Genomic DNA, 57,175 nt, shown 5'->3' on the forward strand with positions numbered 1-57,175 from the left:
CCCCGAGGGTGTGTCGGTGGTTGATGGCGGCGGGGAAACGCCCGGTCCCATTCCGAACCCGGAAGCTAAGCCCGCCCGCGCTGATGGTACTGCACTCGGGAGGGTGTGGGAGAGTAGGTTACCGCCGACCCTAAAACATGAATAATTTAATATGGGTTATCACCCCGTTGTTGGGATCAGAGTATGATCCCGGCAACGGGGTGTTTGCTGTGTCCGATGATGCTCCCGGCGGCGGTACCCCCGGGGGGTCAGGGGTTCGCGGCCCGGGGGTGTATGGCATCCATGGTGGGCTTGAGGCGCAGGTTCCGGCGGGGCTCGGCTGGCCGTTGCTGTTGCCGCAGACCCACATGGGGCTAGCGTCATCTGCACCTGCACCAGGATTGCAATCAACTAGATCATTCACCGGCGTTTTGCGTGGGGGGACCCCGACGCATGTGCCAAGCCGGACGGCGCTGACACCACACACCCGCCTCGCCGCGCGATGGCGTGGTGTTGCTGCTGTTACGGCGATCCAGGCGCGTGCTGGCGCACCCTCCCAGCGCCTGCGTGTGTAGGCGGTGGGGTGCTCGTTGACGAGAACCCCTTGACGAAGATGCGAGACGAGTCCCGGGAACTCGTCATCCCCTTCTCGTCAAACACACACAACCCCGCCCAAAACCCGAAACCACACCTCGCCGGACAAACACCTCGCCGCCGCACCCGCACGAGGAGAAGCTCAGAGCCCCGACGCGGCACCATCCCCAGCTGAAAGTAGGGCTGAGGTATCCGCGGAGTGGGCAACCAGCCGAATTTCACGAGCATGGATTGCGCGCTACGTCCACTGGTGCTCTCCCACAACATTGGTTGTGTGGCAACGCACTGAATCGATTCAGACCTGATTTGTCTCGCACACGTTTGGCGCCCTTAGTAAATTGACAATTGACAGTCAGTTAACAATGCGATTGTCGGAAACCAGCACTCATCCCCTACACATTGGAGTTTTAAACCATGTTGAACAAGCGTTTCGCGGCCAGCGTTGTTGCTGGCTGCATGATCACCACCGGAGTCGTCGCGCCTTCGGCCAATGCGGTATCCGTCAAGGTGAGCGGCGGTACCTGTCACTTCACCTTCACTGCTGAGGAGCAAGAGCGATACATGATGCCAAGCTCGGACACAACCACGCCGCAGGAGGCGAAGAAGGCCATCAAGGAGACAAAGGCAGCGCAAGCGCAGGAGCGAAAAGCTATTGCGGAGCTGAAGAAGACCGATCCCGCCGCCGCGGCAGAGCGCGAGAAGTTGTTCAAGGTTGGGGTTGAGGCCTACGAGAAGACCTTCCTTCCAGCTTTTCAAAAGTGCGCGGGCAGCGGTAGCTCCAATGCGCCGCAAAAGCCGAAACCCAAGCCGAAGCCAAAGCCGGGGACTCCGGGCGCCGATGGCGGTTCTAGCTCTCAGGACGGCGGTAAGCCCGGAGATGCCGAGGGAAAGAACGCGCTGAGCGATGAGGACGGCAAGCTCAACGGGGCGGGGATCGGAGTCGTCTCGGCCGGCGTGATCCTGTTGGTGCTGGGCGGCGTTGCAGCTGCGCTTCCTTCGCTGAAGCCGATGCTGCCCGCTGAGATTGCGGCGATGCTGCCGTAGTGAGGTTCGCCTCGCCTGGAGTAGGGGCTCAGTAGGAGGCCGCGAGCTCGTGAGGGTTCGCGGCCTTTGGTGTGGCGGTGGCGTCGATAAGCACTTCGCCCCTGGCGGTGTCCGAGAGCAACAGACCCTATAATGAGTTGAACGCGAAAGAAAGGGCATTGATGTCGGAAAACGATAACCGGTCGTATAAGCGTGGTGGCCAGAACGGCCGTGGCGGCAAGCCGTATGGTGGCAAGCCGAAGCGTGGCCGCGATGACAAGCGTCGCGGTGGCCGCGGCGACAGGTTTGAGAAAAAGGTCCGGCATGATCGGTCGAACCCGTCACGGCAGGGGTTCCGCGAGGACCGGATGGCGCAGAAGATTTCCGAGCCGGATCTGCCGGATGGCATCGACATCAATGAGCTTGATCGTTCCGTGCTGCAGGACCTGCGCGTGCTGTCCAAGGACAACGCTAACCGCGTAGCGCAGCACATGGTGATGGCGATCGAGATGCTGGAGGACGACCCCAAGCTCGCGCTGCGCCACGCGCGTGCCGCGAAGAACCGCGCAGGCCGCGTGGGCGTGGTGCGCGAGACCAACGGAATCGTGGCCTACCACGCCGGCGAATGGAAGGAAGCGCTTTCCGAGCTGCGGGCGGCACGCCGTATGAGCGGCGGCCCCGGCCTGTTGGCGGTCATGGCAGACGCGGAGCGCGGTCTTGGCCGCCCCGGAAAGGCACTCGAGCTGGGACGGACGCCGGAGGCTCGGCAGCTGGAGCCGGAAGACCGCGTCGAGCTGGCCATCGTGCTCGCAGGTGCGCGCCACGATCTTGGGCAGCACGACTCCGCGCTGGCCACGCTGTCTCGCCTTGACCCGACGCTGCATCCTGAAACCTTCTCCGAGCTGCGTCTGGCCTACGCGTACGCAGATGCGCTGCTCTCCGTGCAGCGGAAGAACGAGGCCAAGGAGTGGTTCGCCGCTGTGGCCAAGGCAGACGAAGACGGCATCACGGATGCGGACGAGCGTGTCCGCGAGCTGAGCTAGAACGAGCGCGACGAGACATGGACGGAAACACGACGCTACAAGCGCAGCACGACGCGCTTCTGCTGGATCTGGACGGCACGGTCTGGGAGGGCGGCCGGGCGATCCCGCACGCCGTCGAGGCGATCAACGCCTCCGGGTGCAAGGCAATCTACATCACGAACAACGCCTCCCGTGCGGCGAGCAGGGTCGCAGCGATGCTGCAAGACATTGGGCTCAACGCCGCCGAGGCCGACGTCCTCACCTCGGCCCAGGCCGCGCTCGGGCTGGCGGAGGACGTGCTCGAACCGGGGGATCCGGTGCTCGTGCTCGGCGCGCAGCCGTTCAAGGATCTCGTCCGTGACGCGGGGTACCAGGTCACGGATTCCGCGGACGCCGCTCCGAAGGCTGTGCTCCACGGGCACAACCCGGACACCGGGTGGGCGGAGCTGTCCGAAGCCGCGCTGGCCATCCGCACCGGCGCCGTCTACCTCGCGTCCAACATGGACACCACGCTGCCGATGGAGCGGGGCCTGATGGTAGGCAACGGATCGATGATCGCTGCGGTCACCTCAGCCACCGGCGTGACGCCACGGTCGGCGGGCAAGCCTGAGCCCGCGATGTTCCACCAGGCGGCCGAGCGCTTCGGGGCCAAGTCGCCGCTGGGCATCGGCGACCGCCTGGACACCGACCTGGCTGGCGGCGTCGCGGCGGGGATGCCCACGCTCCACGTGCTCACCGGCGTCTCCGGGCCGCTCGCGCTGCTCCAGGCCCCGCCGCAGCAGCGCCCGACGTACATCGGCGAAGATATGCGCGCGCTGGCGGCGGAGCCTGCTACGCTGCGGCCCGGTGCGCAGGGCGGCTTCCAGGCGCGGATGGAGGGCGACGAGCTGGTCGTGGATGGGGGCGAGGAGGCCTCGACAAGCGTTCAGGCGCTGCGTACCGCCCTCGAGGTCGCCTGGGCGCAGCCCACCGGGCCGAGGAATGTGCGGGCGGTGTCCACGGAGGCCGAGGCCGCGCTGGCGAAGTGGTGGTAGCGTGCCCGCGCCGAAGCCACACGACCCGCGCACGACGCAGCACAGCCCCGCCGAAGTCACGCAGCGCGTGCAGGAGATTCTCGCCGAGCCCGTGCAATCGCTTGTCGACGAAGCGTCGCAGCTCACCCGCGCCCACGACGTCTTAAGCGACGCCCTACGCAACCAGTAGAAGGAGACTCAGACGTGGCACCTGGACGGAGGCGACTCGACGCCGAACTCGTCCGCCGCAAAATCGCGCGCTCGCGCGAGCAGGCGCAGACGTGGATCAAGGAAGGCAAAGTCATCGTCGGCGGCTTCCCCGCGACGAAGCCCGCCACCGTGGTGGAACCCGACGTTTCCATCAAGGTGGATGTGGCGGAGGAGGACGAGTGGGCGTCGCGAGGCGCGCACAAGCTCCTGTCCGCGCTGGAGGCGTTCGGACCGCAGGGGCTCGACGTGGCGGGCAAAGTGGCGCTCGACGCGGGCGCGTCGACCGGCGGCTTCACCGACGTGCTGCTCAAGCGCGGGGCGCGGGAAGTCATCGCCGTGGACGTGGGGTACGGGCAGTTGATCTGGCGGCTGCAGAATGATCCGCGCGTGCGGGTGCTGGACCGGACGAACATCCGCAACCTGACGCTCGAGCAGATCGGGCAACCCGCCGACCTCATGGTGGGCGATCTTTCCTTCATCTCTCTCAAGCTGGTGCTGCCCGCGATCGCGGACTGCCTGGCGCCGGGGGCGGACCTGCTTCCCATGGTGAAACCGCAGTTCGAGGTGGGCAAGGACCGGCTCGGCCACGGCGGTGTCGTGCGCTCGAACGAGCTGCGCGCCGAGGTGACCGCGGACGTGGCCGCGTACGCGCAGTCGCTGGGGCTCAGCGTGAAAGGCGTCACCGCTTCTGGTCTTCCCGGCCCGAGCGGCAACGTAGAATACTTCCTATGGCTGGTCAAAGACGGCGGCGCCGGAGCACTGGATGCTGCGGCGCTGCGGGCCATGGTGGACACAGCAGTTGAGGAAGGACCGACACACACGTGACTGAGACCGCGCACCGGACAATCCTGCTCGTCCCGCACTACTACCGGCCTGAAAACATTTCTTCCGCTGCGGTCGCGGCGCGCCTGCTCACCGCCGCCGGCATCGGGGTTCGGCTGCTCACGTTGCGGGAGGACAGCCCCGTCGATGAGGACGCGGTGCTGCGCGACCTGGACCATGTCCAGCCCGGGCCAGACGCCGCGAAAGGCTGTGAGCTTGTCCTCGTCCTCGGCGGCGACGGCACCTTCCTCCGCGCCGCGAGCTTTGCGCACGCGCAGGACATCCCGGTGCTGGGCATCAACCTGGGCCACGTCGGATTCCTCGCAGAGGGCGAGTCGGAGAGCCTCGAGGCGGTGATCCAGCACGTCATTGACAAGACCTACCGCGTCGAAGAGCGCATGACTATCGACGTCATGGTGCGCGACGCAGACGACAACGAGCTGGGGCGCAGCTGGGCGCTCAACGAGTGCAGCATCGAAAACGCGAACCGAACGCAGGTGCTCGACGCCACGTTGGAGATCGACTTCCGCCCCGTGTCCTCGTTTGGCTGCGACGGTGTGCTCATCTCCACCCCGACCGGCTCGACCGCTTACGCCTTCTCCGCGGGCGGTCCTGTCATGTGGCCTGCGCTGGACGCCATCCTCGTCGTGCCGAACAACGCGCACGCGCTGTTTGCTAAGCCACTGGTGGTCTCGCCGCGGTCCACGGTTGCCGTCGAATCCGAACCGACGACGAGCGACGCCGTGGTAGTCATGGACGGCTTCCGCTCGATTGCAATGCCCCCGGGCTCGCGCGTGGAAGTGATCCGCGGCGCGCGCCCGGTACGGTGGGTGCGTATCGACGACCGCCCGTTCACCGACCGGCTGGTCAACAAGTTCCAGCTGCCGGTGTCTGGCTGGCGCGGCCCGCGCTACTCGTAGCCGCGGCTGCACGGGACGGATGTGAGGAAAGGGAGAAGCCATGCTGGCAGAGATTGCCATTAGCAACCTGGGCGTGATCTCGCACGCCTCTGCGGAACTGGCTCCGGGGCTCACGGTGCTCACCGGTGAGACCGGCGCCGGTAAGACCATGGTGATCACCGGTCTGCGGCTCCTCACCGGAGGCCGCGCGGACGCGTCCCGCGTGCGCACCGGCGCCAAGGAGGCCGTGGTCGAGGGCGCGTTCAGCACCGACGGGCTTCCGGAGGACGTCCGCGTGCGCATCGCGGAGATAGCGGAAGGGGCGGGCGCAGCCGCCGACGAGAACGACGAGTACGTCGTGTCCCGCTCAGTGAAGGCGACCGGGCGGTCGAAGGCGCACCTCGGCGGGCGGACGGTACCGGCGGCAACGCTGGGCGAGCTTTCCAACGAGCTGCTCACCATCCACGGGCAAAACGACCAGCTGCGCCTCATGTCGCCAGATCAGCAGCTCGCGGCGGTCGACCGGTTCGACCCGAAAATCGCCGGCAAGCTGGAGACCTACCGCACCGCCTACACGGCGTGGCGCAAGGCGGCGGGCGAACTCCGCGAGCGCACGGAGCGGCGACAGGAACTCGCCCAGGAGCTGGACCGGTTGCAGTTCGCCATCTCGGAGATCGACGAGGTCGCCCCGCAGGACGGAGAGGACACAGACCTCGTCGACACCATTAACCGCCTCCAGGACGTCGACGCGCTGCGCGAGGCGTCGCACACCGCGCTCGTGGCCATCGACGGCGCCGAGGCGGCTGGCGGGTACGGCGACGACGAGGACGCTGCCTCCACACTGGTCGGCCGCGCGGCGACCGCGCTGGACGGCGCGAGTGACAAGGCGCTGCAGGAGCTCGGCGCCAGGTTGCACGAGGTGGCGAGCATGCTTGGCGACGTCTCAGCGGAACTTGGCAGTTACGTCGCGGAGCTCCCGAGCGACCCGGACGAGCTTGAGCGGCTCCTCCAGCGCCAGCAGCAGCTCAAGGGGTTGACCAGGAAATACGCCCCAGATATTGCTGGTGTCCTGGCCTGGCGCGCGAAGGCCGCGAAGCGGCTGGAACGCATCGACACCTCCGATGAGGCCATCGAGCAGCTGAGGAAGCAGGTCGCGGAGAGGGAAAGCCAGATGCGCAACCGCGCGGCCGCGTTGTCGAAAGCGCGCGCCAAGGCCGCTACGGCGCTGGGTAAGGCCGTGACCGAAGAACTCCACGGACTGGCGATGCCGAAGGCGCAGCTGACCGTATCCATTGCCAGCACCGATTTCGGCCCACGCGGCGCCGATACGGCGGAGATTCGGCTCGCCCCGAACAGCGCGCTCGAGCCGAAGCCGCTGGCGACGAGCGCGTCCGGCGGTGAGCTCTCGCGCGTCATGCTCGCCCTCGAGGTGGTGCTATCCGGTACTAGCGGGGGAGCGACGATGGTGTTCGACGAGGTCGACGCCGGCGTCGGCGGGCGCGCAGCGGTGGAGATTGGCCGCCGCCTTGCCCGGCTCGCCGCGCGCAACCAGGTCATCGTGGTCACCCACCTGCCGCAGGTCGCGGCCTACGCGGATACCCACCTGCACGTGGCGAAGGATGTCAGCGACGAGGCCGTCACCTCGGGCGTGCTGAGCCTGAGCGCCGCCGAGCGTATCGACGAGCTGGCCCGCATGATGGCCGGCCTGGACGACTCCGATACCGGCAAAGCCCACGCGAAGGAGCTGTTCGCACGCGCGCAGCGCGAAGTGGAAGAATTGCGCCAGTAGCGTTCCCGCGCGCCTACCAGGTTCGGGCAGGTCACGCGTGCACAATATGACGCATGACTGTTGCTTCCCGGAACTCCGAATCCGCGCAGCCCGCGCTGACGGGCACGTTGCGTGACTGCAGGCCGAAAGGCAAGGGGCCGTCCCGCATGAGCGAGGGCGACATCGCGCTGGTTGATTCGGCGGACATGACGCGCCGCCAGGCTGAGGCGCTGCTCGCGCACCGGCCGAGCGCTGTGATCAACCTGTCCCGCTTTTCCACCGGCGCCATGCCCAACTACGGCCCGCATTTGCTTCTCGACGCCAACATCACCCTCCTCGAAGCAACCGGAGCCGGCGGTGCCCTGCGCGACGGCAAGAAGGTCCGCCTCGGCGAGGACGGCAGCATCGCCGTGGGCAAGAAGCCCGCGGGGACCGCAGTGCCTGTGACGCGCAGCGACCTCGACGCCACGTTCGCCGAGGCGCAGCGCAACCTGGTCGAGCAGATGGAGGCCTACTTTGGCAACACCATCGAGTTCGTGCACGCGGAAGCCCCGTTGCTCATCGACGGCCTCGGCGCCCCGGACCTCGGCGAGTCCATGGCGGAGCGAAAGGTCGTGGTGGTGTCGCCCTGCCCGGACCTCCGCGACCGGCTTAAGGGGATCAAGAACTTCATGTCCGAGTTCACCCCGGTGATCGTGGGCGTTGGCCAGGCGTCGGACGTCCTTGTGGAGCTCGGCTTCGAACCTGACTACATCGTCGGTGATCCGACGGACGTGGCGTCGGAAAGCTTGCGCAGCGGCGCGCGCGTCATCCTCCCCGCCGAGCCGGACGGTTTTGCTCCGGGGCTGGAGCGCATCCAGGATCTGGGCGTGGGGGCGATGACCTTCCCGGCGGCGACGGAATCCCCGACGGACCTGGCGATCCTGTTGGCGGTGTTCCACGACGCGGAGATGATCGTGACCGTTGGTCAGGTCGTGGAGCTTGACCAGATCTTCGCCGCGCCCGAGTCGACGCCGCCCGAGGCGCTGCTCACCCGCATGAAGGCGGGACGCAAGCTAGTTGATTCCACGGTGGTGGAGCAGCTGTACGCGGTGCCGTCGAGTGGCGGGGTCGCCTGGGCGTGGGCGATCCTGGGGATCCTGGTGGCGATCGCGACCATCGTCCTCGTCGTCGGCCTGTATGGGCCGGGGGACTTCTCCGACAACCTGGTCAACACCTGGAACAGCATTGCGCTGTCCTTCCAGGACCTGATCGACCGCCTGACCAAGTAAAGGAGCCTAAACATGTCTGATGGAGGACGCGCAAGCGGGCTCGTGGTGACCGGTCTGGGGTGGGGCATTGCGCTCGGCGTCGCCGCCGGCGCGCTGCTCATCGCGCCCGCGATGCACAACGACGGCCAGCCGCTTGGCCAGGACAACTCCGCGACCTCGAAGGAAGCGCAGCGCGCGGAGGCGTACGCCGACAACTCGGATACGCTGCTCGGCGAGCAGTCGGCGGCAATTGTGAAGGACGCGCTGAAAGATAAGCACGTGACGGTGATCCGCACCGAGGGCGCTTCCGATGAGGACGTGAAGGCGGTGCGCTGGCTGCTGGGAAAGGCGGGCGCCAAGGATTCCGGCGAGCTTGAGTTGGCGTCAAAGTTCACGGATCAGGACTCGGCGGACGCGCTGTCGTCACTGATCGCAAACACCCTGCCCGCCGGGGCGCAGCTGTCGGTAGAGGATCGACGGCCAGGCGTCCACGCCGGTGAATCGCTGTCCGCGGCACTGTTGGTTAATGCGGAGACGGGGGAGCCGCTCGCGCCAGCGGGCGACCGGCAGTTCGTCCTTGATGCGCTCAAGCAAGCGGGGTTTGTGCACTACAACGGCGACCTTGTGCCCGCTGACGCGATCGTGATCGTTACCGGGGCCGCCGGAGACGACACCGACGAGGAAGGCGGCGTGGGCGCAGGCAAGGGCGCCCCGGACGAATTCGGTCAGCAGCTGCTTGCAGACTTCGCCGACGCGCTGGGCAAGACCGAGCCGACCGTGTTGGGCGTGCGCGAAATTGACGCGTGGCGCGCACCGGAGCTCCAGCACGCGACCTTTGTGCAGGCCGTGGAGACGGAGGCGGGCCGTATCCGCGCGACGCTTGGTGCGACAGGCTCGGCGACGTCCTAGGCTTACACCTATGGCTGAACAGATGGAACACACTTCACCGCACGCACACGAGTTCACGGTCGTGGACTCGGAACTGCTGCAGGAATCACCCATCTTGGCGATGCGCCGCGACACGGTCACGATGCCCGGCGGGTCGCAGGCGTCCCGCGAAGTCGTCGAGCACTTCGGCGCAGTCGCCGTCGTGGCACTGAACGAGCGCGACGAGGTGGCCGTGGTGAAACAGTACCGGCACGCCGTGCGCCGCCGCCTGCTCGAGCTCCCCGCCGGGCTGCTCGACGTCGCCGGCGAAGACGAGCTGACCGGCGCCAAGCGCGAGCTTGTCGAGGAAGCCGGGCTCGAAGCCGCCAGCTGGTCAGTGCTTGTGGACCTGGTGACCTCACCCGGCTTCGCCGAAGAGGCCGTCCGGGTCTTCCTCGCCCGCGAGCTCCGCGAGGTCCCTCGCCCGCCCGCCGAGGAGGAAGAGGCGGATATGGCGTTGACCTGGATGCCGCTGGAACAGGCGCGCGAGGCGGTGCTTCGCGGTGAGATCGTCAACTCCATCGCGATCGCTGGCGTGCTCGCAGCAAGCGAGGTTCAAGCCGGTCGCGCGACACCGCGCAGCGCCGACGCACCGTTCGAGCTGCGCCCGACCTCGCTGGCAAAGCGCCGCGTTGCCGCAGGGATCACCCCGGACATGAAGCGCATCTAGTGCAGGCTCGCACCCTCGCCGAGCGCTGGTTGACCCACCTCATCGTCGAGCGCGGCGTGTCGACGCACACGGAGAGCAATTATCGACGCGACGTCAACCGCTACCTCACCTGGCTGGAGCGCGCCGGCATCACCGATCTCGCGGCGGTCAGCGCGCTGGACGTCGAGGCGTACGTGGCCGACCTCCGCCGCGGCGTCGACGGAGCGAAGCCGCTGGCCACCTCCTCGGTAGCGCGGGCCCTGGTCGTTGCTCGGGGGCTGCACAAGTTCGGCGTGGCGGAGGGGGTCCTGCCGCGCGACGTGGCCGCCGAGGTGGCCCCGCCGCAGCAGGGCGAGCAGCTGCCGGACACGCTTTCTGTCGCGGAGGTCGAGTCGCTGCTTGACTCGTGCGCGGGCGACACCCCGGTTGGCGTGCGCGATCGCGCGTTGCTGGAGCTGCTCTACGCCACGGGCGCCCGCGTCTCCGAGGTGCTTGCACTCAACGTCGACGACGCGTCCGAGCTCGAGCACGGCGCAGGGGTTCTCACCGTCACCGGCAAGGGCAATAAGCAGCGGCTGGTGCCGGTGGGCAGTCACGCGCAGGACGCGCTGCAGGCATACCTTGTGCGGGTGCGCCCGTCGTTTGCCACCGGAAAGTCTCACGCCCTGTTCCTGAACACCCGCGGCGGAGCCCTGTCGCGCCAAAGCGCGTGGACCGCCATCAAGCAGGCCGCCGAGCGGGCGGGCGTGCACAAAGACATCTCCCCGCACACGCTGCGCCACTCGTTTGCCACACACCTCCTCGAGGGAGGGGCGGATGTGCGGACGGTGCAGGAGCTGCTGGGACACGCGTCGGTGACCACGACGCAGATTTATACCCACGTCACGGCGGAGAATCTGCGCGAGGTGTGGCGGCAGGCCCATCCGCGTGCGTGAGTCCGGGGGCGGAGCTCATCGTTGCCTGTGGATGCAGTGGCAGTGATTGCCAGCATGACCGTGTAGATTGAGCGTTTTGCACGATACTCAAGGAGGTCCACGACCCGTGAATCTAGCTCGCCGTACTTTTGCCGCGTGTGGTGTCGCCACGCTCTGCGCTGTTGGTGCGCCGCTCGCGTCAGCGCAGCTTCCCGAGGGCATCGACCCTGCGGAGGTGCAATCGATGATTCCGTCCGAGGTCACTGTCCGCGCCGGCGAGACCACTACCGTGGACCTCGGCGTGCCCGTGGATGCGAATTATTCCGGTGGCGGATGGACCGTCACTTCCAACGGCACTCAGGTCTCGGTCACCGCACCCGACGACCCTGGCGCCACCGCGAGCGTGCCCGCCAGCTCTGGAGGGATGAACGCGACCGTCAACTTGGTCGCTGTGGGCGATGACGAGGAAGCGATTGCCGACGACGCGTCGTCGGCAGGCGGCGCAGCCAGTGCCGGCGATGATGCTTCTGGCAGCGGAGGCGGCAGCGGTGCGCGCGGGGCCGGCGGGTCCGGCGGGTCCGGCGAGGATGGGGACGCTGAAAGCGCTGGGGATGCTGGGGATGCTGGAGGTTCAGGGGACTCCGGGGATTCAGCGGGCAGCACCGGTAGCGGGCACAGCAGCAGCAGCGGCGGTAGCGGCAAGTCCGGCGGCGCGGCCGGCAGCGTGTCCCACCCGGACCGCACGAAGGCGGAGGAGGTGGACACTTCGGGCGCCAAGCGGTTCGAGTTCGACGGTGAGATTGACGGCAACACGCTCGTGGTGAAGGTGCCGTTGTCGCGCGCTGCGGACCTGATGAAGTACACCAAGACCGATACCGAGGGCGCAACGCTGCGCTACCTGGACGTCAACGGCCAGGTGATCAAGGGGGTCAAGCGCGACGTCGACGTGGCGAAGCGCACCCTGACCCTGACGTACCCGGAAGGTGAGACACCGGACAACCCGTTCATCATGGAGGTGGTGCGGGACGGCAAGGCCGAGTTCGTCGCCGTGATCACCGCGACCAATGCGCCCACGGAAGAGGCGAGCGGGGACGGGGAGAATCCGTATGGGGAGGCGTCGGCAAGCGATCAAGGCCCCAACACTGACTCGAACGGTGGCGGCTCGATCGTTCCGCTGATTATCGGCGGGGTTGCGCTGCTGGCGGCGATTGCGTTGATCATTGTGTTCTTTGTACGGCGGCGCGCGCGGGCCTAAACGGCGAAACAACAGTGTTGTAAGATGGGCGCGTCAAGCGTTACGGCGTGACGGGCTCGATTGGCGCAGAGACGGTGCCAGGCGACGGAAAGGCACGGAGAGGACCGACAATGGCAGACGACGCACTGTTCGACGCTTCCGAGGAGAAGACCTTCCTCACGGGGCGTCCGTTCCGCGAGTTTGCGGACCCGGCTCCGCTGGACAAGCACGGCCCGGCAACAGTGCTGTCCATGGTCAACCAGAAGGGCGGCGTGGGCAAGACGACCTCCACCATCAACCTGGGTGCGTGCCTGGCGGAACAGGGGCGCAAGGTGCTGCTGGTGGACCTGGACCCGCAGGGCGCCCTGTCCGCGGGGCTCGGGGTGTCGCATGACGAGGAGCAGGTCACGGTCTACGACCTGCTCTTTGACAACACCACGAGCATCCACGGCGCCATTCGCCATTCCAACGTCAGCGGGCTCGATCTCGTGCCGGCAAACATCGACCTCTCGGCCGCAGAAATCCAGCTGGTCAACGAGGTGGGGCGCGAGCACACGCTCGCGCGAGCGCTGCGCCCGGTGCGCAACGAGTACGACATCATCATCATCGACTGCGGCCCGTCCCTTGGCCTGCTCACGGTCAACGCCTTGGCCTGCTCGCAGGGGGTCATCATCCCGATGGAATGCGAGTACTTCTCGCTGCGCGGACTGGCCCTGCTGACGGACACGGTGGAGAAGGTGCGCGACCGCATCAACTTCGACCTGGACATCGTGGGCATCCTGGTTACCATGTTTGACCGGCGCACGACGCACGCCCGCGAGGTGATGGATCGCGTCGTGGAGGTCTTCGGTGACCGCGTTTTTGACACCGTGATTACGCGGACCGTCCGGTTCCCGGAGACCTCGGTCGCCGGTGAGCCGATCATCACGTGGGCGCCGCGCTCGCAGGGAGCGGAGCAGTACCGCAACCTGGCCAAGGAGCTGCTGGAGCGCACCGAAACCAGGACCTCGTAGGCCGGCGTGAGCGACCCGCACACCGGGGCAGAAGCGCGCGACGGAGCGCAAGCGAGTGGGCAGGCGGGCGAGCAGCCCGAGATCACCGGTTTCCGCCTCGTGCTCAACAACTTTGAGGGCCCCTTCGACCTGCTGCTCAACCTGATTAGCTCGAAGAAGCTGGACGTCACCGAGGTGGCGCTTGCAGAGGTGACCGATGAGTTCATCGCGTACACGCGGGCGCTTGGAGAGACCGCCGACCTGGACGAGATCACGGAGTTCATCCTCGTCGCGGCCACGCTCCTGGACCTCAAAGCGGCGCGCCTGGTGCCGCGTGGCGACGCCGACGAGATCGAGGACCTCGAACTGCTGGAGTCGCGCGACCTCCTCTTCGCCCGCCTGCTGCAGTACCGCGCGTACCAGCAGGTCGCCGACCAGTTTGCGCAGTGGCAGAAGCATGCCAGGCGCCGGTACCCGCGCGCGGTGTCCATGGAGCCACAGTTCGTGGACCTGCTGCCGCCCGTGCGCCTGGGACATACCCCGGCCAGTTTTGCGGAGCTTGCCGCCAGCGTCTTCCGGCCGAAGCCGCCCGAGGAGGTCGGCGTTGACCACCTGCACGCCGTGCAGGTCTCCGTGCCGGAGCAAGCCGGGCGGATTCTGGAAACGCTGAAGCTGGTCGGGGCGACGCAGTGGCTTTCTTTCGCGTCGCTGACCAAGGATTGCGCGCTGTCCATGGAGATCGTCGGCCGGTTCCTCGCGCTGCTCGAGCTGTACAAGGCGCGCGCCGTGGAGACGAAGCAGGAGGAGGCGCTGGGGCCGCTGGAGGTGTCGTGGACCGGGCTCGACGTGGACCCCGCGGTGGTCGCGGCAAGCAACTGGAGCTAGGCAGTGCTAGGTAGTGCGCGATTGGTGGGGGCGGGGAGGCGTCGACAAGCACTCGGCCCCCTACAATGTGCGACATGGACATGCCGATGGTCTCGCAGCTGCGCTCGCGCGTGGAATCGATCCTGCTTGTGGTGGACAACCCCGTCGAGGCGGAGGACCTGGCGAGGGTGCTGGACGCGACACGGGAAGACGTGGACGCTGTGCTGCGCGAGTGGGCCGGCGAGCTTGACGCGCGGGGCAGCGGGATCGAGCTGCGCGAAACGCAGGAGGGATGGCGGCTCTACACGCGGCCGCACAACGCCGATGCGGTCGAGGCGTTCGTCCTGGACGGCACGCAAACGAAGCTGAGTCGCGCCGCACTTGAGACGCTCGCGGTGGTGGCGTACCGCCAGCCGGTGACGCGCGCGCAGGTCGCTGGCGTGCGCGGTGTCAACGTGGATGGGGTGATGCGCACGCTGACCCTGCGCGGTCTCATTGCCGAGGTCGATCCGGACGAGGCCACCGGCGCACACCGCTACGTGACGACGGAGCTGTTCCTTGAGCTGCTGGGGATCGATTCGCTGTCGCGACTGCCGGACCTGGCGCCGCTGTTGCCAGAGGTAGACGCGATCGAGGATGCGTGGTAGAACACCAAGTCCTGGTAGACTCTGCCACGAACTTGGGCGCACCGTTTTCGGTGGCCCGCACAACCCCAATACGTTTGCAAAGGATTCAGGATGACTCCTCCCGCTCGCCGAGACGGCACACCGGACAAGGGGAAGGACGAAACGTTCTACCCTTCGTACGCAAAGCCGGCGAAGAAGCAGCACGTCCGACTGGACAAGCGGCGCGAGAACGCCCGCAAGAACGAGCCCCACCCGTTGGAAGATAACTGGTGGGACGACGATGACAAGGGTGCCACGGGTGCCAAGAAGGCCCGGAAGCAGAAGTCCGAAGGCATTCGCCTGCAAAAAGTGCTCGCGCAGGCCGGCGTGGCGTCGCGCCGCCACGCGGAGGTGATGATTGACCAAGGCCGCGTGGAGGTCAACGGCAAGATCATCACCGTCCAGGGCACGCGCGTGAACCCCAATGTGGACATCATCCGCGTCGACGGCACCCGCATCAACGTCAACGAGGAGTTGGAGTACGTCGCGTTTAATAAGCCGCGCGGGGTGCACACCACGATGCGCGACGAGATGGACCGCATCTCCGTCGGCTCCTACCTGTCCGAGCGCACCGCGGCCGGGCAGCGCCTGTTCCACGTGGGCCGCCTCGACGCCGACACCGAGGGGCTCCTCCTGTTGACCAACGACGGCGAGCTGGCCAACCGCCTCACGCACCCGAAGTACAAGGTGACCAAGACCTACTTGGCAACGGTGCTGGGCGAGGCCAAGGGCGACCTGGTGAAGAAGCTGAAGGAGGGCGTCGTGCTTGACGACGGCACCGTGACCGTCGACTACGCGCAGATCGTCGACGTGCACAACGGCCAGTCCATCGTCCGCGTGGAGCTGCACGAGGGCCGCAAGCACATCGTGCGCCGCATGCTCAAGGAATGCGGCTTCCCGGTGCAGCGCCTGGTGCGCACCAAGGTGCACACCGTTCAGCTGGGAGACATGAAGCCCGGTTCCATGCGCGTGCTGAACTCTGCCGAGCTGGCCTCCCTGTACAAGGTGGTGGATATGTAATGGCTGACGCAACGCAGCTTTCGAACATGCCGGACGGCGGGCTCATTCTCGCCGTCGACGGCCCTTCCGGGACCGGCAAGTCCACCACCTGCCGCGCGCTGGCGAAGTCGCTGGGCGCGAAGTACGTGGATACGGGCGCGATGTACCGCGTGGCCACGCTTGCGGTGCTCCGCGCCGGAGTCGACCCGGCCGACACCGACGCGGTGGTGGCGGCGACCGCCGATCTGCCGCTCGAAGTCTCCGACGACCCAGATTCCAAGCAGGTGCTCCTCGGCGGCGAGGACGTCTCGGGCGAGATCCGCGGCCCGGAGGTCACCCGCAACGTCTCCGCCGTCTCCGCCATTCCACAAGTCCGCGTGAACTTGGTCGAGCTCCAGCGCAAGCTGGCCCGCGAGGCCCACCGCGCCATCGTGGAGGGGCGCGACATCGGGACGGTGGTGCTTGCCGACGCCCCCGCGAAGGCCTTCATGACCGCCTCGGCCCAGGTGCGCGCGCAGCGCCGCTACGACCAGGACATCGCCGCGGGACGCAACGCCGACTTTGACACCGTGCTCGCGGACGTGCAGCGCCGCGACGAGCTCGACTCGTCCCGTGCGACCAGCCCGCTGAAGCCCGCGGAGGACGCGGAGGTCATCGACACCTCCGAGATGACCCCCGAGCAGGTGCTTGACGCCCTGACCGGGCTGATTGAAAGGAGCGCGAAATGACACACCGCGAGGAACCGGAAACCCAGTTCATTCAGCCTGGGATCGACGCGTCCGGCTACGAGGACCTGGACCCCGCCGAGGTAGGTGCCGACGACGCGGAGTTCTACGACGCCGACTTTGACGTCAATGATTTCGACGACGCCGATTTCGCAGCCCCCGATTACGGCGAGGACAGCGAGGGCCCTGAAAACACGGACGACTACACCGACGAGGACTGGGCCGAGGTCGAAGAGGCCTTCGGCATCATGCGCCCGAACGTGGTGGAGGAGAACCTGCCCACCGTGGCCATCGTCGGCCGTCCGAACGTGGGCAAGTCCAGCCTGGTCAACCGCTTCCTCGGCCGCCGCGAGGCCGTGGTGGAGGACCACCCGGGTGTGACTCGTGACCGCGTGAGCTACCTGGCCGAGTGGGGCGGGCGCCGCTTCTGGGTGCAAGACACCGGCGGCTGGGACCCGAACGCCCGCGGCATCCACGGCGCGATCGCCCGCCAGGCGGAGGCCGCGATGGAAACGGCCGATGTGATCGTCATGGTGGTGGACGCGCAGACCGCCATCACGGAGACGGATTCCGTGATGGCGCGCAACCTGCAGCGCTCTCCGGTCCCGGTGATCCTGGTGGCGAACAAGTTTGAATCCGAATCCCAGTGGGGCGACGCCGCCGAGTTCTACGGGCTCGGCCTGGGCGACCTGTGGCCCGTCTCCGCGCTGCACGGCCGCGGAGGCGCCGACGTGTTGGACGAGATTCTGCGCCTCTTCCCGGACGAGCCGCGCGCGAAATCCTCCATCACGGACGGTCCACGCCGAGTCGCGCTGGTGGGCCGCCCGAACGTGGGCAAGTCCAGCCTGCTGAACAAGCTGTCCAAGTCGCACCGCTCGGTGGTAGACAACGTCGCTGGCACCACGGTGGACCCGGTGGATGAGATGATCCAGCTGGATGAGCACCTGTGGAAGTTCATCGACACCGCTGGCCTGCGCAAGAAGGTGAAGAACGCGCAGGGGCACGAGTACTACGCCAGCCTGCGCACCCGCGGCACGATCGACGCGGCGGAGGTCTGCGTGGTGCTCATCGACGCCTCCGAAGAGATCTCCGAGCAGGACCAGCGCGTCATCTCCATGGTGCTGGAGGCCGGCAAGGCGATGGTCATCTGCTTTAACAAGTGGGACCTCATGGACGAGGACCGCCGCTACTACTTTGACCGCGAGTTCGACGAGATGATGGGGCACCTCCCGTGGGTGACCAAGCTCAACATCTCCGCGGACACCGGCCGTGGCCTGCACCGCCTCGAGCCGGCGATGGCGCAGGCGCTGGAGAACTGGGACAAGCGCGTCTCCACCGGCCAGCTGAACAACTGGCTGCGCGAGGCGATCGCGGCGAACCCGCCGCCGATGAAGAACAACCGCCTGCCCAAGCTGCTCTTCGCCACGATGGCGACCACCCGCCCGCCGACACTGGTGCTGTTTACCACCGGCTTCCTGGACGCCGGTTACCGCCGCTACCTGGAGCGTAAGTTCCGCGAGCAGTTCGGCTACCACGGCACGCCGGTGCGCATCGCCGTGCGCGTGCGCGAGCGCAACCCTCGCCGCCGCAAGTAGGGGCCGCTGGCTTATCGACGCCCCCGCTCACCCCTCCTTCCCGTACACAAACGCGTCCGCGCGGTAGGGAAGGGGGATGCGCTGGCCGCGCTCGAAGCCGAGGCGGTCGTGCAGGTACCAGTCCAGGTTGGCCACCATCTTCGCGCGCGTCTTCTCGTTGGCGCGCAGCCAGTACGAGCGCGAGGCCATGAGCTCGAAGCACTCGTCGGTGGTGACGATCTGCGCCCAGGTGTCGCGCACCTCGCCCTCCAGCGTCCACGGGGTTGCTACGTCGGGGTAGAACCCGGCGCGCTGGACGTCGCCGGAGTGCATGATGCGGCTTAAGCGCAGCACCCACGGGTGGTTGACGGCAAGGGTGTTCCAGCACAGCAGGAGCTTGCCGCCCGGGCTCGTGATGCGCGCGGCCTCCGCGCTCGCCGTCGCGGTGTCCACCCAGTGCCAGGTTTGCGCGCAAGTGACGGCGTCGACGGCGCCGTCGGCTAGCCCGGTTGCTTCGGCCGTCGCCCGCCAGGCGGGGACGTAGGGCAGCTTGTCCCGCAGGACGCGGACCATGTCCGCGGACGGGTCGCAGGCGAGGACCCGGCGCGTGGACTCGGAGTCGGCCCCGGCGCCGAGGAGCTCGGTGAGCTTGCCGGTCCCGGCGCCGATGTCCACGATGCGGGTGCCGCCGGCGCGCTGGGGAAAGTCCGCGATGAGGGCTAGGACTGAGGGCGGGTAGGAGGGACGGACGGCGTCGTAAAGCACTGCACCGCTGTTGAACGCACTGGCTGAGCTGCTGCGATGCTGTGCGTCGCGGAACGCTGGCTGCTGCTTCCCACTCGGCTTCATAATGGACTAATCTACCGATACGAATCTTGATGGAGGAACTATGGCAGCACGGCGCCTCGTGGCGCTGCTCGTCGCGGCGGGCCTGGCGCTGAGCAGCGCTGGTTGCGGGAGCGGCGAGCAGCTGGACGCCGCCGACGCTGACCTGATCGCGCCCTCCACTCCGCGGGACGAGGTTGCCGAGGTGCAGCCGTGGAGCAAGCCGGAGACGCAGCGGCGCACCATTAAGGTGGGCCAGCGAGACCGGAGCTTCCTCTTGAGCCTGCCGGCGGGCGCGCGGGAGCGCTCGCGGCTCCCGCTGATCTTTGCGTTCCACGGGTACATGGAGGACGCGGCGTCGATGCGGAAGTACTCGCAGCTCGATGGGGCAGATGCCATCGTTGTGTACATGGATGGCGTGGACCGGGCGTGGGCGCCCGCCCCGTACGCCAAGACGACCGGCGGGGACGACCTGGCGTTCGTGGACGCCGTGCGCGAGCAGGTGACAGGCGAATTCTCGGTGGACAAGGCGCGAGTGTTTGCCACGGGGCTGTCCAACGGGGGCGGGTTCGCCTCCTACGTGGGCTGCCAGCGCCCGCAGGATTTTACTGCGGTGGCGTCGGTGTCGGCGGCGTTCTACCAGCGCGTCTCGCAGGGGTGTTCCTCCATCCCGATTAAGCACGTGGACTTTCACGGCACGAACGACTCCGTGATGAGCTACTTCGGCGGCCAGCGCCACGACACGGCGTACGAGTCCGTCGAGGCAATGCTGGCGGAGGCGGCGGAGCGCAACCACTGCGACGCGGAGTACGTGGAAAAGCCGCTTTCAGACACCGTGACCGAGCTGCGGTGGGACGGCTGCGACGCGCCGTTGGTGCACTACCGCGTGGACGGCGGCCCGCACATTTGGCAGGGCGGCACGGTGGATTCGTCGCGGACGACCTCTGCAGGATTTGCCACACGAACGCAGCTGGCGTTTTTCGGCGTGCCGTTTGGCTCAGTGTCGGACCCGTAATGTGCGCCAGGTGCCCTATGCTTGGGCATTGTGATGCAGAACTCTGACGACGCGACCAGGACGGCCATTGTGGTGTACAACCCGGTCAAGATCGATGAGACGACGCTGCGCTCCCAGGTCGAGCGCTACGCGCCGGACGGCTGGCACATCGAGTGGGTGCGCACCACACCGGACGATTCCGGCGAGGCGGAGGTGGCCGCGGCGCACCACCCGGACGTCGAGCTTGTACTGGTGGCCGGCGGCGACGGGACGGTGCGCGAGATCGCCACGTCGCTTGCGGGATCCGGCATCGCGCTGGGCATCGTGCCGACCGGCACCGGCAACTTGCTCGCGCGCAACCTGCGCCTCGACCTCGGCCTCGAGGAGTCCGTGCGGCGGGCGTTTCGCGGGGAGCACAAGCTTATCGACGTCTGCCGCGCCAAACTTTCACGCCCCGACGGCTCCAACGAGCGTCTCGGCTTCGTGGTGATGGCCGGTGTCGGCCTGGACGCGCAGATGATCGAGTACACCGACGAGGGGCTCAAGAAGAAGATCGGTCCGCTGGCGTACGTCTCCGGGATTGCGAAGTCGCTGCGCGGCGGCAACCGGATCAAGGCGTCCTTCGTGGTGGACGGGGACCATACTCACTCGCAGCGGTTGCACACGCTGATCTTTGGTAACTGCGGAGAGCTGATCAATCAGGTGCCGTTGTTGCCTGAGGCCAGGCCGGACGACGGCGTCCTCGATGCCGTCGGCATGGCGCCGCGCGGTCCCGTCGGGTGGGCGAAAATCGGCCTCAACCTTGTGGTCAACAAGGCGGCGAAACTCCGCGGGCGGAAGCCTGATCCGGCGGTGGTGGAATTTGCGGACCTGCTGTACTCGCGGGGCAGCTACGCGCGGGCCTCGTTTGCAGAGCCGGAAATCTTCGAAGTGGACGGGGACCCCGTGGGTGAGGTGACGGCGGTGGAGATCTCCGTCGACGCGGGCGCGCTGAAGGTGTGCGTGTAGCCGGCTGCCGTTGTGTCGCGGATCGCTCCTGCGGACGGTGTGTGACATAAGTGGCGGTGCTCCCTCTCCTACGGGATACTGTGTGCGAACTTGGTTCAGCCTCAGCAGTAAGGAGATGCTTATGCGAGCATCGGTTGGTAGTTACGCGGGAGCGGTTGTTGTCGGGCTCTCGCTGAGCGCGTGTAGCGCGTCGGAGGAAGTTCCGACGGTGCCGGAGTTTCAGTTTAAGAGCGGGACGTTGGCGATCGGGGAGTTTTCCAGCAGTTCTGTCGAGGGCAATCTGTTCGACCCGTGCACGGAGATTTCCCCGGAGGAGTACGAGGCGGCTGGCATTCCGGATGTGAGGCCGGTGCCGGCCGATCAACAAGTGCCCGGGTACAACTCGTGCGACACCGGTCTCTACGAGGACAAGGTCGGACAACGCCTCGTAATTTCCGGCGGGAGCAGGAGCGAAGCGGGATACAAGACAAGTTCGGATAACCACCTGGAGTACCCAGAATCGGTCGTTCCCGGTTTGTACACCATCACCAGTGATTTGTCTGGAGTGTGCATCGCACAAGTCGATACGGAACGGGGCGGACTGAAAGTGCAGATGTCGGCCCAGGGACTCGGGAGCGAAGATGTTGATAGCTGCCAAGTCGCGCGGGAGACAATCGAAAACCTCTACAAGGCTGTGAACACCGATGAGGAGGAGCAGTAAATGAGCGCCAACGATCGTCGAGTACTCGCAGCCCTCATGATCGCGCAGGCGTTCCTCGCCGTCTCGGCGTGCAGTAGCGATACAGAGGAACAATCGGCACCCGACGCGCCGCCGGTATTCCATTTTGCCAGCGGAGACCTCGCAATCGGCGAGTTCTACTCAGATGAGGTAGAAGGCAACCTTTTCGACCCCTGCACGGGTATCTCAGCAGAGGAATACGCGGCCGCGGGGATTACCGGCGTCGAGGCCTTTGATAGCGAGTTTGGCGACCCGGGCGTCGTCATGTCGTGCAACACCGCCGACCCGTCCGCGCAAGAGACTCGGCGAATCATGATCTCGACGGTAGGAGAGAACACAATCAAGTCGCTGGGTGGCAGCCAGATTGAACACCCAGATTCCACGGTGCCGGGGCTCTATACGGTGACGGAAGGCGCAAACGGCGGCTGCGCTGCGCAGGTGGATACCGAGCGGGGAGCGCTCTCGATAAGTCGCTGGAAGTACAATGCCCAGGGCCGGGAGGACGAAGTGTGCCGCGCGGCGCAGAAAGAGCTCGAGGAGCTTTACGACGCCACGCAGCAGGCGTCGTGGCGGTGGCTGTTTCCGCGGCATGCGGAAGGAAATTGTTCCCGCGAGGGGATTCAGAACCCCCGAACCCCCATAAAGAAAATTGTCGGACTGACAGGATTTGAACCTGCGACCCCCACACCCCCAGTGTGGTGCGCTACCAAACTGCGCCACAGCCCGTCCGTTACTGCATTCGCGGTAACTCGGCTAGAGTACAACACTGTCACTCGAAACGGAAAATTGCCAGGTCAGCGGGCAAACCTTGCTACCGTACATCGCCGTCCAGGTAGACCCACGCGCCGTCCTCGCGGACGAAGCGCGAGACCTCGCGCTGCACGCCGGCGGGGGAGTAGGCTGCGAACTCGACCACGCCCTCGGAATCGAAGAGTGAGCCGCCCTGGGTGCGCACAATCTGCAGGCGATTGAACGCAAGGCCTTCGGTGGGAAGCTCCGACAACGCCGGGCGCGTTGCCCGCGCCCAGGTGGAGTGCAGGTAGTCCGCGAGGCCGCCCACGAAGGCGGTGTAGCGCGAGCGCATCAACGCCTCGGCGGTCGGTGCCTTGGCGCCTCGGTGGAGCGCGCCGCAGCACGCCGCGTAGGGCTTACCGGTGCCGCAGGGGCACGGTTGCATGTCCGCGATGCGCGGCTGTTGCCGCCTGACGCCCGCCACGTTAGCGCTGCTTGTCGCGCTCGCGGCGCTGCTCGACGGTGGCGGTATCTACCGTGGTCGTGATGTCGCCTGCGGCAATGTAGCCGTCGACGGTGGACGCGGCGCCGGCGGCGCGCAGCGTCTGGACCTGCTCGTCGGTGAGGTCGCCGTAGAGCGTGATGTGGCGGGTGAAGGTGGTGTCGGCGTCGTGGGTGACTTCCACGCGGACGTCGTCAAGCTTCATGCCCTTGGCCGCGCTCCTGATGGCCTGCGAGCACGAGGCCGCGAGCGCGGACATGAACAGGCCGGTGGACGTCACGCCCTGGCCCTTGCCGCCGGCGTTCTTCGCGCGGTCCGTGGTGATCTCGCGGTTCGAAGTGCGCACCACATCGCCGTACTTGGTGCCGCGGGCGGAGTAGGAGATCGCGGTGGAATCGCCAGTCGGCTCCGGGGTGAACTCCGGCACGATGTACTGCTGGGCCCACGAGCCGATGATGTCGGCGGCGCGCTGCGCGGTGCCCTGGCGCGTGAGCAGGTGATCGGCCTTGTCAAGCGCCATGAGCGACTTGGGGTAGCGGGTGAGCTGGAAGATGGTCTGGGCGTTGTCGATGCCCACGGTGACGTCGATAGGCGAGTGCACCAGCAGCAGCGGTTTACGGATCTTGCCCAGGTACTCCTCCGGGTTGGTCTCCGCGAGGTCCTCGAGGAAGTGACGCGAGATGACCAGGTCGCGGCCGCCCAGCGTGACGTGCACCGAGCCGTTGCGATCCGCCTCGCCGATCTTGTCGGCGTAGTGCAACACGGAGTGGGCGGGATCGAAGGGCGCGCCGACGGTGGCCACCATCTTGAGCATCTTCTTCAGCTCCGGGCGCGTCGCGGCCTTGAGCGTTGCCGCGCCGCCGAGCGAGTGGCCCATAATGAGCTGCGGGGCGGTGTAGTTCTCCTCCATCCACTGCGCCACGGCCACGATGTCATCAACGTTTTGGTTAAACGAGGTCTCGGCGAACTCACCCTTGGACTGACCCAGGCCGGGGAAGTCGAAGCGCACGGTGGCAATCCCGTGCTCCGTCAGGCGCTTGGAAATACGCGATGCGCCGGGGGTGTGGCGGGAGCCCGCGAAGCAGTGCGCGAAGATGGCGTACGCCTTCGCCGGGCCGTCCGGACGGTCCATCGTTGCGGCAAGCTCCACGCCCGTGGAGGACGGAATTTTCAGGTTGAGAGATTTCATGTCGCGGACTTCCCCTTGTGTGTGGTTGATTCGCGCTGCTTCGAGGCTGCTGCGAGACTGGCTTCAATACAATCTAAGGCACAAATAAGCTAGCAACAACAGTCCTCCCGCGACCTGCATCGCGGGGGTAAAGCCGCTGCGCCTAAACTTTGAGGCAATACTGCGGCGACAGAGCGATGCAGAGCGATCACAGTGCGACGAGGAAGGACGGTCAAGCGTATGGGAGCATTCGACTGGTTCTGGAAGGCCATGGGCTCAACATCTGAGCGCAACAACAAGAAATCCAAGGGCATCGTTGCCGGCGCCCACGAGCTGATCCCGAGCATTGAGCAGCTTGACGACGCCGCCCTGGCCGCCGCCATCCGTGACACCGTCTCCGACGGCGCGATCAAGGACAAGCAGCGCTTCCTTGCCATCCTGTCGGTCGCCTCCAAGCGCACGCTCGGCTTGCTGCCGTTCGACGTGCAGAACCAGGCGGTCCTGCGCCTGCTCGAGGGCGACGTCATCCAGATGGCCACCGGTGAGGGCAAGACGCTTGTCGGCGCGATGGCGGCCACGGGGTTCGGGCTGACCGGCAAGCGCGTCCACGTCATCACCGTGAACAATTACCTGGCGGACCGCGATGCGGAATGGATGCGCCCGCTCGTCGAATTCTTCGGCCTGCGCGTCGCCTCCGTGACGGAGAACAGCTCCCGCGAGGAGCGCACCGCCGCCTACCGCAGCGACATCGTCTACGCGCCCGTTACTGAAATCGGCTTCGACCACCTGCGGGACAACCAGATCACCTCGCGCGCTCAGACCGTCCAGGCCCCGGCGGACGTCGCCCTGGTCGACGAGGCGGACAGCGTGCTTGTCGACGAAGCCCTCGTCCCCCTCGTACTCGCCGGCTCCGAAGGAGCGACCCAGACCACCGGGCGCATCACCGAGGCCGTCTCCCACTTGCGCGAGGGCAAGGACTACGCGATTGACGCCGAGGGGCGCAACGTCTTCCTCACCGACGAAGGCGCCGAGCACGTGGAACGCCTGCTGGGCATCGACTCGCTCTACGGCGACGGGCAGATTGGCGACACCCTCGTGCGCGTCAACCTCGCCCTGCACGCGAAGGCGCTGCTGATCCGCGACGTCCACTACATCGTGGAGGACGGCAAGGTCGCGCTTGTCGACGCCTCCCGCGGCCGCGTCGCCGAGCTGCAGCGCTGGCCGGATGGCCTGCAGGCGGCCGTGGAAGCCAAGGAGGGCCTCACCGTCTCTGAGGGCGGCCGGATCCTGGACTCCATTACGCTCCAAGCGCTGATGCGTCGCTACCCAACCGTGTGCGGGATGACCGGCACCGCGGTCGAAGCCACCGACCAGCTCCGCTCGTTCTACGACCTCCACGTCGCTGTGATTGACCGGGCCAACGAGCTGCAGCGCTTCGACGAGGCGGACCGAATCTACGCCACGATGGAGGAGAAGAACAAGGCCATCGTCGACGAGGTTGCGCACCTGAACTCGACCCGCCAGCCGGTGCTCGTGGGCACCCACGATGTCGCAGAATCCGAGGCGCTCGCCGAGGCGCTGGAGGCCCGCGGTGTGTCCGTGAACGTGCTCAACGCGAAAAACGACGCAGAGGAGGCCCGCATCATCGCAGAGGCCGGCGACCTCGGCCGCGTGACCGTCTCGACGCAGATGGCCGGCCGTGGCACCGACATCCGCCTCGGCGGTGCGGACGAGGCGGATCACGACAAGGTCGCGGCGCTCGGGGGCCTGGCGGTCATCGGTACAGCGCGCCACCGCTCCGCACGCCTGGACAACCAGCTCCGCGGGCGCGCAGGCCGCCAGGGCGACCCGGGCCTGAGCCTGTTCTTCGTCTCGCTGGAGGATGACGTCGTGGCCACAGGCGGCGCGGACGAACAGGTCACCGCCCACCCGGACGAGACCGGCCGGATCGAATCCAACCGCATCCAGCAGTTTGTCGAGCACTGCCAGCGCGTCACTGAAGGCCAGCTGCTGGAGATCCATTCCCAGACCTGGAAGTACAACAAGCTGCTCGCCGACCACCGCGACATCCTTGACCAGCGCCGCGCGGTCCTCCTGGACACCGACACCGCTTGGCGCGAGCTCGCCGAGCGTAGCCCGCAGCGCGCCGCGGAGCTGGAGCACCTGCCGCAGGAGGTCCGGGAGCAGGCGGCCCGCGACATCATGCTCTACCACCTCGACACTGAGTGGTCGGAGTACCTCGGGCTCATGGACGACGTACGCGAGTCCATCCACCTGCGCGCCATCGCCCGCGAAACCCCGATCACCGAGTACCACCGCATCGCCGTGCGCGAGTTCAAGGAGCTGGCAAACCGGGCCGTCGACCAGGCAGTCGACACGTTCGAGCAGGTGCCTATCGACGCCAACGGCGCCCACCTCGCCGACGCCGGCTGGAAGCGGCCCAGCGCCACCTGGACTTACATGGTCTCGGACAACCCGCTGGCCGGGTCGGGCAACAGCGTGATCTCCGGCATTGGCAATATTTTCCGGTAGGCGAGAGGTGGGGAAATCCTGTGGAGTGGTGGCAAACACCCCCGCGGGAGCCTCGAGCCGGTAGTATGACAGGCAGCTAACTGAAAACCTCGACATTGGTGCGTCTCGCTGGCCCGTGCACGCGGGGCGCACCGATTTCACACATAGTCAGGAGTAAGTGATGAGCGATAACACCGGTAACCCGCAGAACCAGGTGGAAACGACGTCGGTGTTCCGTGCGGACCTGCTGAAGGAGATGGAGTCTGGCGCGTCCGCCTCCAAGGACGGCATCACCGGCGCGGAAAACCTCCCCGAGGGCGCGGCACTGCTGGTAGTTAAGCGCGGCCCGAACGCCGGCGCTCGCTTCCTGCTGGACCAGGACTCGACCACCGCGGGCCGCCACCCGGAGGCAGACATCTTCCTCGACGACGTCACCGTGTCCCGCCGCCACGCAGAGTTCCGCCGCACCGAGGACTCCTTCGAGGTTGTCGATGTGGGCTCGCTCAACGGCACCTACGTCAACCGCGAGCCGCGCAACTCCCAGACGCTGTCCACGGGCGACGAGATCCAGATCGGCAAGTTCCGCCTCGTCTTTATCGCGGACGAGAAGTAGACTCGCTCCGACCAGAGCCCCCACGTACCCGCGCCCCTGACAACGGGGCGCTCTTTACGCAACGAAAGATCCACCACCAGTGAGCGCACTCCGCAAAACTTCCCCGCTGAAGCCGACGGGCACGACCCAGCAGGCGAAAACCATGTCGATCGGCGTGGTCCTTGAACGCCTCCGCGAGGAGTTCCCGGACGTGACCGTCTCCAAGATTCGCTACCTGGAGTCCGAGGGGCTCATCACCCCGCAGCGCACCGCGTCCGGCTACCGCCGCTTCACCGACGCGGACGTGGAGCGCCTCCGCTACATCCTGGTCACCCAGCGCGACAACTACCTGCCGCTCAAGGTGATCCGCGAGCAGCTCGAGGCGATGGATTCAGGTGAGGTCGCCGCCCTGATGGCGCCCGACGCGGAAAGCGGCGCGCCGATGGTGTCGCCGGAGAACTTCCGGGCGCCCGCATCCACCAAGCTCACCGACACCGACGTGGCCGCGCAGGCCGAGACCGACGCGGCGACCGTCGCCGAGCTGACCAAAGCCGGGCTGATTAGTCCGGACGTGGCCGGCTACTACACGGCCGACGACGTCCAGGTGGTCACGACCGCGCTCAACCTCGGCGAGTTCGGCGTGGACATCCGCCACCTGAAGACGCTGCGCACCGCCGCCGCGCGCCAGGTCGACCTCATCGCCCGCGTCGCGGAGCCGATTGCGAAGTCCGGCAAGGACACCGCGCAGCAGCAGGCCGAGGAGACCGGCCAGCAGATGTCCGCGCTCGTCGTTTCGCTGCACGCGTCGCTGGTGAAGAATCAGCTCCGTCACCGACTGGGTCACTAGCGCTTGCCGACGCCCCCGCCCCCGCCCGCCTCCATCCATGTGCGCCGCGGGGGCGTTCCTGTGCGCTACCCGATTTCGGGGGAGGAGCGTGGTTCGGCCCGCGTGCGGTCGCGGAATCCGCACGCCACGCGCCTACTGCGGCAGGTGGGGCGCATGTGGTTGGTGGGGCGAGGGGAGTCTCAACGTGAAGTTGAGGGTTAGAGTTCGGCGTGTTGCGCGTGCAAAGGTTGACCGAAAGCCTATGCTTGGCATTTAATAAAGCACATAGGCACTACGCCAAACTTCATGGGAGTAATTACGTGACTACACACAACGGACACGGCACCACCGGCGACGCCCCCATTCAGGAATCGCTCTTTGACATCGGACCGTCGGATGAGGTGGGGTACCGCGTGCCCATCGCCTGCCAGGTTGCCGGCATTACGTACCGCCAGCTCGACTACTGGGCGCGCACCGAGCTCGTCCGCCCGTCGATCCGCGGCGCAAAAGGCTCCGGCTCCCAGCGCCTTTACTCGTTCAAGGACGTGCTGGTGCTGAAGATTGTGAAGCGCCTGCTGGACACCGGCATCTCGCTGCAGAACATCCGCCTCGCGGTGGAGAAGCTGCGCGACCGAGGTGTGAACGACATTGCGGAGATCACCCTGGTCTCGGACGGCGCAACGGTCTACGAATGCCGCAGCAACGAGGAGATCATCGACCTTCTCGGCGGCGGCCAGGGCGTGTTCGGCATCGCCGTGCCGCAGATTATGAAGGAGCTTTCGGGCACCATCTCCGCGTTCCCGTCGGAGCGCGTGATCACCGAGGATGACGCACCGGTCGCAGAGGTCACCGGGATCGACGAACTCGCTGCGCGCCGTCGCCGCAAGTCCTCCTAGCAGGTTCTGCTCCACTCCCACCATCGCGCCCCACACTGACCGGGGCGCGATTTTTTCACGCCCGAGGGCGTCCCCCGTGTCTACTTCACGCCGGCGGCCGACTTCACGGCGTCGGTAAGCCCTTCGGCACCATCGACGTGCTGGTCGGACGACGCGACATTGCGCAGCCCCTGGTCCTGCGGCTCGCCGCCGACGTGCACTACCGTGACGTCGACGCCCTGGTCGGTGAACGGCCTGACCGCGTTGGCAAACTCCTCGTCGTTTCCGGCGTCAGCGGTGCCGGTGGTCACCACGACGATCCGCACTGGGGCGCCCCACTGCGCAGCGGCGCCTGCCGCGGCGAGGACCGCCTCGCGGGTCTGCGGCACGCCGCCGGTGAGGAAGCGGTGCACCGCCTGGTCGACGTCGCCCGCGTTGCCCGTCAAAGCGACGTTGTCGCGGTACCCGCGGGTCACGCCCGGGTTGAGCGGCGAGGAGTAGTTCCACAGGCCGACCATCTTGCCCTGCTCGCCGACCGCACCTGCCGCGGCGCCGACGGCGTCCTTCGCCGGCTCGATGTACGGTGCCATGCCATCCGACGTGTCGAGTAGGAACAGCGTGTTCTGCACCGGGCCGGCCGCGGACTCGGACTCCGGGGCGTCTTTCTTCGCACTCGCCTTCGCGTCGCTGTCCGCGGCGTCGGCGTCGTCGTTTGCGGTGCCGTCGGTAAGCGCGGCCCCACCCTCGGGGAGTGCCGCGGCCCAGACCATTTCCGCGATCACGGGCTGCTGTGGGGCCTGCCCATCGAACTTGTCGGCCGAGAAGCGCGCCAAGTCCTGACCCGCCCGCGACTGGTCCTCGGTCACGTCGCCGGCCGCGTTGAGCGGGATCGCCGCGTAGGAAACGGCGGCATCGATCGGGGTGAACGTAAGGCCCTCGGGGACGGCGTCCTCGGACGTCGCGACGAAAGTGTCGTCAGCTCCGTCGAAGCCGTCGAGCGAGTCGACGCGCTGATCAGTCAGCGCCTTCACCGCCGCCTGGTCGTCGCCCTTCGCCAGCGTCCCGGCGACGACGGCTGACGCCGACGGCTCGTCGCTCGCTGCGAAGCGCACATTGTCCAAACCGAGCTGGTCAAGCTTCGCCTCGGCTTTGCCCGCCAGGCCGACCGGCTGGTTGGCCACGATCGCCGGCTCCGACACGGCAGCGGTGCGCTTCGCGTTCGCCAGCTGCTGCTGCGTGACCGGCGTGTTCGGCGCGAGGTAGACCGCCGCATCCGCAACGTTGTCCACCAGCTGCGGCTTCACGCAGTGGTCACGGACCACCGGCGCGCTGTCCTGGTAAGTCTTCAGCAGCTGCTCGGCGACCGCGTGCTCCGACGCCGCGACCGGGAGCGCGACGTCTCCGGCGACGCACTCGCCGCCGCCCTGCGCCTCGTCGGCGTCGGTACCGCGACCAAAGATGAACCACAGCAGCCCGGCGATGAGCAGCAGGACCACGAGCAGCGCAATCAGCGCCTCGCCGGACAGCCTGTAGTTGTTCTTACCGTTGGAATGCCGTGCCATGTATACCGCCTTGTCAGCCGAGTCTGCTTGGATGCGCAGCGCGCAGGTAGCGCCTTGTCGCAATCTTATCCGTGCCGCACGCGTTCTAAGAGCGCGACAAGCCGATTGCGCAGCGGCGCGGCGTCTTCCGCCAATTTCCGCTGCCGGCGGACGTACTCCGCCTTGCCTTCAGCGGTCTCGATCGGCACGACTCCAAAACCGAGCTCGCGGCAGTCGTACGGCGAGGCCTCCATGTCCAGCCTCCGCGCCTCGCGCGCGAGCGCGAACGTGTCCAGCAGCAGCTCGCCGGGGACGAGCGGGCCGAGCTTGGTCGCCCACTTGTACAGGTCCATCGCCACGTGCACGCAGCCTGCCTGGTCGTTCGCCGCCTGCGCCTCGCGCGTGAGCACGGTCAGGTTCAGCGGGCGCGCCGGCGGCGTGAAAAATCGGTACGCGTCAAAGTGCGTGCACTTGAGCTGATGCGCCTCAACCACAGCATCGGTCCCGGCGCGCCCCAGTCGCAGCGGCAACGCGTGGCGCGGGGTGTCCGTTCGGTAGACCATTGCCCATTCGTGCAGGCCGAAGCAATCAAAGTGCGCGGGACGCTTCTCGACGCCCCCGAGCACCCGCCCAACCGCCTCCACGTCCCTCCCGCGGTGGGCGACAAACGCCTCGACGTCCACGCCAACCGTGCCATCAGCGTTGACGCGGTAATCTCGCCAGGTCGCGTGGGGGAGGGTGGTGGCGTCGGCAAGCGTGCGCCCCACTCCCGGGTGCCACCGGCGCAGGTGGGCGGGGCGGAGCGGGTAGTACTCGAAGAGGAAGTCCCACACCGGGTGCGCGACGCCGTGCGTGCGGCGCTCCAGGTGCGGGGCGATCCACTGGTCCGCACGGGCCTCGTGCGCCGCGATGAGCGCCTCGTACTCGTGCGGCTGGAGCACCTCCGGTCTATTCGTCCTCATGGGTCCAGTCTGCGACGGTGCCCACGTACTCCTCGATGAGGTCCTCGAGCGCCAGCACGCCGACCAGCTCGCCGTTGTCCCGGACCTGTGCCATGTGGGCGGAGCGCCGGTGTAGGGAGGTGAGGGCGTCGTCAAGCGTCTGCGCACCGTCGACGATGGAGAGGGGGCGGATGCGCTTCTTGGGCACCAGGGGATCAGCGTCGTCGGACTCCATGAGGTCCAAGATGTCCTTGACGTGGATGTAGCCGACCAGCACGCCCGGCTCCGTCTGGACGGGGAAGCGGGAGTACCCGGTATCGCGCACCGCTGACTCCACGGCGGAGAGGCGGATGCCGGACGGCTGCAGCGTGATGGTCTTCAGATCCGGTAGGCGGATCATCACTTCCTTCAGATTGCGGGTCTCGGAACGCAGGGCCTTGGCCAGGCGGGCGGTCTCCTCGGCGTCGAGCAGGCCCTCCTCGCGCGACTCCTGAATCATGTTGGCCAGCTGCTCCTGGTCGACCGTGGAATCCAGCTCGTCGCGCTGCACGATGCCGAACGCCGCAAGTGTCTTGCGGGCGATCCAGTTGAGCAGCTCAATGACCGGGCGCGTGAGCTTGATCCACACCGTCATCGCGCCGGTGAGCCACATCGCCGTGGTTTCGGGGCCGGCGATTGCGATGTTTTTTGGCACCATCTCTCCAAGCAGGATGTGCAGGTAGGAGATGATCACCAGCGCGATGGCGAAGCTCACCGGGTGCAGCAGGTTCTCGGGCAGGTTGAGCGCCAGGAACGGCACCTCGATGTAGTGCGCGATCGCCGGCTCGGCGACCTTACCCAACACCAGCGAGGCGATTGTGATGCCGAACTGCGCGCCCGCCAGGTAGATCGACAGGTGCTCGGTGGCGTCGAGCACGCCCTTGGCGTCCTTCCTTCCCTGGGCGAGCAGGTTTTCAAGGCGGTCGCGGCGCGACGACACCAGCGCAAACTCGGCGCCGACAAAGAACGCATTGGCCGCGAGGAGGAAAATGATCAGCAGAATTGCGACCCAAATGCTCATCGACGCTCACCCCCAGCAACTTCCTCAGCCTGCGCGGGGGAGACGGGGCTGAGCAGCACCCGGTCCACGCGGCGGTCATCCATGGCGGACACGCGCCCGACCCACGTTCCGGCTCCGCCGGATTCGAACCCCTCCTGGAAGTTCTCTGCGGCGTTGGGCAGCACGACCTTGTCGCCCAGCTTGGGGATCCGCCCCAGCACGGACATGATCAGGCCGCCGAGGGTTTCGTACGGGCCTTCCGGCGCGGTGTAGCCGGTGGTGGCGGTGACGTCGTCAAGCCTCACGAGCCCCGAAACCTCCCACGAGGTGCCGATGCGCTGGAAGTCGCGTTCCTGCTCCTTGTCGTCGTACTCGTCGTAGACCTCGCCGAGGATCTCCTCCACGACGTCCTCGATGGTGACCAAGCCCTGCGTGCCGCCGAACTCGTCGGCGACGAGGACGACCTGCGACCCGGCCTGGCGGACCCGGTTGAGCACCGAATCGCCGTCGAGCGTGCCCGGCACGAACGGCACCTCGCGGGCGAGGGAAGCCAGCTTCGTGGTTGCACGGTCGGCCTTGTCCACCGAGAACGCATCTTTGATGTGCACCACGCCGACGGTGTCATCCAGGTCGCCGCGGCGCACCGGGAAGCGCGAGTGGCCGGACTGGCGCGCCAAGGCGATGAGGTCGGCGACGGTGTCGTCGGCATCTAGCGCGTCGATGGTGGAGCGCGGCGTCATGACCTCCTCGGCGGTGGTGTCGCCGAACTGCAGCGAGCGGTCGATCACCGCGGCGGTCTCGGCGTCCAGGCCGCCCGCCTCGGCGGAGCTGCGCACCATAGCGGTCAGCTCCTGGCCGGAGCGCGCCGACGCAAGCTCATCGGCAGGCTCCATACCGAGCTTGCGCACGATGAAGTTCGCTGACCTGTTCAGGAAATTGATGAAGCCGCGGAAAAAGCGGTTGAACGCGTTGACCGGCGGGACCACGAACCGGGCGGTGTCAAGCGGGTTGGTGATCGCGATGTTCTTGGGCACAAGCTCACCAAACACCATGGACAGCAGCGTCGCGACGATCAGCGCGAGCACCATCGCCACGACGCTGGATGCGTCCTTGTCCAAGCCGACCAGCTCAAGCAGCGGGGCGAAGTACTTGCCCAGCACCGGCTCCGCGAGGAAGCCGGAAGCAAGGGTGGTGAGCGTGATGCCGAGCTGCGCGCCCGAGAGCGCGAACGAGAGGTTGGCGTGGTCGCGCGCGACGGCTTTAGCGCGCTTGTCGCCCTTTTCCCTCACGTGCGCGTCGACCGTCGAGCGCTCCAGGCCGGTCATAGCGAACTCGATCGCCACGAACAGGCCCGTTGAGGCGGTGAGCAATATGAATCCCGCAAGGGAGAGGATGGATATGAGTATGTCCATTATGGTTGCGACTTAGCGCCCGTGACTCCTTCGTGTTCGATTCCCGCGCCGCTTGTTGCGGCCCGAGGGCTTCGCTTGACGACGCCCACGCGCAGGTTGGCCCGGCGGCGGTAGGGGAGCACCCTCCGGTTTGCGTGCACCCGTGATTTTAACTAACGCTTCCGACATCGGGGTGACGCGGACCTCGCGCGCGTCGACACCCGCCTTCTTGAGTAGCTTGTCCACTTCCTGGCGCTGGTCGTCCATGACGAGCGTGACGACGGTGCCGGACGTGCCCGCGCGGGCGGTGCGCCCGGCGCGGTGCAGGTACGCCTTGTGCTCGGCGGGCGGGTCGACGTGGACGACGAGCGAGACGTCGTTGATGTCGATGCCGCGCGCCGCGATGTCCGTGGCCACGAGCACGGGCGTGGACCCGTCGGCGAAGCCCTCGATCGCCCGCGTGCGCGCGCCCTGGCCCTTGTCGCCGTGCAGGCCCTGCGCGTTGATGCCGACGCGGCGCAGCTTCTTCACCTGGCGGTCCACGCCGTGCTTCGTACGCATGAACATGATCGTCTTGCCGTCGCGAGCGGCGATCTGGAGGACGATCTCGTTGCGCTCCTCGCGGCCGCCGACGAGCAGCCGGACGTGCTCCATCGTGTCCACCGCCGCCTCGACGGGCGCGGTCGAGTGCGTCACCGGGTCGTGCATGTAGCGGGCCACGAGCTTCTCGACGTCCCCGTCAAGCGTCGCCGAGAACAGCAGCCGTTGCCCGTTCTCGGGCGTGCGGTCGAGCAGCTTGCGCACCTGGGGGAGGAAGCCCATGTCGGCCATCTGGTCGGCCTCGTCAAGCGCGGTGATTTCCACCGCGTCGAGGGAGAGCTTCTTCTGGTCGATGAGGTCCTGCGCGCGCCCCGGCGTGGCCACGAGCAGGTCGACGGGGGCGGCAAGCGCGCGGATGTGCTTGTTCACGTTGACGCCGCCCACGACTTCGAGGATGCGGAGGCCGAGGGCTGCGGCGGCGTCGTCAAGCCTTTCGCGGATCTGCGCGGCGAGCTCTCGGGTGGGCGCGAGCACGAGGCCGCGCGGGTGGCCCGGGCGGCTGGGGGCGCCGGCGAGGCGGGCGAGGATGGGCAGGCCGAACGTGAATGTTTTGCCGGATCCGGTGGGGCCGCGGCCGAGGACATCGCGGCCGGCGAGCGCGTCCGGGATCGCCGCCTCCTGGATGGGGAACGGGTGCTCGATGCCCTGGTGCGTGAGCACTGTGACCACGGGTTGTGGCAGGCCGAGCTCGGCGAAAGTTGTGGGAGACGGTGTCGACGATGTCATTGCGACCACTTTAGCGCGCGAAAACCCCAAACCCTATTAGACGCATGCGGCGGGCCTGCGGTTCCCTCCGCGGCAGGTTTTGGAAGACTTCTCACACTTTGCCGTTTACGCTGGTCAGAGCGTTGTGGTGTGGCTATGCTCTGGGGCATGACGCTTATCGACGCCCTCATCCACCACGACCGCAACGGTATTGCCATCATCGCCGATGCGGCGGAGTCGAGCGTCGACGCGCTGGTCGACCGCGGGATGGAGCGCGATCGCGCCGAACAACTGATGGGCGCGGCCGAGGTCTACTTCGGGCAGGCGCGCAACCGCCGGGCGCAGGACGCGTGCGTCGCGGCGGCGCGCGAAAATCAGCACCGGTTGGAGACGCTGGCGTTTATCGCGCGGTCGTCGAGAAGCTTGGAGACGGACGCGGACCGGTGGAAGTATCGCACCACGCTGTGCGAAACGCGCGGCGACCTACGCGCGATCACACGGCGGGCCAGGGCGCTGAAGAAGGAACTGCAACCGGCGCGGCCGCGGGAGCCGAAGGCCAGCATCACGTTCCACGACCAGGGCTGGTCCACCATGCACCTCACCGCGCGCACCAGCGATGTGCTGCCGCTGTTTGAGGCGGCGAAGGGCGACCCGGCGGGCTGGGCGAGAGGCGGAAGCGTGACTGCGGCCCCCGCGACTGCGTTGACCACGGTGCTCAACATGGACATCGGCGACTTTGCGCAGTGGCGCAAGCACCCCGAGCGCACCGACGAGATCGAGGTGCAGCTCACCAACGGCGAATGGCTCACCGGTGCGGAGCTGATCAACCGCAAGCTGCGGGAGTCCGGGTACATCGCGCTGATCTCGCCAACCGACGGTCCGATCAACCTCTACGGCACCACGCTGCGCCACGCGTCCCGCGAGATGCGCCTCCTCATGAGCGCGGATGCGCCCACCTGCGCGTGGAAAGACTGCAACCAGCCCGCGGACTTTTCGGAGGCACACCACATCCACGAGTGGTCGAAGGGTGGGACGACGACGATTGACAATCTCTGCTGGTTGTGCACGTACCACAACCGGCAAAACGGACGCCCGCACCGCGGCCGGATGGAGCGCGTCGACGGGCAGATCGTATGGCAAAGCCCCGGAGGCTACGTCACGCCCCGGGGCAGAAACCACGGCGATCCGTGGGTGCGGGCAAAACGGTTGGCCGCCACAGCGGCGACCGCCCCGCCCGATAAGTAGGTTTTTGCTTACGCGTCGATTTCTTCGCGGCTTCCCGACCACGTGGTGTGGTAGGTACCGTCCATGTCGACGCGCTTGTAGGTGTGCGCGCCGAAGAAGTCGCGCTGGCCCTGGATCAGCGCTGCCGGAAGGCGGTTCGAGCGCAGCGAGTCGTAGTACGACAGCGACGACGCGAACACCGGCACCGGCAGGCCGAGTTGGGTGGCGGTGATGACGACGCGGCGCCAGGCGTCGATAAGCCCGCCCTCGAGCTCCTGCTTGAAGTACGGGTCGAGCAGCAGGGAGGGGAGCTTGGGGTCGTTCTCGTAGGCCTCGGTGATGCGGTTGAGGAACTTCGCGCGGATGATGCAGCCGCCGCGCCAGATGCGCGCGAGCGCGCCCGGCTCGAGGTTCCAGCCGTACTCCTGCGAGCCGGCGTTGATCTCGTCGAAGCCCTGCGCGTACGCAACGAGCTTGGAGGCGTAGAGCGCGCGGCGCACGTCTTCGACGAAGGCGTCCTTGTCCACGCCGAGGTCATCGAGCGTGGTCACCTCGCCCGCGGGCAGCCCGATGCGCTGGGCGGCCTCGCGCTGGGCGATTGCCGACGACAACGCGCGCGCAAACACCGCCTCGCCGATCCCCGTGACCGGCACGCCGAGGTCGAGCGCCTCCTTGACCGTCCAGCGGCCGGTGCCCTTCTGGCCGGCGGCGTCCAGGATGACGTCGATGAACGGCTTGCCCGTCTTCGCGTCGGTCTGGCGCAGCACCTCGGCGGTGATCTCGATGAGGTAGGAGTCCAGGTCGCCCTCGTTCCAGGTGCTGAAGATGCCCGCGAGCTCGGCGGGCGTAAGGCCGGCGCCGTAGCGGAGGAGGTGGTAGGCCTCGCCGATCACCTGCATGTCGGCGTACTCGATGCCGTTGTGGACCATCTTGACAAAGTGGCCGGCGCCGTCGGGGCCGATGTGGGTGACGCACGGGGTGCCGTCGACCTTCGCGGAAATGTCCTCGAGCAGGGGGCCGAGGGTTTCCCAGGATTCCTTCGGGCCGCCGGGCATAATTGACGGGCCGCGCAGCGCCCCCTCCTCGCCGCCGGAGATACCGGCGCCGACGAAGTGGCGGCCACGCGCGGCGACCTCCTTCTCGCGGCGGATGGTGTCGGTGAACAGGGAGTTGCCGCCGTCGATGATGATGTCGCCGTCGTCCATCGCGGTTGCGAGCTGGTCGATCACCGCGTCGGTGGCGGCGCCGGCCTGCACCATAATGATCGCCTTGCGCGGGCGCTCGAGGGAAGCCACGAAGTCTTCGATGGTCTCCGAGGGGACGAAGTTGCCTTCGGCGCCGTGCTCGGCCATGACGGCGCGCGTCTTTTCCGGCGACCGGTTATAGATGGCCACGGTGTGGCCCTTGGAGGCGAAGTTGCGGGCGAGGTTGGAGCCCATGACGGCCATGCCAACGACGCCGATCTGGGCGAGTCCGGTAGCGGGGGATGCATCAGTCATGCGCTTGATTCTACGCGCCGCGTACGGGCGGGCGGTAGAGTGTGCACATGGAGACGCACGATTACCGCAGCCGCTTTGCCCGAGAGCCGCTGGTCGAGCCGCTGAGCGCGGACGAGCTGCGCGACCTCAACGCGCACGACATCGGGTTCGGCCCGCACATTGGGCTCGTCATCACCGCGTGTTCGGCGGAGCGCACCGAGGGCTACGTCGAAGTGGGGCCGCAGCACTTGCAGCTCACGGGTGTGGTGAATGGGGGCGTGTATGCGTCGATAGGCGAAACGATCGGCTCGATGGCGGCGATCGCGGCGGCGGGCCGCCCGGCGCTGGGGATGAGTAACTACACCGACCTGCTCGGAGGCGTTACCGGCGGGCGGATCGAAGCGGTCGCGCGCCCGGTGCACACCGGCAAGCGCACGCACCTGTGGCGCGTGGAGCAGCGTAACGGCGACAAGCTGGTTGCGGTGACGAACCTCAAGCTCATGCTTGTCGACGCCACGTAACACCTACAGCCAGTTATTTCGCCTAAACCACCAGTACATGATGGCCATCGACGCAAACATGACGATGAGCACGACCGGATAGCCGTACGCCCAGCTCAGCTCGGGCATGTTCTCGAAGTTCATGCCGTAGATGCCGGCGATCATCGTCGGGGCGGCAGCCATGCCGACGACGGCGGAGATGGTGCGCATATCGCTGTTTTGCTGCATGCTGACTTTGGCCACGGAGGCGTCGAGAAGCGACGAAAGGCGCTCGTCGAAGCCGAAGAGGTGGTCGCTTGCGATGGTCGCGTTGTCGACGACGTCGCGGAAGTACGAGCGCAGCGTTTTGCGGAGCAAGTCCTTGTGACTGACCAGGCTGTTTTTCAGCGCCGGCGCGAGTGGGTCAATGGCGTGCCGCATCTCCAAAACCTCACGCTTGTACATGTAGATCTTGTCGATGTTGATGTCGCGCCGCGGGGTGAACACTTCGTTTTCCAGGTCGTCGACGTCGATGCTCAGCGCCTGGGCGACGCGCAGGTGGTTGTCCACCGCGTAGTCGGAGACCTTCCACGCCACGGCCGCGGGGCCGAGGATGGCAAGCTCCTCGTCCTCCTCCAGCTGGGCGGTCAGGTCGGGGAGGGGCGCGTTGTGGCGGATCGTGATGGCGAAGTTGGGGCCGACCACGATCTGCACCTCGCCAGTGGAAATGATCTCGCGGGCGTCGGAGACCTCTTCGTCGTCGCGGTAGTAGACGGTGCGGATGACCAGGAAGAGCTGGTCATCGTAGCGCTCCACTTTGGGGCGCTGGTGGGCGTCGATGACATCGTCGACGATGAGGTCGTGCAGGTCGAAGAGCTCCGCGATGCGCTCCATCTGCGTCGTCGTCGGCTCCTTGAGCGACAGCCACACGAAGGCGTTGTCATGCTGGTTGACGCGCTCGAGCGCCTGCGCCACCCGCGCGTTGCCGGGCTGGCGCTTGCCGTCGACGAAGATGCGGCAAAAATCAATCGAGCGTTCTATCGGCACCGGGACGTGTTGAGCAACTGGTGCGAAGTTCTTCTTCGGCCGTTGACGTGGAAGAGGAATCCGAGGCGGCATAGCAGCCTCCCTTCGTGTGACGGACCGGCCGGGCCGGTTGCAACGGGCAGATCGTGGCTTAGCCGAAGCGAAGCCCTTAAAAAATACTACGCCCTCCGCGCGAGCGCGAACTCGCGGCGGAGGGGAAGACGTGGCGTCGATAAGCGACGAGCCCGGGGTGCTAGTGAACCTCGAGGCCGCGCGAGCGGAAGATGTCGCGGATGTGCTCGACGTGCTCGGGCGACGGCGGAGTGACGTCGTCGAGCTCGTACGGCATACCGATCTTCTTCCACTTGTCGGCGCCCATGTTGTGGAAGGGGAGGACCTCGACGCGCTCGACGTTGTTGGTCCAGCGGGCGACGATGTCGGCGACGTTGTTCACGTTCTCCTCGGAGTCCGTGTAGCCGGGCACGACGACGAAGCGGATCCAGACGCGCTTGCCCTTCTCGCTGAGGCGGTCGCCGAAGTCGATGGTGGGCTGCAGCTGGCGCTTGGTCACGCGCTGGTACGTCTCCTCGTCGCCGGACTTCACGTCGAGGAGGAACAGGTCGATGTTGTCCAGGTCCTCGTCGCGCAGGCGCGCGCCCAGGTAGCCGGAGGTGTCGATCGTGGTGTGGATGCCCGCGGAGTGCACCATCTTGAGCAGGCGGCGCGTGAACGCGATCTGGAACAGCGGCTCGCCGCCGGAGAGGGTGAGACCGCCGCCGGTCGCGTCGAAGATGCGCTTGTAGCGCTTCACGCGGTTCGCCACGGACTCGACGGATTCGAGGGTGCCTTCCTTCATCTCCATCGTGTCAGGGTTGTGGCAGTACAGGCAGCGCAGGGGGCAGCCGGACAGGAAGATGGTCATGCGGGTGCCGGGGCCGTCGACGGCGGTGACGAGCTCCCACGAGTGGACGAGCCCGATGTCGCCGGTGCGACGCGCCTCGAGCAGCTCGGGTCGGGTGATTTCCATGTCGGCGTCGGCGGTGCCGCCAAGGCCCGCGGCGACGCCTCTAATGCGTTCGCCCTGCTGGGGTTCGAGTGTGACTACGCCGGTTGTGCCATCTTGCGCCATGGCTGGCCTCCTGTGCTGTGTGCTTATCGACGCGCCCCACCGCCCACCCCGAAGGGCGAGTCAGTGGGGCGCTACGTCTTGGTGATGCCGCCGGTTACGCGCCGCGGTGGAAGGTACGCGAGATCACGTCGCGCTGCTGCTCCTTGGTGAGCTTGACAAAGTTCACCGCGTAGCCGGAGACGCGGACCGTCAGGTTCGGGTAGTTCTCCGGGTGCTCCATTGCGTCCTCGAGGGTGTTCTGGTCCAGCACGTTGATGTTGGCGTGGTACAAACCAGAGTTCATGTTGTTGGCCTCGCGGGAGGACTTCATGGAAGCCATACGGTCTTCGAAGGTGTGGGTAGACATTGTGGTGTTCTCCTTTTCGGGGAAGTGGTGATTGGTGGGGGTATTGAGTTGTCCGTTGCCGGTCGGCGGGTGGGCCGACCGGGCGGGCCCGGGTTATGCCGGGTGGATCTCTGCGTCCGCGTTGTCCATGATGAAGCCCGCGTCGAGGACGCCGACCAGGTTCTTGACCTGCTCGTCCTTGTTGCGGCCGAGGCCGGACGGGGTGATCGTGTTGGTCAGCGAGATGCCGTCGAGCGCGTCGTTGTAGTCGAGCTTACCCACGGACAGCATGGAGGCGACCATGCCGTGGTTGTCGGCGCCGTTCTCCGGGTTTGCGCCCGGTGCGAACGGGGTGCCGGCCTTGTGCCCGGACGGGAACGAACCGGTGGCCTTGCCGTAGACCACGTTGGAGGTGATGGTCAGGACGGACTGGGTCGGGATGGCGTCGCGGTACATCGGGATCTCTTTGATCTTCTGCATCACGGTGTGGACCACGGTGGCGGCGATGTCGTCAGCGCGGTCGTCGTCGTTGCCGTAGAACGGGAACTCACCCTCGGTCTTGTAGTCGACGACCAGGCCGGTTTCGTCGCGAATCGGCGTGACCTTCGCGTACTTGATGGCGGACAGCGAGTCGGCCACGATGGACAGGCCGGCGATGCCGCAGCCCATGGTGCGGACGATGTCGGAGTCGTGCAGCGCCATCTCGACGGACTCGTACGCGTACTTGTCGTGGCAGTAGTGGATGATGTTCAGGGCCTCGACGTAAGTGCCGACAACCCAATCGAGCATCTCCTCGTACTTCTGCCAAACCTCGTCGAAGTCCAGCGGGCCGTCGCCGGTGATCGGGGTGTGGCCTTCGGTGACCTGCTTGCCGGTGACCTCGTCGCGGCCGCCGTTGATGGCGTACAGGAGGGACTTCGCCGCGTTGACGCGGGCGCCGAAGAACTGCATCTGCTTGCCCACCGGCATCGGGGAGACGCAGCATGCGATGGCGGCGTCGTCGCCCCACTGGTCACGAATCTGCTTGTCAGACTCGTACTGGATGGAGGAGGTCTCGATGGAGATGGCGGAGCAGAACTCCTTGTAGCCCTCCGGAAGTGCCGGGTCCCAGAAGATGGTGATGTTCGGCTCTGGTGCCGGGCCCAGGTTGCGCAGGGTCTGCAGCAGGCGGAACGAGGTCTTTGTGACCTGGTGGCGGCCGTCGGAGGAGAAGCCAGCGTCGGACCAGGTTGCCCAGTACGGGTCGCCGGAGAAGATCTGGTCGTAGTCCTCGGTGCGCAGGAAGCGAACGATGCGGAGCTTGAGCACCAGGGCGTCAATGATCTCCTGTGCGTCTTCCTCGGTCAGCGTGCCGTTAGCCAGGTCGCGCTCGAAGTAGATGTCGAAGAAGGGGGAGAGGCGGCCGATGGACATTGCGGCGCCGTCCTGGCTCTTCACGGATGCGAGGTAGCCGAAGTAGGTCCACTGCACGGCCTCGTGCGCGTTGGTTGCCGGGCCGGAGATGTCGAAGCCATAGTCGGCTGCCATCTTCTTGAGCTTCTTCAGCGCCTTGATCTGCTCAGCGTGCTCCTCGCGGTAGCGTGCCCAGTGCTCGGAGAAGCCCTTGTCCAGGGAAGCGTCCTTGGCGGCGAGCTTGTCCTCGATGAGCTTGTCCACGCCGTAGAGGGCGACGCGGCGGTAGTCACCGATGATGCGGCCGCGGCCGTATGCGTCGGGCAGACCGGTGACGATGTGGGAGGAGCGGGCTGCGCGGATGCGCGGGGTGTAGATGTCAAAGACAGCGTCGTTGTGGGTCTTGCGGTAGGAGGTGAAGATCTTCTTCACGTCCGGGTTGACCTCTTTGCCGGCCTCCTTGATGGCCTGCTCGACCATGCGCCAGCCACCGTTCGGCATCATCGCGCGCTTGGTCGGGACGTCGGTCTGCAGGCCGACGATCACGTTGTCGTCTTCAGAGATGTAGCCGGCGGGGAAGGCGTCGATGTCTGCCGGGGTTTCGGTGTCAACGTCGAAGACGCGACGCTCGCGCTCGACGGAGAGGTACTTCTTGTCCAGCGTGTCCCAAACGCGGAGGGTCTTTTCCGTCGGGCCGGCGAGGAACGATGCATCGCCGTCGAAGGGGGTGTAGTTGCGCTGGACGAAATCGCGAACATTGATCTCGTCGGTCCACGGGCCTTCGGCAAAGCCGTCCCATGCGGTGTTCTGCGATGCAGCAGTTGTAGCAGTCACTTTGAAAAACGATCCTTCTAGTCTCGAGGGTTTTCCACGATGGGGACGCGCTAGCACTTTCCCAGGTTCCCGTTCAACATCTGCCACCGGACATCGTTCCGGCCGATGATTTGAAGCGCTACCATCGTTGTGGCTCAATTATAAGGTGAGACCATTGCGAACCCGCTACTTTCAACCGTGTGACTTTGGCCACCGGGGGTGAAGTACCCCGGCAGATACAGAAAAAGGCCCGGTCGCGTGGACCGGGCCTCGAATCGTGGGTGTAGGCGGGGGTACGTTACTGCACCTGACGGGGGAGTGTTTAGTTCTCGCCGTTGGTATCGCGAACCTCTTCAAAGGTGTCCTCAGCGCCGTCGACGTTGGCGCGCAGCTTGTCCAGCGCGTTGCGGCCGTGCTGCTGCTGCAGCGTGGTGGCGAGGTTGTAACGGTTCGGGGTGAGCGCGTTGTTGGTCCAGGTGTACATGGACACCAGGCGGTTGCGTACGCCGACGAGGAAGGAGACGTGGACTGCCAGCCACATCATCCAGCCGAGGAAGCCTGCGACCTCGACCTTGCCCATCTTCACCACGGCGTTGTACCGGGAGACGATCGCCATGGAGCCCTTGTCAAAGTACTCGAACTCGTCGCGGGCGGCCGGCGCAACGTCGTGCTCGACCTGCTCCTTGATGATCCGGCCGACGTACTCGCCGGACTGGATCGCCACCTGAGCAACGCCGGGAAGGCGGTTACGGTTCATCATGTCGCCGATGATGAACAGGTTGTCCTTGTCGCCCACGGTGAGGTCCGCGTTGACCGGAACCTTGCCGTTGCGCTCTGCCTCGACGCCGACCTGCTCGGCGATCTGCTTGCCCAGCGGGGAAGCCTGCACGCCTGCGGACCAGATCTTGGTCGCCGCGCGCAGCGTCGTCTCCTCGCCGGAATTGGTGTCCTTGTAGGTGACGCTGCCGGCATCCACGTTGGAAACCAGGGCGTTGAGGACGACGGTGACGCCCTTGCGCTCCAGCTCGCGCTGCGCCTTCTTGCCCAGGCGCTTCCCAAATGGCGGGAGGACCTGCGGCATGCCGTCGATAAGCACGATCTTTGCTTGCGACGGAACGAAGTTCTTGAACTGGCCCTTGAAGGAGCGGTGGGCCATCTCGGCCACCTGGCCAGCCAGCTCGACGCCGGTCGGGCCTGCGCCGACGATGACGAAGGTGAGCAGCTCGTTGCGTTCTTCCTCGGTCTCGGCGAGCTCTGCGCGCTCGAAGGCGGAGACGAGACGGGCGCGGATCTCGAGGGCGTTGTCCACGGTCTTCAGGCCGGGGGCGAATTCGGCGAACTGGTCGTTGCCAAAGTAGGACTGACCGGCGCCCGCGGCGACGACCAGGGAGTCGTACGCGTAGGTGCGGGTGAACGCGCCCTCGTTGGTGGTGACGGTCTGGCCCTCAACGTTGACGTCGGTGACGTCGCCACGCACGACGCTCACGTTGTCCTGGCCCGCGAGAATCTGGCGGACCGAGGTGGCGATCTCACCGCTGGAAAGCAGGCCGGTTGCCACCTGGTAGAGCAGCGGAGCGAAGAGGTGGTAGTTCGTGCGGTTGATCAACGTGATGTCCACGTCCGCATCCGCGAGCTCGCGAGCGGCGAACAGGCCACCGAAACCAGCGCCAATAATGACGACATGGTGGCGGTTGCCTGCGGGACGGTACGGCGCTTCTGCCATAGGTAAGACTCCTTGTACCTAATTTAAAGATAAGTATGGAAATTTCCCCTGCACATACTACGCCGAATCCTTTGAAGCTCCACAGCTGGGTGCCGACGTGGCATCGCCGGGATCCGGCGCGCACCCGCTACCATCAGCCGAGTGACCTCTCCGCACGACATGAACGTGTCCAACGTCCCCGAGCATTTGGCAATTATCGACGCCACCGCGTGGCCAAGCGTGGCCGCAGTCCCCGGAGAGCGACTCGCTAGGTGGCGGGCCGGCCGGGCGGAGGCGCGCTTTGCGGCGGCGTGCGCCAACGCCGGCATCCGCGTTGACGGCGATGCCCCGGACGTCGTGGTGGATTACGCGGAGGTGTTCCAGCGCGTCGCCGCTAACGGCTGGGTCGGGCTGGCCGAGGGGTACTTGGCCGGGGAGTGGCACACGCCGGACTCGGAGCGGCTTGTACAGGTGCTACGCAAACTCGTCCAATCCGGCTACGTGCCGTCCACGCTGCGCGTCGCGCCGGCGCGGTCGCACGAGAGCGGGGAAGTGCCGCCCAGTCTGATTCAGCACTACGCGGGCGACGGCGTGAGCCCGTTCCAGGGCCACTTCGCCACCGGTGTGCCGACGCGGGAGCGGGTGCGCGTGAAGTCGTACGCGCGTGGCGCGGGGCACGGCAACGAGCCCGCGCGACACTTCGTGGACGTGACCGAGATCGCCGCGCCCCAGGATGAGGGGACCACCCGCTCGGATTTGGCGGATGCGCAGGCGCGATCCGTAGCAATGCTCCTGCAGGCGGCGGGCGTGCGCGACCGGTCCCGCGTGCTGGAGTATCCGGCGTCCGGGCCTGCGGTGACGCTGGCGGCCGGGGCCAAGGTCGAGTGCGTGACCAATTCGCCAGAGTCCGCGGACGCGCTGCGTGAGCAGCTCACGTTCGCAGGGGTACCGGGCCAGGTCAGGGTCAAGCGGCTCGGGCGCGGGTACGACGCGGCGGTGTCGCTCGAGCACCTCGAGACGCTGAGCGACGACGACAAAGCCGAGTTTCTCACGCAGCTCGGGTCTGCGGTTGCGCCGGGCGGCAAGGTGGCGATCCAGACGATCGTGGCCGGGCCGGAGATGAATAAGGCGGCGCGGGCGGCGTTGGCGTCGTTGAGGGCGTACGTGTGGCCCGGCCTGAGCTACGCATCCACGGAGACGTTGGCGCGGATCGTGGACCGCAAGACCGGGCTGCGCATCATCGCGGAGACGCACGCGCCACAGCACCTCGCGACGTCGCTGGGATTGCAGCGCGCCACCTTTGATTCGCACCTGCGTGACGCGGCCGCGGACGGGTTCGATCCGGTGTACCGGCGACTGTGGGTGTGGCAGCTCGCGCTGCGTCAGGCGCTCGCGGAGCTGCGGATGATTGATCTCACGCAACTGACGCTCACGGCGCGGAACCGGCGGGGGCGGCGGTAGATGGAGGGGCGTGGTGGCGTCGACAAGCGTGGGCCCGCGCGTTAGTTGACATAATGTACATTATCGGACAAATGCGCATATATATTACGTCAAGTGACGTAATATAGGATGGCTATTGGTGCATGTTGAGGCGGACGTTGACCTCGCCCTGCTCGTCAATCTTTGCCGCCACGAACTCCGGCGACTCGACGCCGTAATCCGCCCGGTTGATCGGGACATCGCCCGCGACGATCAGCGACGAGCCGGAGCGCGCGACGTCGAACTCGTGCGTCACCGTGTTTGTCTCGCCGTGGATGGTCATCTCGCCGGTGAGCTCCACCTTGGCCACGGAGCCGTCATCCGGCACCTTGGACACGTCCGCAGGCTCCGTGACGCGGAACGTCGCCTCCGGGAACTGGTCCGTGTGCAGGATCTTGCGGCGAACGTTGGAATCGCGGACGTCGCTATCGCTCGTCAGGTTGGTCATGTCGACGGTGATCTCGCCCGCAGTGAGCGTGCCGGCCTCAATATCCGCCGAGCCGCTCACACCCTCCGTTGAGCCCGAGGTGACCTTCTCTTGGCCCGGGAGGATCTCAAAGAACGTAAAGCCCGCCGACGAGCCGTTTGGGCCCGGGCGTGACGAGACTTCCCAGTGGCCGTCGAGAGGCGTATCGGCGGCCTTGAGGCGTGACTCATCAATACCTTCGGTCTTCACGCCGTGTCCAAACAGACCCCCGAGCGCGAGCGGGACGAACGCGACCGCAAGCAAAATGACCACGATGATTGACCCGGCGACGATGAGCAGCGTCCGTCGGCGCTTCAGCGCGGCCTCGTCGAAACCTTTGCCAGCTTCAGTGCCGTTGTGCATGCCTATTACCTTAACCTCTCGATACTGTGGGACAGATTCACCATTTCGTCACACAAGTGACGTAATTCCTCTGGGGTCGCGCCCTCGCTTGCCGCGGTCTGGACGTCCTCCGCCGCGCACCGCAGCTGGTATAGCTGATCGCGCAGGTCCGTAACCTTTTTCGGCGAGAGGATGACTGCGTCCGCAGGGATTTGGGTGCCGGAGAGCGAGTGCCGCTGCTCGTACGCGCGCTGCTTGCACGAGGCGCTACAGAACTTCCTTCGGCGGCCTCTACCCTGCTGCTCGGGCATCTGCCCTCCGCACCACGCGCACGTGGGCGCCTGCTTTCCTTCGCTAGCCACACGGCAAGCCTAATACACGCGCCGCGCCAAACCCCATCCGCGGGAACAATGCGGGCAGGTTGACCGTTATACTGTATCGACTGGGAATGCTTGCAATGGCTTGCAGTGACTCGCAATGAAGGGATTGATACAGCATGGCTGATCGTGTGCTCCGTGGAAGCCGCATGGGTGCAGTGAGCTACGAAACCGACAGGGACCACGACCTGGCCCCGCGCCAGATGGCAAAGTACCGCACCCCCGACGGGGAGGTTTTTGAGGTCCCCTTCGCTGATGATGCGGAGATCCCCGAGGAGTGGATGTGCAAGAATGGCCAGCTCGGCACGCTGATTGAGGGCGAGGGCGTGGAGTCCAAGCCGGCCAAGCCGCCGCGCACCCACTGGGACATGCTGCGGGAGCGCCGCAGCATCGAGGAGCTCGACGTCCTGCTCGAGGAGCGCCTCGAGCACCTGCGCAAGCGCCGCCGCGCCGCCGCGCGACTGGCAAAGGAGCAGCAGGGCGAGAAGTAAGCCCCGAACATACGCAACGGCCCGGCACAGTGAGTCCACTGTGGTCCGGGCCGTTGGTGCTTAGCGCTGCTTCTTGGTTGCCTCGTAGCGCGCGAGGCCGAGGCCCTCGCTGATCATCTCAGTCGCCTGGCTCACCATGTCGGTGACCTTGCCGGGCACCTTGCGCAGGGCGCTGTTGCTCAGCTCGTAGTTGCTCAGCTTCGCGCCCTCGGCGATCATGTTGACCACCTGCTCCGGCAGCTGGTCAACTTTCGCGCCGAGGCGGGAGAGCTTCGAGTTATCAAACTCGTACTGAAGCAGCTTGCCGCCCTCCTTGGACATCTCGCTGATCTTCCAGGACTTCTCCTTGACTCCCCACTTCGTCACCTCGATGAGGGACTGGCCGGCGAAGCTCGCGTCCAGCTTGGACTCGCCCAGCGTGCGGTCCTCAAAGGTGATGGGCACCTCGCGCACGTCGAAGCCGGCGTCGATGACCTTGTGCGCCAGGTCCACCTGGAAGATGTAGCCCTTGTTGGACAGCGCGTCCAGGTCGATGGCCTCGAGGACCTCGCGGCGGAACGCGCGGTAGCCGGCGGTCATATCGGCGACGTCGTCACCGAGCGCCAGCGAGATGTACTGGTTGCCCAGCTTGGACAGCAGATAGCGCTGGCGGGGCCAGTTCTTCGCCTCGCCGCCCTCGACGTAGCGGGAGCCAATCACCAGGTCGCCGCCGCCCTCAATCGCGGCGAGCAGGCGCGGCAGCTCCTCCGGCTTGTGGGAGCCGTCCGCGTCCATCTGGCACAGCACGGCGTAGTCACGCTCCAGGCCCCAGCGGAAGCCGGCGCGGTAGGCGGCGAGCAGGCCCTCCTTGCCGGCGCGGTGCAGGACGTGGACCTCCTCGTGCTTCGCCGCCAGCTCATCAGCCTTGTCGCCGGTGCCGTCCGGAGAGTTGTCGTCCACGATCAGCAGGTCGACCTCCGGGTTCGCCGTCAGTACGCGCTCCGTAATCAGCGGGATGTTCTCCAGCTCGTTGTAGGTGGGGATGATCACCAGCGTTGCGTTCGCCATGGGCGATTGACTCCTTTTGCAGATACGTCTTGTTGGGTATTCGTTTCGGTTCGCGGAAGTGGGTGCGGGCCTGTGGTGGGGCCGCGTGGGCGTCGCTAAGCCATGCGCTCCTTCTCCGCGGGACCCTTAGCAGCATACTCGCGCTTGGGGCGCGCCACGGCACCGAGCGCGACCGCGGCGCCGCCGAGCACCAACAGCCACTCTAGCCACTGGCCGAACCGCACGGCTGGGGTGATGGAGTCCTTGAGCGGGAGCTCCTCCTGCAGGTGCGCGGCCTGGAAAATCTCGCTCTGTTGGGAGACGGAACCATCCGGGTGCACGATTGCAGAGACCCCGGAGGTCGCGGCGACGACCACGGCGCGGTCGGTCTCGATCGCGCGCATGCGGCTCATGGCCAGTTGCTGGTAGGTCATGTCGGTGAAGCCGAAGGTCGCGTTGTTCGTCGGGGTGGCCAGCAGCTGCGCGCCGTTGCGCACCGCCATGCGGTAAGCCGGGTCCTCCGCGACCTCGTAGCACGTGGCCACGCCGACGACCGTCGACCCCATCCGGACCACGCCCGGGCCATCGCCGGGCTTGAAGTCCCCGGCCAGATCCACCATGTCGGAGAAGTTGCGGAAGAAGTCGCGCATGGGCATGTACTCGCCAAACGGCTGGAGGAAGCGCTTGTTGTGCCGCTCGCCCACCGAGCCGTCCGGGTTGATGACCACCATGGTGTTGCGCTCCCCGACCTGGTCGCGCGTGAGTGTGCCCACCAGGACTGGGACGCCGACAGCCGCGGCGGCCTCCTTGACCAGCGCGCCCGCCTCCGGGTCCGTAAACGGGTTGACGTCCGAGGCGTTCTCCGGCCAGATCACCAGGTCAAGCGGCTGGCCTTGATCCTTCGCGTCCTGCGCCAGCCGCTTGGTCTCCTCCACGTGATTGCTCAGCACCGCGCGGCGCTGCGCGTTGAAATCCAGCCCGAGCCGCGGGACGTTGCCCTGCACTGCCGCCGCGCGGGCCGTCCCGACCTCGTGGTCTGGCGTGTTGACCGCAGCCGACGCCGCAAGCCCCAAGACCAACGGCGCCACGACCGCGACCCCGCCCGCAGCGCGTGCGCGCCCGTGGGCGACCACCAGCGCCGCCAGCCCTGCGCCGGCGAGCACCACCGACAGCGTCACGAGCGCAGGCCCGCCGAAGTGCGCGAGGTTGCCAAGCGGACCGCCGATCTGCCCCCAAGCGAGCCGCACCCAGGCGAACCCACCGAACGGGAACGAGGAGCGGCAGAACTCCACGGCCACGTAGACCAGCGCGAATGCGGCGAAGCCGTATCGCCAGCGGGCAACGAGCGTGCCGAAGGCGCCGGTGGCCAGCGCGTACAGCGCCAGGAATACGGAGAGCGCCACATACGGCATCGCGCCCACGAACTCACCGATCCACGGCAGCAGCAGGAGGTAGCACACCAGCGCCTGGACGAGGCCGAGACCAGCGCCCTTCCACACCCCTGGCCGCGCGCTCCCCCACGGCGCGAGCGCGCCAAAGAGCAGCGCCATCGCGAGAACGCCCGCCCACCAGAGCCCGTGCGGCTCGTAGGACAGGTACGCCAGCGCGCCCGCCCCCGCAGCCAGCAGCAGTCGCAGCACTCCCTGCACCTACTTGTCCTTTCCGCCGTCGGGCCCTTTACTTGTCGACGCCCCTCCGTCTCCATCGAAACGATCATTTTTCGGGCCTTCGGCGCGGAACATGGCCTCGAGCTCGTCGGCGTCAATGACGTCGTGTTCCGTGTCCTGCTCGTGCGCCTGGTGGTTGCCTGCCTGCCGTCCCGCGCCGAAGTTGCCGTAGCTGGTCTGGAACTGCGACAGCGGCGAGGTGTTGTACACGCGGACACCGAAGTTTTCCATGCTTCGGATTGTCCGCGCTCGGATGAAGCGGCGCAGGAACCCGCGGGTGGGGCTGAAGATGAGCAGGAACCCGAGCAGGGAGCTGACGAAGCCGGGAATGATGCACAGCAGCCATCCCGTCATCAACAGGGCGGAGTCCCCCGCTACCCTGCCGAGCGACGAGCGGCCCTCGGCGGCGTTCACCAGCGTGCCCCGCAGCGCGAGGCTGGCGAGCGCACCACCGAGAAACATCAGCACGAAGATGGCGAGCAGTGCCCAGCCGACGCCGATGAGCTTGGCAACGCCGAAGAACGCGAGTGCCTCAATGAGAAAATAGGCGAAAATAAACAGCGGCATGCGGCCAGACTACCTGTCCAGCTGTCGCACGAGCCATTTGACGTCACCGGCCAGATGTTGGAAATACGGGCCATAGTGGTTGACGCCCGTCCTGCCCGGGATGCGCGGCATGCGGCGCGTCTGCAGCGGAATCTCCCACGCTTCCGCGAGCGCAGTGAGCTGCGGGTACGGGATGATGTCGTCGTGGAGTGAGCCCCAGAACCGGGTCGGGATGCGCAGCGGGCGCCTGCGTCCGAGCGCGATCGACTCGAGGTGCTCGGAGGTGCCAGGGAGGGCGTGAAGGAGCTCCGCCATGCTGAGGCCACTGCGCGTCCACCGGTTCGTGTGCGCCCAGGGGCGGCGAAGCGACGCCCCGACGGCACAGAGGTCCGAGTCCGCCAGGATCGTCGCGGCACCTTCGGGGCTGAGGTGCGGCAGGATCTCATCCGCCAGATCCGGGTGGTGCGCCATGAGGCCCGCGACGGCGTAAAGGATTACTACGGAAGGCATGGCGCCGTCGACGTGGTCGAGCATCGGCACGAGCGCGGCCGGGGGCGCGCCGACGACGGCGGCTTGCGGCTGAAGATCCGGGGCGTACTCCGGGCGTTCGAGCCAGGCGCCCACTGCCCCGCCGCCCTGGGAGAAGCCCCACAAGCCGAGCACAGTGGTGTCGACGGAGAGGGATGAGGCGGCGCGGGCGGCGTCGATGAGCGACTGCGCGGCGGCGACATGGTCGCAGTACAGCTGCACGTTCTCTGCCGGGTTGCGGGGGTAGTCGGTGAGCACGACGTTGGCGCCGGCCGCGAGCAACAGGTTGATCGCCGGCTGCTCGTAGGCGGCGATCAGGTCCCACGGCGCGCGGCGCGGGGCGAGGCCGACGGTGCACGAGTACGAGGGGTTGCAGCGCGGGGCGACGCCCTGTGTGGAGGGGGCGAATGCGATGGTGGGACGCGGGCCGTGGCCCGGCCAGGGGGTGCGCGAGCGGAAGACCGCCCCGGTGGCGGTGAGCGCACGGCCGTCCTCGTCCGCCGTGACGTAGTCGATCCCCCAGACGTCGGCGGGGTTGAGACGCTTGGTCAGGCCTACGGCCTTGATTTCGCGGGCGGTGAGGAGGGATCCGGGAGTCATGCCCGTCACCCACGTCGGCGTGGTGTGCTCCGGCTCGGTGCGGCGGGGGTCGTGGAGGGCGTCGACAAGCAGCCCCGCGACCGTGCGGGTGAGAGGAAACATGTGGCCTACCTCGGCATATGACGCCAGATCGGGCGCGGAACAAGGCGCATGACCAGCGCGAGCGCGGCAAGGCGGCGCGGGATCCACACGGTTGTGCTGCGGCCCCGCTGGGCGGCGTCCACGACCGCATCGGCGACATCGTCCGGGGTCACCGACATGATCGCGGGCGTCATTCCCTCCGTCATCGAGCCGATGACAAACCCGGGGCGCGCGGTGATCAAGTGCAGCGCCGAGCCGAGAAGCCGGTCCGCCAGGCCCTGGCAGAACGCGTCGAGCCCCGCCTTGGTGGATCCGTAGACGTAATTCGCGCGGCGGGCCCGCCAGCCGGCGATGGATGAGAACGCGAAGATGTTGCCGCGGCCCATGACGTCCGCCAGCACGGTCAGCGCGCTGATTTGTGCGAGGTAGTCCACGCTGCCGATCCGGACGGCCTCGGACTCGTCGCGCTCGGCACGCGACTGATCGCCGAGGACGCCAAACGCGACAACCGCGGTGGTGATCTCCTCCGCGGCGTACACGGATTCCACTATCCGGCGGTGGGATTCGAGCTCCGTGGCCTCGAACCGGACGCACTCGACGCGGGTGGCGCCGGCTTCGCGCAGACGCTTCGCGATGGCGCGGGCATCAGCGCGTTCGGGCTCGCGCATGGCCAGCACGACCCTCCGCCCGGAGCAGACGCGCAGGGCGATGGCGGTGCCAATGTCGCTGGTGCCGCCGAGCACGAGCACCGTGCCGGTGGTGGGCGGTTCGGCGGTCCTCCCGCCGCGGATGCGTCGAGCCATGGCCTTAGCGGAGGTCGCGGGAGACGTTATCCAGCGAGACTGCGCCGTCCTCGTCCAGGTAAACGATGTCTTCCAGGCGCATGCCCCACTTGCCCGGCACGTAGATGCCCGGCTCGATGGAAAACGCCATGTTGGCCTGCAACGCGGTGTCGTTGCCGGCGATGATGAACGGGTCCTCGTGGCCCGCCAGGCCGATGCCGTGGCCCAGGCGGTGCGTGAAGTACTCGCCGTACCCGGCCTCCTCGATCACGCCGCGCGCCACCGCGTCCAGCTCGCCGGCGGTGATGCCGGGGCGTGCCGCGGTGACCGCCGCCTGGTGGGCGCGGAACAGTACCTCGTAGGCCTTGACCACCTCGGGATCCGCCTTCGCAGGGTCGCCGCCCACGATGTAGGTGCGGGTGCAGTCCGAGTGGTAACCCGAATCCAGCGTGCCGCCCAGGTCCACGACAACCACGTCGCCGTCTTCCAGCACGCGCTCGGAGAAGTCGTGGTGCGGGTTGGCGCCGTTTTCGCCGGAGCCGACGATGACAAAGTCGACGGACTCGTGCTCGTCCATGATCAGGCGGTCCAGCTCGGCGGCCACCTGCGCCTCGGTGCGGCCCGCCACCAGGAATTCCGGCACGCGGGCGTGGACGCGGTCGATTGCCTCGCCGGCGCGCTTGAGCTCTGCCAGCTCGGCCGGTTCCTTAGCCATAAACAGCTCGGCGAGCGTGTCCGTTGCCAGACGAGTTTGCGGGAGCAGCGCCTGCAGCGCGAAGACGTGGTTGGCGGTCAGCGAGCTGCCCAGCGCCACGGGTGCGGACGCATCGAGCGCCTCAGTTGCCAGCTGGTACGGGTCCTGCCCGTCCTGCCAGCCGCGGATTTCCACATCGTCGCCGGCAACGCCCAGGCTGCCAATGTCCGTCACCGGAGCGACGAGGACGGCCCGCCCGTCAGGGCCGATGGCCAGGGCGGTGAGCCGCTCGTGCGAGGAGGCCCAGGAGCCGGTGAGGTAAGCAAACTCCGGGCCGGTGCCGACAACCAGGCCCCCGAGCTTGTGCGCCGCAACGAGCTCGGCGGCACGGGATCGACGGTGTGCGAACGTGGACTGATCTATACGCGTCATGCTGGCAATGATAGGCCAGTTACACTCGAGCGCGTGACCGACCCTGTCCCCTCCTACCCTGACTTGCTCGTACGCTGCTCCGTGGGCGCGCGCTACTGCTCAGGCATCCTTGTTGCTCAGGACACGGTGCTCACCTGCGCCCATTTCCTGCTTCCAGAGCGCCCCGCGCCGTCCCGCATCACGGTGCGCCTGCGGGGCACGCGCCGTCGCGTCCGCGAAGTGCGCATCTTCGACGGCACCGACGTGGCACTCATCACGCTCAATCACGTCCACACCGCCAACGACGCGCCGCCTAGCCCGTACCCGCCCCTCGCCGCGCCCGCGCGCTTGTTTGGAAGCGCGCTGAAACGCACGGTCACGTTCGGATTCGGCGGCGGCGCCACCTCCCCCGCGGCCCGCGACGGGCGATTCCTCATCACGCTTCCGCTCGCCTTTTCGCGCAGCATGCGCACCATCGTGCGCCCGGCGGGCATCGTCGCCAACGCCGCCCCCGCGATCAAGGGGGACTCCGGGGGCCCAGTGCTTATCGACGCCCACCTCGCCGGCATCCAGTCCCTCATCCTCGACCCGTGGCGCGTCAACCTGCACATCGCCTCCGTGTCCCTGCTGAACCAGGAAGTGCGCGACGCCATCGAGGCGGCACGGGCCGCCTGCTAGTTGCCGATGGCGACGACGCCGCGTCGAATAGCATCAATGGCCCGGTTGGCGCTGTCGCGGACCTCGTCGCTGTACCCGGTCTTCTTGACCTGCTCGAGTAGGTCGATAACCTGGCGGCACCAGCGCACAAAGTCGCCGGGGGTCAGCTCGGTGCCGGACTCCGCGGCCGCCGCCAGCGCGTACCCGAGCGGGGCGCCGGCGGTCCACTGGTGCATGGCGAGCGAGAACGCGGGATCCGGGAGTCGGGTTACCGGCAGCTGGTGGCGCTGCTCATCAAAGGAGAGCTCGCCGTAGACGCGCATAGTCTCCCCCATCGCCTCCGCCATTCGGTCCGTGGCAGCCTCCGGTTCGCCGTGCGTGGCCTTGCGGTTTTCAAACACCACCATGGACGCTACGCCGGCGAGCTCCGCGGGGTCCAGCTCGTCCCAAATACCGCGCTTGAGACACTGCGCGACGAGCAGGTCGGAGACGTTGTGGATGCGCGCCAGGCGCTCGCCTTCGTCGGTCACGCGCGGCTCGCCGTCGATGAGCTCGACGTAGTCCATCTCTGTGAGCAGTCCGATGATGCGCTCGAAGGTGCGGCCCAAGGAATCGGTCGAGCGATCCACGCTGTTGGTCAGCCGGCGCAGCTTGCGCTCGTTGCGCACCAGCTCCTCCCCGACCCGCGCGAGCACCTCGCGGTCATGCGGCGGCCACGCGTGCACCGGGTGGTTGTGCATGGCCTCGCGCAGCGCGGTCACCTTCTTGCTGGGCCGAACCCGCACCTTGTCCTTGAGCTTGCGCGGCGCGTTGAAATTCCCGCTGTGCAGCATGTTCACCACTTTGCGGGTGTGCTTGCGCGGCTGGTCCTGCACGTGGCGGGGTACCTTGATTTGCCCAACGACGACCGGCGCGTTGCGGAACGAGCCGGCATCGATGCGCCCGGACCAGCCGCGCTCCGTGGTCACCCACGGGCGAGGATCGCGCTTCTTACCCGCCACCTGCACGACGGCGGCCAGCTCCGGTTTCTTCTTCCCCGGCAGGGCGATGACCTCGCCGACGCGCAGCCGCCCAAGGATCGTCTCCGTCTCCGCCTGGCGGTTTTCCAGCGCGTGGCGGCGCGCGTCTTTCTCGGCCTCAGAGAGGTCGCGGCGCAACTGCAGGTACTCCTCCAGGGCCGCCGCCGGGTCCGTGCCCGGCGGGTTAAAGCCGGCCACGTCTCGTTCCAGTTGCGCGCGCAGGCTGCGTACCTTGGAGCGCAGGCGGTCGATGTCACGCACCTCGCCCACCACGGAGCGGTTGGTCTGAAACTGGGCGAACGACTGCTCGATGAGCCGGATGGAGTCGTCGTAACCGTTCATACCCAGCATGTTGATCGCCATGTTGTACCCGGGCAGGAACTGCGAGATGAGTGGGTAGGTGCGCGTGGATGCCAAGCCTGCCACCTCGTGCGGGTCCATCGCCGGAGACCACTGCACCACCGCGTTGCCGATATGGTCGATGCCGCGGCGGCCCGCGCGGCCGGTGAGCTGCGTGTACTGCCCCGGCGTGAGGTCGACGTGCGCCTCGCCGTTAAACTTGACCAGCTTCTCCAACACGACGGTGCGCGCCGGCATGTTGATGCCCAGCGCAAGCGTTTCGGTGGCGAAGACTACTTTGACCAGACCCCGGACGAACAGCTGCTCCACGATGTGTTTGAACGCGGGGAGCAGGCCGGCGTGGTGGGCGGCAAAGCCGCGCAGCCACGCCGTGCGGAGTTGGCGGAAGTTGAGCACGTTGAGGTCTTCGTCGGGGATGCCTTCGACGCCGGCGTCGATAATAGCCCTTGCCTCCTCCTGCTCTTCCGGGGTGGTGAGCTCCTTGCGGGTGCGCAGGCACTGGAAGAGGGCGCCGTCGCAGCCCGCGCGGGAGAAGATGAAGACGATGGCCGGGAGCATGTCGCGGCTTCCCAGTGCTGCGACGACTTGCGGGCGGCCGACGGGTTTGACCTTGTCCTGGGCGCGCTGGGCGCCGCTGCGGCGGCCGGTGGAGCGGGCGCGGAAGCCGCGTCCCTCCTTGAAGTCGCTGCGGCCCTCGTCGCGGGAGCCGGACTCGATGCGCTCGATCGCGTGGACGAGGGCGCGGTTCACCTTCCCGCCCTCTGTGCTGTCAGTGCCGTATGTGCCGCCGCCCGTGCCGGGTTCAAACAGCGGGAAGATCTTGCGGCCCACCATCATGTACTGGCTTAGCGGGACCGGGCGGTGCTCGGAGACGATCACGCGGGTATCACCGCGCACCGCGTCGAGCCACTCGCCGAACTCCTCGGAATTGGACACGGTAGCGGATAGCCCGACGAGGCTGACGGACTCGTCCAGGTTGAGGATGATTTC

General features: G+C 66.8%; 52 protein-coding genes, 1 tRNA gene, 1 rRNA gene and 1 pseudogene (1 of these 55 cut by a window edge). 32 read left to right on the plus strand and 23 right to left on the minus strand.

The window, feature by feature from the left end; genetic code table 11:
* Positions 1–12: 12 nt before the first annotated feature.
* The 19 genes from rrf to der all read left to right on the plus strand — a co-directional run bounded on the left by rrf (position 13) and on the right by der (position 18,144).
* Positions 13–130, plus strand: a 5S ribosomal RNA gene (rrf, locus tag FPH17_RS00005).
* An 857-nt stretch (positions 131–987) separates the two neighbouring features.
* The gene (locus FPH17_RS00010) at positions 988–1,617 is read left to right on the plus strand and encodes a hypothetical protein (RefSeq protein WP_154878224.1); all 630 of its coding nucleotides are present in this window, start codon (positions 988–990) and stop codon (positions 1,615–1,617) included.
* Between the two features lie 161 nt (positions 1,618–1,778).
* Positions 1,779–2,639 carry a tetratricopeptide repeat protein gene (locus tag FPH17_RS00015; protein WP_238397078.1) on the plus strand — a complete coding sequence of 287 codons (861 nt, stop codon included), beginning with the start codon at positions 1,779–1,781 and terminating at the stop codon, positions 2,637–2,639.
* 17 nt (positions 2,640–2,656) lie between these two features.
* Positions 2,657–3,652, plus strand: coding sequence for an HAD-IIA family hydrolase (locus tag FPH17_RS00020; RefSeq protein WP_154878225.1), 996 nt, complete (start codon positions 2,657–2,659; stop codon positions 3,650–3,652).
* A gap of 1 nt (position 3,653) precedes the next feature.
* The gene (locus FPH17_RS00025; RefSeq protein ID WP_233125703.1) at positions 3,654–3,821 is read left to right on the plus strand and encodes a hypothetical protein; all 168 of its coding nucleotides are present in this window, start codon (positions 3,654–3,656) and stop codon (positions 3,819–3,821) included.
* 14 nt (positions 3,822–3,835) lie between these two features.
* Positions 3,836–4,666 (plus strand): TlyA family RNA methyltransferase, encoded by an 831-nt coding sequence (locus FPH17_RS00030; RefSeq protein WP_095276739.1) that lies wholly within the window; start codon positions 3,836–3,838, stop codon positions 4,664–4,666.
* On the plus strand, positions 4,663–5,583 hold the full coding sequence (locus FPH17_RS00035; protein WP_095547083.1) for an NAD kinase: 921 nt from the start codon (positions 4,663–4,665) through the stop codon (positions 5,581–5,583). Before FPH17_RS00030 ends, FPH17_RS00035 begins: the two co-directional genes overlap by 4 nt.
* Positions 5,584–5,623: 40 nt before the next feature.
* Entirely contained in the window at positions 5,624–7,351 is a 1,728-nt protein-coding gene (gene recN, locus FPH17_RS00040) for a DNA repair protein RecN (RefSeq protein ID WP_154878227.1), read from the plus strand.
* Between the two features lie 53 nt (positions 7,352–7,404).
* Positions 7,405–8,601, plus strand: coding sequence for a putative cytokinetic ring protein SteA (gene steA / locus FPH17_RS00045; RefSeq protein WP_154878228.1), 1,197 nt, complete (start codon positions 7,405–7,407; stop codon positions 8,599–8,601).
* A 12-nt stretch (positions 8,602–8,613) separates the two neighbouring features.
* Positions 8,614–9,489, plus strand: a complete 876-nt coding sequence (locus FPH17_RS00050; RefSeq protein WP_154878229.1) for a copper transporter — start codon at positions 8,614–8,616, stop codon at positions 9,487–9,489.
* 10 nt (positions 9,490–9,499) lie between these two features.
* A complete protein-coding gene (locus FPH17_RS00055; RefSeq protein ID WP_269150537.1) occupies positions 9,500–10,177 on the plus strand; it encodes an NUDIX domain-containing protein in 678 nt (225 codons plus the stop codon).
* Complete coding sequence (gene xerD, locus FPH17_RS00060; protein ID WP_095276724.1) at positions 10,177–11,091, plus strand: site-specific tyrosine recombinase XerD; 915 nt, start codon at positions 10,177–10,179, stop codon at positions 11,089–11,091. Before FPH17_RS00055 ends, xerD begins: the two co-directional genes overlap by 1 nt.
* Positions 11,092–11,197: 106 nt before the next feature.
* Positions 11,198–12,325 carry a hypothetical protein gene (locus FPH17_RS00065; protein ID WP_154878230.1) on the plus strand — a complete coding sequence of 376 codons (1,128 nt, stop codon included), beginning with the start codon at positions 11,198–11,200 and terminating at the stop codon, positions 12,323–12,325.
* A 110-nt stretch (positions 12,326–12,435) separates the two neighbouring features.
* On the plus strand, positions 12,436–13,317 hold the full coding sequence (locus FPH17_RS00070; protein WP_095276720.1) for a ParA family protein: 882 nt from the start codon (positions 12,436–12,438) through the stop codon (positions 13,315–13,317).
* Between the two features lie 81 nt (positions 13,318–13,398).
* Positions 13,399–14,181: a segregation and condensation protein A gene (locus tag FPH17_RS00075; protein ID WP_233125709.1), complete on the plus strand. Its 783-nt coding sequence runs from the start codon at positions 13,399–13,401 to the stop codon at positions 14,179–14,181.
* A 65-nt stretch (positions 14,182–14,246) separates the two neighbouring features.
* The gene (scpB, locus tag FPH17_RS00080; RefSeq protein WP_167496747.1) at positions 14,247–14,807 is read left to right on the plus strand and encodes an SMC-Scp complex subunit ScpB; all 561 of its coding nucleotides are present in this window, start codon (positions 14,247–14,249) and stop codon (positions 14,805–14,807) included.
* Positions 14,808–14,897: 90 nt separating this feature from the next.
* Complete coding sequence (locus FPH17_RS00085; RefSeq protein WP_095536110.1) at positions 14,898–15,845, plus strand: pseudouridine synthase; 948 nt, start codon at positions 14,898–14,900, stop codon at positions 15,843–15,845.
* Positions 15,845–16,552, plus strand: coding sequence for a (d)CMP kinase (gene cmk / locus FPH17_RS00090; RefSeq protein ID WP_095536551.1), 708 nt, complete (start codon positions 15,845–15,847; stop codon positions 16,550–16,552). The genes FPH17_RS00085 and cmk overlap by 1 nt, the downstream gene beginning before the upstream one ends.
* The gene (gene der / locus FPH17_RS00095; RefSeq protein ID WP_095276709.1) at positions 16,549–18,144 is read left to right on the plus strand and encodes a ribosome biogenesis GTPase Der; all 1,596 of its coding nucleotides are present in this window, start codon (positions 16,549–16,551) and stop codon (positions 18,142–18,144) included. The genes cmk and der overlap by 4 nt, the downstream gene beginning before the upstream one ends.
* Positions 18,145–18,171: 27 nt before the next feature.
* Here der and FPH17_RS00100 read toward each other — a convergent pair whose 3' ends face one another.
* Positions 18,172–18,972 (minus strand): class I SAM-dependent methyltransferase, encoded by an 801-nt coding sequence (locus tag FPH17_RS00100; protein WP_154878232.1) that lies wholly within the window; start codon positions 18,970–18,972, stop codon positions 18,172–18,174.
* Between the two features lie 40 nt (positions 18,973–19,012).
* Here FPH17_RS00100 and FPH17_RS00105 point away from each other — a divergent pair, with 40 nt between their 5' ends.
* The 4 genes and pseudogenes from FPH17_RS00105 to FPH17_RS12180 all read left to right on the plus strand — a co-directional run.
* Entirely contained in the window at positions 19,013–19,963 is a 951-nt protein-coding gene (locus FPH17_RS00105; protein ID WP_154878233.1) for a CE1 family esterase, read from the plus strand.
* Between the two features lie 33 nt (positions 19,964–19,996).
* On the plus strand, positions 19,997–20,950 hold the full coding sequence (locus FPH17_RS00110; protein WP_233126975.1) for a diacylglycerol/lipid kinase family protein: 954 nt from the start codon (positions 19,997–19,999) through the stop codon (positions 20,948–20,950).
* 121 nt (positions 20,951–21,071) lie between these two features.
* Positions 21,072–21,650: a DUF3558 domain-containing protein gene (locus FPH17_RS00115; protein ID WP_095536116.1), complete on the plus strand. Its 579-nt coding sequence runs from the start codon at positions 21,072–21,074 to the stop codon at positions 21,648–21,650.
* 36 nt (positions 21,651–21,686) lie between these two features.
* Positions 21,687–22,196: pseudogene (locus tag FPH17_RS12180) on the plus strand (DUF3558 family protein); the annotation flags it as partial.
* A 124-nt stretch (positions 22,197–22,320) separates the two neighbouring features.
* Here the strand turns inward: FPH17_RS12180 and FPH17_RS00125 are convergent.
* The 3 genes from FPH17_RS00125 to FPH17_RS00135 all read right to left on the minus strand — a co-directional run bounded on the left by FPH17_RS00125 (position 22,321) and on the right by FPH17_RS00135 (position 24,091).
* A tRNA-Pro gene (locus FPH17_RS00125) sits at positions 22,321–22,394 on the minus strand.
* Positions 22,395–22,479: 85 nt separating this feature from the next.
* On the minus strand, positions 22,480–22,845 hold the full coding sequence (locus tag FPH17_RS00130) for a YchJ family protein (RefSeq protein WP_095547088.1): 366 nt from the start codon (positions 22,843–22,845) through the stop codon (positions 22,480–22,482).
* Between the two features lie 40 nt (positions 22,846–22,885).
* A complete protein-coding gene (locus tag FPH17_RS00135; RefSeq protein ID WP_154878234.1) occupies positions 22,886–24,091 on the minus strand; it encodes a bifunctional alpha/beta hydrolase/OsmC family protein in 1,206 nt (401 codons plus the stop codon).
* A gap of 219 nt (positions 24,092–24,310) precedes the next feature.
* On the opposite strand from FPH17_RS00135, the gene secA2 reads away from it, so the two are divergent.
* From secA2 to FPH17_RS00155, 4 genes are all read left to right on the plus strand, one after another.
* Positions 24,311–26,602: an accessory Sec system translocase SecA2 gene (gene secA2 / locus FPH17_RS00140; protein WP_154878235.1), complete on the plus strand. Its 2,292-nt coding sequence runs from the start codon at positions 24,311–24,313 to the stop codon at positions 26,600–26,602.
* Between the two features lie 160 nt (positions 26,603–26,762).
* Positions 26,763–27,194 carry an oxoglutarate dehydrogenase inhibitor Odhl gene (gene odhI, locus FPH17_RS00145; protein WP_095276690.1) on the plus strand — a complete coding sequence of 144 codons (432 nt, stop codon included), beginning with the start codon at positions 26,763–26,765 and terminating at the stop codon, positions 27,192–27,194.
* Between the two features lie 79 nt (positions 27,195–27,273).
* Positions 27,274–28,020, plus strand: coding sequence for a transcriptional regulator FtsR (ftsR, locus tag FPH17_RS00150; protein ID WP_331252963.1), 747 nt, complete (start codon positions 27,274–27,276; stop codon positions 28,018–28,020).
* Between the two features lie 299 nt (positions 28,021–28,319).
* On the plus strand, positions 28,320–28,895 hold the full coding sequence (locus FPH17_RS00155; RefSeq protein ID WP_095536121.1) for a MerR family transcriptional regulator: 576 nt from the start codon (positions 28,320–28,322) through the stop codon (positions 28,893–28,895).
* An 80-nt stretch (positions 28,896–28,975) separates the two neighbouring features.
* On the opposite strand, the gene FPH17_RS00160 is transcribed toward FPH17_RS00155, so the two are convergent.
* The 5 genes from FPH17_RS00160 to FPH17_RS00180 all read right to left on the minus strand — a co-directional run bounded on the left by FPH17_RS00160 (position 28,976) and on the right by FPH17_RS00180 (position 35,112).
* Positions 28,976–30,436 (minus strand): VWA domain-containing protein, encoded by a 1,461-nt coding sequence (locus FPH17_RS00160; RefSeq protein ID WP_154878236.1) that lies wholly within the window; start codon positions 30,434–30,436, stop codon positions 28,976–28,978.
* A 65-nt stretch (positions 30,437–30,501) separates the two neighbouring features.
* Positions 30,502–31,377, minus strand: coding sequence for a 3-methyladenine DNA glycosylase (locus FPH17_RS00165; protein WP_154878237.1), 876 nt, complete (start codon positions 31,375–31,377; stop codon positions 30,502–30,504).
* A complete protein-coding gene (locus FPH17_RS00170; RefSeq protein WP_154878238.1) occupies positions 31,364–32,416 on the minus strand; it encodes a hemolysin family protein in 1,053 nt (350 codons plus the stop codon). Before FPH17_RS00170 ends, FPH17_RS00165 begins: the two co-directional genes overlap by 14 nt.
* Entirely contained in the window at positions 32,413–33,807 is a 1,395-nt protein-coding gene (locus FPH17_RS00175; RefSeq protein WP_154878239.1) for a hemolysin family protein, read from the minus strand. The genes FPH17_RS00170 and FPH17_RS00175 overlap by 4 nt, the downstream gene beginning before the upstream one ends.
* Before the next feature lie 12 nt (positions 33,808–33,819).
* Positions 33,820–35,112, minus strand: a complete 1,293-nt coding sequence (locus FPH17_RS00180) for a DEAD/DEAH box helicase (protein ID WP_154878240.1) — start codon at positions 35,110–35,112, stop codon at positions 33,820–33,822.
* Between the two features lie 147 nt (positions 35,113–35,259).
* Between FPH17_RS00180 and FPH17_RS00185 the strand changes: the two genes are divergently transcribed.
* Positions 35,260–36,336 carry an HNH endonuclease signature motif containing protein gene (locus FPH17_RS00185; protein ID WP_167496748.1) on the plus strand — a complete coding sequence of 359 codons (1,077 nt, stop codon included), beginning with the start codon at positions 35,260–35,262 and terminating at the stop codon, positions 36,334–36,336.
* An 8-nt stretch (positions 36,337–36,344) separates the two neighbouring features.
* Here FPH17_RS00185 and gndA read toward each other — a convergent pair whose 3' ends face one another.
* Positions 36,345–37,814 carry an NADP-dependent phosphogluconate dehydrogenase gene (gene gndA / locus FPH17_RS00190; protein ID WP_154878242.1) on the minus strand — a complete coding sequence of 490 codons (1,470 nt, stop codon included), beginning with the start codon at positions 37,812–37,814 and terminating at the stop codon, positions 36,345–36,347.
* A 47-nt stretch (positions 37,815–37,861) separates the two neighbouring features.
* On the opposite strand from gndA, the gene FPH17_RS00195 reads away from it, so the two are divergent.
* A complete protein-coding gene (locus FPH17_RS00195; protein ID WP_144716997.1) occupies positions 37,862–38,314 on the plus strand; it encodes a PaaI family thioesterase in 453 nt (150 codons plus the stop codon).
* A 3-nt stretch (positions 38,315–38,317) separates the two neighbouring features.
* Here the strand turns inward: FPH17_RS00195 and FPH17_RS00200 are convergent, their stop codons facing one another.
* From FPH17_RS00200 to FPH17_RS00220, 5 genes are all read right to left on the minus strand, one after another.
* A complete protein-coding gene (locus FPH17_RS00200) occupies positions 38,318–39,391 on the minus strand; it encodes a magnesium and cobalt transport protein CorA (protein ID WP_144716996.1) in 1,074 nt (357 codons plus the stop codon).
* Positions 39,392–39,551: 160 nt separating this feature from the next.
* Positions 39,552–40,427 carry a pyruvate formate-lyase-activating protein gene (gene pflA / locus FPH17_RS00205; RefSeq protein WP_095276661.1) on the minus strand — a complete coding sequence of 292 codons (876 nt, stop codon included), beginning with the start codon at positions 40,425–40,427 and terminating at the stop codon, positions 39,552–39,554.
* A gap of 94 nt (positions 40,428–40,521) precedes the next feature.
* On the minus strand, positions 40,522–40,773 hold the full coding sequence (gene grcA2 / locus FPH17_RS00210; protein WP_144716995.1) for an autonomous glycyl radical cofactor GrcA2: 252 nt from the start codon (positions 40,771–40,773) through the stop codon (positions 40,522–40,524).
* A 93-nt stretch (positions 40,774–40,866) separates the two neighbouring features.
* On the minus strand, positions 40,867–42,978 hold the full coding sequence (gene pflB, locus FPH17_RS00215) for a formate C-acetyltransferase (RefSeq protein ID WP_154878243.1): 2,112 nt from the start codon (positions 42,976–42,978) through the stop codon (positions 40,867–40,869).
* 301 nt (positions 42,979–43,279) lie between these two features.
* A complete protein-coding gene (locus tag FPH17_RS00220; RefSeq protein WP_154878244.1) occupies positions 43,280–44,680 on the minus strand; it encodes an NAD(P)/FAD-dependent oxidoreductase in 1,401 nt (466 codons plus the stop codon).
* 141 nt (positions 44,681–44,821) lie between these two features.
* Between FPH17_RS00220 and FPH17_RS00225 the strand changes: the two genes are divergently transcribed.
* Positions 44,822–46,120, plus strand: a complete 1,299-nt coding sequence (locus FPH17_RS00225) for an SAM-dependent methyltransferase (protein ID WP_244288027.1) — start codon at positions 44,822–44,824, stop codon at positions 46,118–46,120.
* Between the two features lie 112 nt (positions 46,121–46,232).
* Here the strand turns inward: FPH17_RS00225 and FPH17_RS00230 are convergent, their stop codons facing one another.
* Positions 46,233–46,967, minus strand: a complete 735-nt coding sequence (locus FPH17_RS00230) for a YceI family protein (RefSeq protein WP_154878245.1) — start codon at positions 46,965–46,967, stop codon at positions 46,233–46,235.
* A gap of 475 nt (positions 46,968–47,442) precedes the next feature.
* Between FPH17_RS00230 and FPH17_RS00240 the strand changes: the two genes are divergently transcribed.
* Positions 47,443–47,814 carry an RNA polymerase-binding protein RbpA gene (locus FPH17_RS00240; RefSeq protein ID WP_095276641.1) on the plus strand — a complete coding sequence of 124 codons (372 nt, stop codon included), beginning with the start codon at positions 47,443–47,445 and terminating at the stop codon, positions 47,812–47,814.
* 60 nt (positions 47,815–47,874) lie between these two features.
* On the opposite strand, the gene FPH17_RS00245 is transcribed toward FPH17_RS00240, so the two are convergent.
* The 6 genes from FPH17_RS00245 to FPH17_RS00270 all read right to left on the minus strand — a co-directional run bounded on the left by FPH17_RS00245 (position 47,875) and on the right by FPH17_RS00270 (position 54,170).
* Complete coding sequence (locus FPH17_RS00245) at positions 47,875–48,861, minus strand: polyprenol monophosphomannose synthase (RefSeq protein WP_154878247.1); 987 nt, start codon at positions 48,859–48,861, stop codon at positions 47,875–47,877.
* A gap of 95 nt (positions 48,862–48,956) precedes the next feature.
* On the minus strand, positions 48,957–50,489 hold the full coding sequence (gene lnt, locus FPH17_RS00250) for an apolipoprotein N-acyltransferase (RefSeq protein ID WP_203085489.1): 1,533 nt from the start codon (positions 50,487–50,489) through the stop codon (positions 48,957–48,959).
* On the minus strand, positions 50,490–51,074 hold the full coding sequence (locus tag FPH17_RS00255) for an FxsA family protein (protein ID WP_154878248.1): 585 nt from the start codon (positions 51,072–51,074) through the stop codon (positions 50,490–50,492).
* Between the two features lie 9 nt (positions 51,075–51,083).
* On the minus strand, positions 51,084–52,283 hold the full coding sequence (locus FPH17_RS00260; RefSeq protein ID WP_154878249.1) for a lipase family protein: 1,200 nt from the start codon (positions 52,281–52,283) through the stop codon (positions 51,084–51,086).
* A gap of 5 nt (positions 52,284–52,288) precedes the next feature.
* Positions 52,289–53,065, minus strand: a complete 777-nt coding sequence (locus FPH17_RS00265; protein WP_154878250.1) for an SDR family NAD(P)-dependent oxidoreductase — start codon at positions 53,063–53,065, stop codon at positions 52,289–52,291.
* Between the two features lie 4 nt (positions 53,066–53,069).
* Positions 53,070–54,170 (minus strand): M24 family metallopeptidase, encoded by a 1,101-nt coding sequence (locus FPH17_RS00270; protein WP_154878251.1) that lies wholly within the window; start codon positions 54,168–54,170, stop codon positions 53,070–53,072.
* A gap of 33 nt (positions 54,171–54,203) precedes the next feature.
* Here FPH17_RS00270 and FPH17_RS00275 point away from each other — a divergent pair, with 33 nt between their 5' ends.
* Positions 54,204–54,827 carry a trypsin-like peptidase domain-containing protein gene (locus tag FPH17_RS00275; protein ID WP_154878252.1) on the plus strand — a complete coding sequence of 208 codons (624 nt, stop codon included), beginning with the start codon at positions 54,204–54,206 and terminating at the stop codon, positions 54,825–54,827.
* Here the strand turns inward: FPH17_RS00275 and FPH17_RS00280 are convergent.
* On the minus strand, positions 54,824–57,175 hold the 3' portion of the coding sequence (locus FPH17_RS00280) for a DEAD/DEAH box helicase (RefSeq protein ID WP_154878253.1). It continues 528 nt past the right edge of the window; only the last 2,352 of its 2,880 coding nucleotides appear in the window; the start codon falls outside the window, past its right edge; the stop codon is at positions 54,824–54,826. The genes FPH17_RS00275 and FPH17_RS00280 overlap by 4 nt on opposite strands.

This window comes from Corynebacterium gottingense, assembly GCF_007559235.1.
In the GTDB taxonomy this organism is placed as follows: domain Bacteria; phylum Actinomycetota; class Actinomycetes; order Mycobacteriales; family Mycobacteriaceae; genus Corynebacterium; species Corynebacterium gottingense.

Bases quoted from the DNA above. Each gene is read 5' to 3' on its own strand.
- pflA (WP_095276661.1), bottom strand. From the start codon at position 40,427: ATGGCGCAAGATGGCACAACCGGCGTAGTCACACTCGAACCCCAGCAG.
- FPH17_RS00015 (WP_238397078.1), top strand. From the start codon at position 1,779: ATGTCGGAAAACGATAACCGGTCGTATAAGCGTGGTGGCCAGAACGGC.
- FPH17_RS00255 (WP_154878248.1), bottom strand. From the start codon at position 51,074: ATGCCGCTGTTTATTTTCGCCTATTTTCTCATTGAGGCACTCGCGTTC.
- FPH17_RS00020 (WP_154878225.1), top strand. From the start codon at position 2,657: ATGGACGGAAACACGACGCTACAAGCGCAGCACGACGCGCTTCTGCTG.
- FPH17_RS00100 (WP_154878232.1), bottom strand. From the start codon at position 18,972: ATGAAGCCGAGTGGGAAGCAGCAGCCAGCGTTCCGCGACGCACAGCAT.
- grcA2 (WP_144716995.1), bottom strand. From the start codon at position 40,773: ATGTCTACCCACACCTTCGAAGACCGTATGGCTTCCATGAAGTCCTCC.
- der (WP_095276709.1), top strand. From the start codon at position 16,549: ATGACACACCGCGAGGAACCGGAAACCCAGTTCATTCAGCCTGGGATC.
- FPH17_RS00050 (WP_154878229.1), top strand. From the start codon at position 8,614: ATGTCTGATGGAGGACGCGCAAGCGGGCTCGTGGTGACCGGTCTGGGG.
- FPH17_RS00245 (WP_154878247.1), bottom strand. From the start codon at position 48,861: ATGGCGAACGCAACGCTGGTGATCATCCCCACCTACAACGAGCTGGAG.
- FPH17_RS00130 (WP_095547088.1), bottom strand. From the start codon at position 22,845: ATGCAACCGTGCCCCTGCGGCACCGGTAAGCCCTACGCGGCGTGCTGC.
- FPH17_RS00070 (WP_095276720.1), top strand. From the start codon at position 12,436: ATGGCAGACGACGCACTGTTCGACGCTTCCGAGGAGAAGACCTTCCTC.
- FPH17_RS00160 (WP_154878236.1), bottom strand. From the start codon at position 30,436: ATGGCACGGCATTCCAACGGTAAGAACAACTACAGGCTGTCCGGCGAG.
- FPH17_RS00220 (WP_154878244.1), bottom strand. From the start codon at position 44,680: ATGGCAGAAGCGCCGTACCGTCCCGCAGGCAACCGCCACCATGTCGTC.
- FPH17_RS00230 (WP_154878245.1), bottom strand. From the start codon at position 46,967: ATGCACAACGGCACTGAAGCTGGCAAAGGTTTCGACGAGGCCGCGCTG.
- cmk (WP_095536551.1), top strand. From the start codon at position 15,845: ATGGCTGACGCAACGCAGCTTTCGAACATGCCGGACGGCGGGCTCATT.
- FPH17_RS00265 (WP_154878250.1), bottom strand. From the start codon at position 53,065: ATGGCTCGACGCATCCGCGGCGGGAGGACCGCCGAACCGCCCACCACC.
- steA (WP_154878228.1), top strand. From the start codon at position 7,405: ATGACTGTTGCTTCCCGGAACTCCGAATCCGCGCAGCCCGCGCTGACG.
- FPH17_RS00165 (WP_154878237.1), bottom strand. From the start codon at position 31,377: ATGAGGACGAATAGACCGGAGGTGCTCCAGCCGCACGAGTACGAGGCG.
- FPH17_RS00110 (WP_233126975.1), top strand. From the start codon at position 19,997: ATGCAGAACTCTGACGACGCGACCAGGACGGCCATTGTGGTGTACAAC.
- scpB (WP_167496747.1), top strand. From the start codon at position 14,247: ATGTGCGACATGGACATGCCGATGGTCTCGCAGCTGCGCTCGCGCGTG.
- secA2 (WP_154878235.1), top strand. From the start codon at position 24,311: ATGGGAGCATTCGACTGGTTCTGGAAGGCCATGGGCTCAACATCTGAG.
- FPH17_RS00135 (WP_154878234.1), bottom strand. From the start codon at position 24,091: ATGAAATCTCTCAACCTGAAAATTCCGTCCTCCACGGGCGTGGAGCTT.
- FPH17_RS00175 (WP_154878239.1), bottom strand. From the start codon at position 33,807: ATGGACATACTCATATCCATCCTCTCCCTTGCGGGATTCATATTGCTC.
- FPH17_RS00115 (WP_095536116.1), top strand. From the start codon at position 21,072: ATGCGAGCATCGGTTGGTAGTTACGCGGGAGCGGTTGTTGTCGGGCTC.
- FPH17_RS00240 (WP_095276641.1), top strand. From the start codon at position 47,443: ATGGCTGATCGTGTGCTCCGTGGAAGCCGCATGGGTGCAGTGAGCTAC.
- FPH17_RS00270 (WP_154878251.1), bottom strand. From the start codon at position 54,170: ATGACGCGTATAGATCAGTCCACGTTCGCACACCGTCGATCCCGTGCC.
- FPH17_RS00085 (WP_095536110.1), top strand. From the start codon at position 14,898: ATGACTCCTCCCGCTCGCCGAGACGGCACACCGGACAAGGGGAAGGAC.
- FPH17_RS00170 (WP_154878238.1), bottom strand. From the start codon at position 32,416: ATGAGCATTTGGGTCGCAATTCTGCTGATCATTTTCCTCCTCGCGGCC.
- FPH17_RS00195 (WP_144716997.1), top strand. From the start codon at position 37,862: ATGGAGACGCACGATTACCGCAGCCGCTTTGCCCGAGAGCCGCTGGTC.
- FPH17_RS00200 (WP_144716996.1), bottom strand. From the start codon at position 39,391: ATGCCGCCTCGGATTCCTCTTCCACGTCAACGGCCGAAGAAGAACTTC.
- FPH17_RS00260 (WP_154878249.1), bottom strand. From the start codon at position 52,283: ATGTTTCCTCTCACCCGCACGGTCGCGGGGCTGCTTGTCGACGCCCTC.
- FPH17_RS00180 (WP_154878240.1), bottom strand. From the start codon at position 35,112: ATGACATCGTCGACACCGTCTCCCACAACTTTCGCCGAGCTCGGCCTG.
- FPH17_RS00185 (WP_167496748.1), top strand. From the start codon at position 35,260: ATGACGCTTATCGACGCCCTCATCCACCACGACCGCAACGGTATTGCC.
- FPH17_RS00010 (WP_154878224.1), top strand. From the start codon at position 988: ATGTTGAACAAGCGTTTCGCGGCCAGCGTTGTTGCTGGCTGCATGATC.
- recN (WP_154878227.1), top strand. From the start codon at position 5,624: ATGCTGGCAGAGATTGCCATTAGCAACCTGGGCGTGATCTCGCACGCC.
- FPH17_RS00055 (WP_269150537.1), top strand. From the start codon at position 9,500: ATGGCTGAACAGATGGAACACACTTCACCGCACGCACACGAGTTCACG.
- gndA (WP_154878242.1), bottom strand. From the start codon at position 37,814: ATGACTGATGCATCCCCCGCTACCGGACTCGCCCAGATCGGCGTCGTT.
- odhI (WP_095276690.1), top strand. From the start codon at position 26,763: ATGAGCGATAACACCGGTAACCCGCAGAACCAGGTGGAAACGACGTCG.
- FPH17_RS00105 (WP_154878233.1), top strand. From the start codon at position 19,013: ATGGCAGCACGGCGCCTCGTGGCGCTGCTCGTCGCGGCGGGCCTGGCG.